Origin of the sequence: Mesorhizobium sp. M0317 (assembly GCF_040321555.1) — a bacterium.
GTDB lineage: Bacteria > Pseudomonadota > Alphaproteobacteria > Rhizobiales > Rhizobiaceae > Mesorhizobium.
Genome location: NZ_JAMYRV010000006.1, coordinates 111,258 through 163,647 on the forward strand (window position 1 = coordinate 111,258; position 52,390 = coordinate 163,647).

The 52,390-nt window shown below is 62.5% G+C and carries 54 protein-coding genes, 3 tRNA genes and 1 pseudogene (1 of these 58 running past the window's edge); 30 read left to right on the forward strand and 28 right to left on the reverse strand.

Going from position 1 to position 52,390, the window contains the following annotated elements:
* The 6 genes and pseudogenes from NKI88_RS07770 to NKI88_RS07795 form a co-directional block, all read left to right on the forward strand.
* On the forward strand, positions 1-219 hold the 3' end of the coding sequence (locus tag NKI88_RS07770) for a diaminopropionate ammonia-lyase (protein WP_352654487.1). The gene continues 972 nt to the left of window position 1, outside the view; only the last 219 of its 1,191 coding nucleotides appear in the window; its start codon lies beyond the left edge, outside the window; its stop codon occupies positions 217-219.
* Positions 220-221: 2 nt separating this feature from the next.
* Positions 222-1,448 carry a Zn-dependent hydrolase gene (locus NKI88_RS07775; RefSeq protein ID WP_352654489.1) on the forward strand — a complete coding sequence of 409 codons (1,227 nt, stop codon included), beginning with the start codon at positions 222-224 and terminating at the stop codon, positions 1,446-1,448.
* Positions 1,449-1,463: 15 nt separating this feature from the next.
* Positions 1,464-2,636: an amidohydrolase gene (locus NKI88_RS07780; protein ID WP_352654491.1), complete on the forward strand. Its 1,173-nt coding sequence runs from the start codon at positions 1,464-1,466 to the stop codon at positions 2,634-2,636.
* Between the two features lie 96 nt (positions 2,637-2,732).
* Positions 2,733-3,536 carry an agmatinase gene (gene speB, locus NKI88_RS07785; RefSeq protein WP_352654493.1) on the forward strand — a complete coding sequence of 268 codons (804 nt, stop codon included), beginning with the start codon at positions 2,733-2,735 and terminating at the stop codon, positions 3,534-3,536.
* A gap of 63 nt (positions 3,537-3,599) precedes the next feature.
* Positions 3,600-4,374, forward strand: a pseudogene (dapB, locus tag NKI88_RS07790) (4-hydroxy-tetrahydrodipicolinate reductase).
* A 237-nt stretch (positions 4,375-4,611) separates the two neighbouring features.
* Positions 4,612-4,845, forward strand: coding sequence for a DUF680 domain-containing protein (locus NKI88_RS07795; protein ID WP_352654495.1), 234 nt, complete (start codon positions 4,612-4,614; stop codon positions 4,843-4,845).
* A gap of 190 nt (positions 4,846-5,035) precedes the next feature.
* Here the strand turns inward: NKI88_RS07795 and NKI88_RS07800 are convergent, their stop codons facing one another.
* The 3 genes from NKI88_RS07800 to purM are packed head-to-tail and all read right to left on the reverse strand — an operon-like array spanning position 5,036 to position 7,351.
* Positions 5,036-5,542 carry a SixA phosphatase family protein gene (locus NKI88_RS07800; protein WP_352654497.1) on the reverse strand — a complete coding sequence of 169 codons (507 nt, stop codon included), beginning with the start codon at positions 5,540-5,542 and terminating at the stop codon, positions 5,036-5,038.
* 25 nt (positions 5,543-5,567) lie between these two features.
* Positions 5,568-6,275, reverse strand: a complete 708-nt coding sequence (gene purN, locus NKI88_RS07805; protein ID WP_352654499.1) for a phosphoribosylglycinamide formyltransferase — start codon at positions 6,273-6,275, stop codon at positions 5,568-5,570.
* Complete coding sequence (gene purM, locus NKI88_RS07810) at positions 6,272-7,351, reverse strand: phosphoribosylformylglycinamidine cyclo-ligase (RefSeq protein WP_352654533.1); 1,080 nt, start codon at positions 7,349-7,351, stop codon at positions 6,272-6,274. The genes purN and purM overlap by 4 nt, the downstream gene beginning before the upstream one ends.
* Positions 7,352-7,538: 187 nt before the next feature.
* Between purM and NKI88_RS07815 the strand changes: the two genes are divergently transcribed.
* The 5 genes from NKI88_RS07815 to NKI88_RS07835 all read left to right on the forward strand — a co-directional run bounded on the left by NKI88_RS07815 (position 7,539) and on the right by NKI88_RS07835 (position 10,926).
* The gene (locus NKI88_RS07815) at positions 7,539-8,096 is read left to right on the forward strand and encodes a CDP-alcohol phosphatidyltransferase family protein (protein WP_352654535.1); all 558 of its coding nucleotides are present in this window, start codon (positions 7,539-7,541) and stop codon (positions 8,094-8,096) included.
* Entirely contained in the window at positions 8,068-9,261 is a 1,194-nt protein-coding gene (locus tag NKI88_RS07820; RefSeq protein ID WP_352654501.1) for an AI-2E family transporter, read from the forward strand. The genes NKI88_RS07815 and NKI88_RS07820 overlap by 29 nt, the downstream gene beginning before the upstream one ends.
* A 2-nt stretch (positions 9,262-9,263) precedes the next feature.
* Positions 9,264-9,968, forward strand: coding sequence for a DnaA regulatory inactivator HdaA (gene hdaA / locus NKI88_RS07825; RefSeq protein ID WP_352654503.1), 705 nt, complete (start codon positions 9,264-9,266; stop codon positions 9,966-9,968).
* Between the two features lie 320 nt (positions 9,969-10,288).
* On the forward strand, positions 10,289-10,546 hold the full coding sequence (locus tag NKI88_RS07830; RefSeq protein WP_023711889.1) for a type II toxin-antitoxin system Phd/YefM family antitoxin: 258 nt from the start codon (positions 10,289-10,291) through the stop codon (positions 10,544-10,546).
* Complete coding sequence (locus NKI88_RS07835; protein WP_023819147.1) at positions 10,543-10,926, forward strand: type II toxin-antitoxin system VapC family toxin; 384 nt, start codon at positions 10,543-10,545, stop codon at positions 10,924-10,926. The genes NKI88_RS07830 and NKI88_RS07835 overlap by 4 nt, the downstream gene beginning before the upstream one ends.
* Before the next feature lie 8 nt (positions 10,927-10,934).
* On the opposite strand, the gene NKI88_RS07840 is transcribed toward NKI88_RS07835, so the two are convergent.
* From NKI88_RS07840 to NKI88_RS07855, 4 genes are all read right to left on the reverse strand, one after another.
* Entirely contained in the window at positions 10,935-11,195 is a 261-nt protein-coding gene (locus tag NKI88_RS07840) for a hypothetical protein (protein WP_023701878.1), read from the reverse strand.
* Positions 11,196-11,597: 402 nt separating this feature from the next.
* Positions 11,598-11,909, reverse strand: coding sequence for a hypothetical protein (locus tag NKI88_RS07845; RefSeq protein ID WP_023689055.1), 312 nt, complete (start codon positions 11,907-11,909; stop codon positions 11,598-11,600).
* Between the two features lie 177 nt (positions 11,910-12,086).
* Positions 12,087-12,163 (reverse strand) — tRNA-Pro (locus NKI88_RS07850).
* 51 nt (positions 12,164-12,214) lie between these two features.
* Entirely contained in the window at positions 12,215-13,399 is a 1,185-nt protein-coding gene (locus NKI88_RS07855) for a flavin-containing monooxygenase (protein WP_352654505.1), read from the reverse strand.
* A 173-nt stretch (positions 13,400-13,572) separates the two neighbouring features.
* On the opposite strand from NKI88_RS07855, the gene NKI88_RS07860 reads away from it, so the two are divergent.
* Both NKI88_RS07860 and NKI88_RS07865 read left to right on the forward strand, forming a co-directional pair.
* Positions 13,573-13,878: an ETC complex I subunit gene (locus NKI88_RS07860; RefSeq protein WP_023670294.1), complete on the forward strand. Its 306-nt coding sequence runs from the start codon at positions 13,573-13,575 to the stop codon at positions 13,876-13,878.
* A 60-nt stretch (positions 13,879-13,938) separates the two neighbouring features.
* A tRNA-Arg gene (locus tag NKI88_RS07865) sits at positions 13,939-14,015 on the forward strand.
* A gap of 20 nt (positions 14,016-14,035) precedes the next feature.
* Here the strand turns inward: NKI88_RS07865 and NKI88_RS07870 are convergent.
* Positions 14,036-14,109: transfer RNA gene (locus NKI88_RS07870), tRNA-Cys, on the reverse strand.
* A 130-nt stretch (positions 14,110-14,239) separates the two neighbouring features.
* Between NKI88_RS07870 and NKI88_RS07875 the strand changes: the two genes are divergently transcribed.
* Both NKI88_RS07875 and NKI88_RS07880 read left to right on the forward strand, forming a co-directional pair.
* Positions 14,240-14,575, forward strand: coding sequence for an antibiotic biosynthesis monooxygenase family protein (locus tag NKI88_RS07875; protein ID WP_352654507.1), 336 nt, complete (start codon positions 14,240-14,242; stop codon positions 14,573-14,575).
* Positions 14,575-15,465, forward strand: coding sequence for an alpha/beta fold hydrolase (locus NKI88_RS07880; protein ID WP_023684769.1), 891 nt, complete (start codon positions 14,575-14,577; stop codon positions 15,463-15,465). The genes NKI88_RS07875 and NKI88_RS07880 overlap by 1 nt, the downstream gene beginning before the upstream one ends.
* Before the next feature lie 46 nt (positions 15,466-15,511).
* Here the strand turns inward: NKI88_RS07880 and NKI88_RS07885 are convergent, their stop codons facing one another.
* The 6 genes from NKI88_RS07885 to NKI88_RS07910 form a co-directional block, all read right to left on the reverse strand.
* On the reverse strand, positions 15,512-16,126 hold the full coding sequence (locus NKI88_RS07885; RefSeq protein ID WP_245261757.1) for a LysE family translocator: 615 nt from the start codon (positions 16,124-16,126) through the stop codon (positions 15,512-15,514).
* A gap of 107 nt (positions 16,127-16,233) precedes the next feature.
* The gene (locus tag NKI88_RS07890) at positions 16,234-17,040 is read right to left on the reverse strand and encodes an ABC transporter permease (protein ID WP_023742344.1); all 807 of its coding nucleotides are present in this window, start codon (positions 17,038-17,040) and stop codon (positions 16,234-16,236) included.
* Entirely contained in the window at positions 17,040-17,873 is an 834-nt protein-coding gene (locus NKI88_RS07895) for an ABC transporter permease (RefSeq protein ID WP_023670301.1), read from the reverse strand. Before NKI88_RS07895 ends, NKI88_RS07890 begins: the two co-directional genes overlap by 1 nt.
* 21 nt (positions 17,874-17,894) lie before the next feature.
* Positions 17,895-19,010: an ABC transporter substrate-binding protein gene (locus NKI88_RS07900; protein ID WP_023689052.1), complete on the reverse strand. Its 1,116-nt coding sequence runs from the start codon at positions 19,008-19,010 to the stop codon at positions 17,895-17,897.
* An 82-nt stretch (positions 19,011-19,092) separates the two neighbouring features.
* Positions 19,093-20,184, reverse strand: a complete 1,092-nt coding sequence (locus NKI88_RS07905) for an ABC transporter ATP-binding protein (RefSeq protein ID WP_023824105.1) — start codon at positions 20,182-20,184, stop codon at positions 19,093-19,095.
* Between the two features lie 102 nt (positions 20,185-20,286).
* Positions 20,287-21,183, reverse strand: coding sequence for a LysR substrate-binding domain-containing protein (locus tag NKI88_RS07910; protein ID WP_023705214.1), 897 nt, complete (start codon positions 21,181-21,183; stop codon positions 20,287-20,289).
* A gap of 83 nt (positions 21,184-21,266) precedes the next feature.
* Here NKI88_RS07910 and NKI88_RS07915 point away from each other — a divergent pair, with 83 nt between their 5' ends.
* Positions 21,267-22,868 (forward strand): zinc-binding metallopeptidase family protein, encoded by a 1,602-nt coding sequence (locus tag NKI88_RS07915; protein WP_352654510.1) that lies wholly within the window; start codon positions 21,267-21,269, stop codon positions 22,866-22,868.
* A gap of 19 nt (positions 22,869-22,887) precedes the next feature.
* Positions 22,888-23,820, forward strand: a complete 933-nt coding sequence (locus NKI88_RS07920; RefSeq protein ID WP_023711883.1) for a dimethylarginine dimethylaminohydrolase family protein — start codon at positions 22,888-22,890, stop codon at positions 23,818-23,820.
* 159 nt (positions 23,821-23,979) lie between these two features.
* On the opposite strand, the gene NKI88_RS07925 is transcribed toward NKI88_RS07920, so the two are convergent.
* From NKI88_RS07925 to NKI88_RS07935, 3 genes are all read right to left on the reverse strand, one after another.
* Positions 23,980-24,273: a hypothetical protein gene (locus tag NKI88_RS07925; protein WP_352654512.1), complete on the reverse strand. Its 294-nt coding sequence runs from the start codon at positions 24,271-24,273 to the stop codon at positions 23,980-23,982.
* A 237-nt stretch (positions 24,274-24,510) separates the two neighbouring features.
* The gene (locus tag NKI88_RS07930) at positions 24,511-24,933 is read right to left on the reverse strand and encodes a hypothetical protein (RefSeq protein WP_023684778.1); all 423 of its coding nucleotides are present in this window, start codon (positions 24,931-24,933) and stop codon (positions 24,511-24,513) included.
* 129 nt (positions 24,934-25,062) lie between these two features.
* A complete protein-coding gene (locus tag NKI88_RS07935) occupies positions 25,063-25,614 on the reverse strand; it encodes a cytochrome c (RefSeq protein ID WP_352654514.1) in 552 nt (183 codons plus the stop codon).
* Between the two features lie 482 nt (positions 25,615-26,096).
* Between NKI88_RS07935 and NKI88_RS07940 the strand changes: the two genes are divergently transcribed.
* From NKI88_RS07940 to NKI88_RS07980, 9 genes are all read left to right on the forward strand, one after another.
* A complete protein-coding gene (locus tag NKI88_RS07940; RefSeq protein WP_502909437.1) occupies positions 26,097-27,659 on the forward strand; it encodes a DUF2778 domain-containing protein in 1,563 nt (520 codons plus the stop codon).
* Positions 27,660-27,845: 186 nt separating this feature from the next.
* Positions 27,846-28,631, forward strand: coding sequence for a ThuA domain-containing protein (locus tag NKI88_RS07945; protein WP_027048848.1), 786 nt, complete (start codon positions 27,846-27,848; stop codon positions 28,629-28,631).
* A 103-nt stretch (positions 28,632-28,734) separates the two neighbouring features.
* Entirely contained in the window at positions 28,735-29,793 is a 1,059-nt protein-coding gene (locus NKI88_RS07950; protein ID WP_023684783.1) for a Gfo/Idh/MocA family protein, read from the forward strand.
* A 21-nt stretch (positions 29,794-29,814) separates the two neighbouring features.
* Positions 29,815-30,216, forward strand: a complete 402-nt coding sequence (locus NKI88_RS07955) for a GFA family protein (protein ID WP_023715108.1) — start codon at positions 29,815-29,817, stop codon at positions 30,214-30,216.
* Between the two features lie 197 nt (positions 30,217-30,413).
* The gene (locus tag NKI88_RS07960; RefSeq protein ID WP_023670314.1) at positions 30,414-31,079 is read left to right on the forward strand and encodes a hypothetical protein; all 666 of its coding nucleotides are present in this window, start codon (positions 30,414-30,416) and stop codon (positions 31,077-31,079) included.
* Positions 31,080-31,086: 7 nt separating this feature from the next.
* Positions 31,087-33,765, forward strand: coding sequence for an OmpA family protein (locus NKI88_RS07965; RefSeq protein WP_352654519.1), 2,679 nt, complete (start codon positions 31,087-31,089; stop codon positions 33,763-33,765).
* A gap of 11 nt (positions 33,766-33,776) precedes the next feature.
* Entirely contained in the window at positions 33,777-34,271 is a 495-nt protein-coding gene (locus NKI88_RS07970) for a Rab family GTPase (protein ID WP_023670316.1), read from the forward strand.
* 3 nt (positions 34,272-34,274) lie between these two features.
* Entirely contained in the window at positions 34,275-35,345 is a 1,071-nt protein-coding gene (locus NKI88_RS07975; RefSeq protein WP_023693905.1) for an adenylate/guanylate cyclase domain-containing protein, read from the forward strand.
* 144 nt (positions 35,346-35,489) lie between these two features.
* Positions 35,490-36,557, forward strand: a complete 1,068-nt coding sequence (locus NKI88_RS07980; RefSeq protein WP_023693904.1) for a cyclic nucleotide-gated potassium channel — start codon at positions 35,490-35,492, stop codon at positions 36,555-36,557.
* Between the two features lie 208 nt (positions 36,558-36,765).
* Here NKI88_RS07980 and NKI88_RS07985 read toward each other — a convergent pair whose 3' ends face one another.
* The 8 genes from NKI88_RS07985 to NKI88_RS08020 form a co-directional block, all read right to left on the reverse strand.
* The gene (locus NKI88_RS07985) at positions 36,766-37,494 is read right to left on the reverse strand and encodes an amino acid ABC transporter ATP-binding protein (protein ID WP_023670319.1); all 729 of its coding nucleotides are present in this window, start codon (positions 37,492-37,494) and stop codon (positions 36,766-36,768) included.
* A 70-nt stretch (positions 37,495-37,564) separates the two neighbouring features.
* Positions 37,565-38,239 carry an amino acid ABC transporter permease gene (locus NKI88_RS07990; protein WP_023821289.1) on the reverse strand — a complete coding sequence of 225 codons (675 nt, stop codon included), beginning with the start codon at positions 38,237-38,239 and terminating at the stop codon, positions 37,565-37,567.
* Positions 38,236-38,913 carry an amino acid ABC transporter permease gene (locus tag NKI88_RS07995; protein WP_023695534.1) on the reverse strand — a complete coding sequence of 226 codons (678 nt, stop codon included), beginning with the start codon at positions 38,911-38,913 and terminating at the stop codon, positions 38,236-38,238. The genes NKI88_RS07990 and NKI88_RS07995 overlap by 4 nt, the downstream gene beginning before the upstream one ends.
* A gap of 136 nt (positions 38,914-39,049) precedes the next feature.
* The gene (locus NKI88_RS08000; protein ID WP_023684789.1) at positions 39,050-39,838 is read right to left on the reverse strand and encodes an ABC transporter substrate-binding protein; all 789 of its coding nucleotides are present in this window, start codon (positions 39,836-39,838) and stop codon (positions 39,050-39,052) included.
* Positions 39,839-39,946: 108 nt separating this feature from the next.
* Complete coding sequence (locus NKI88_RS08005) at positions 39,947-41,110, reverse strand: saccharopine dehydrogenase family protein (RefSeq protein WP_023733917.1); 1,164 nt, start codon at positions 41,108-41,110, stop codon at positions 39,947-39,949.
* Entirely contained in the window at positions 41,107-41,616 is a 510-nt protein-coding gene (locus tag NKI88_RS08010) for an Lrp/AsnC family transcriptional regulator (protein WP_023670324.1), read from the reverse strand. Before NKI88_RS08010 ends, NKI88_RS08005 begins: the two co-directional genes overlap by 4 nt.
* A 318-nt stretch (positions 41,617-41,934) precedes the next feature.
* Positions 41,935-42,978 (reverse strand): acyltransferase family protein, encoded by a 1,044-nt coding sequence (locus NKI88_RS08015; protein WP_352654522.1) that lies wholly within the window; start codon positions 42,976-42,978, stop codon positions 41,935-41,937.
* A 172-nt stretch (positions 42,979-43,150) separates the two neighbouring features.
* Positions 43,151-43,876: a 3-keto-5-aminohexanoate cleavage protein gene (locus tag NKI88_RS08020; protein WP_352654524.1), complete on the reverse strand. Its 726-nt coding sequence runs from the start codon at positions 43,874-43,876 to the stop codon at positions 43,151-43,153.
* Positions 43,877-44,076: 200 nt separating this feature from the next.
* On the opposite strand from NKI88_RS08020, the gene NKI88_RS08025 reads away from it, so the two are divergent.
* Positions 44,077-44,499 carry an OsmC family protein gene (locus tag NKI88_RS08025; RefSeq protein ID WP_023670326.1) on the forward strand — a complete coding sequence of 141 codons (423 nt, stop codon included), beginning with the start codon at positions 44,077-44,079 and terminating at the stop codon, positions 44,497-44,499.
* 44 nt (positions 44,500-44,543) lie between these two features.
* A complete protein-coding gene (locus NKI88_RS08030; protein WP_023695530.1) occupies positions 44,544-45,083 on the forward strand; it encodes a carboxymuconolactone decarboxylase family protein in 540 nt (179 codons plus the stop codon).
* A gap of 46 nt (positions 45,084-45,129) precedes the next feature.
* Here NKI88_RS08030 and NKI88_RS08035 read toward each other — a convergent pair whose 3' ends face one another.
* Positions 45,130-45,588 (reverse strand): hypothetical protein, encoded by a 459-nt coding sequence (locus NKI88_RS08035; RefSeq protein ID WP_050586866.1) that lies wholly within the window; start codon positions 45,586-45,588, stop codon positions 45,130-45,132.
* Between the two features lie 65 nt (positions 45,589-45,653).
* Between NKI88_RS08035 and NKI88_RS08040 the strand changes: the two genes are divergently transcribed.
* On the forward strand, positions 45,654-46,397 hold the full coding sequence (locus tag NKI88_RS08040) for a 2OG-Fe(II) oxygenase (RefSeq protein WP_023805622.1): 744 nt from the start codon (positions 45,654-45,656) through the stop codon (positions 46,395-46,397).
* A 378-nt stretch (positions 46,398-46,775) separates the two neighbouring features.
* Positions 46,776-48,398, forward strand: a complete 1,623-nt coding sequence (locus NKI88_RS08045; protein ID WP_023689031.1) for an ABC-F family ATP-binding cassette domain-containing protein — start codon at positions 46,776-46,778, stop codon at positions 48,396-48,398.
* 45 nt (positions 48,399-48,443) lie between these two features.
* Here the strand turns inward: NKI88_RS08045 and NKI88_RS08050 are convergent, their stop codons facing one another.
* Together NKI88_RS08050 and NKI88_RS08055 are read right to left on the reverse strand one after the other, a co-directional pair.
* Positions 48,444-51,065 carry a bifunctional diguanylate cyclase/phosphodiesterase gene (locus NKI88_RS08050; protein ID WP_352654527.1) on the reverse strand — a complete coding sequence of 874 codons (2,622 nt, stop codon included), beginning with the start codon at positions 51,063-51,065 and terminating at the stop codon, positions 48,444-48,446.
* Positions 51,066-51,327: 262 nt separating this feature from the next.
* Positions 51,328-52,221 (reverse strand): hypothetical protein, encoded by an 894-nt coding sequence (locus NKI88_RS08055; protein ID WP_352459589.1) that lies wholly within the window; start codon positions 52,219-52,221, stop codon positions 51,328-51,330.
* Positions 52,222-52,390 lie beyond the last annotated feature (169 nt).

Sequence of the window (52,390 nt, forward strand, 5' to 3'; positions counted from 1 at the left end):
GCACGGCCGGCTGGCAATGATCCAGTGATCGTCGCCGGCGAAAGCGGCGGCGTCGGTCTTGCCGGGCTGATCCGGACGACGGCCGACCACAAGTCCGCTCTCGGGCTCGACGACAAATCCCGCGTGCTTGTAATCAACACCGAAGGCGCCACAGACCCGCACCGCTATACCGAGCTGGTCGGGCAGAGCCCCGCCGATGTGCTGAAGGCCGAGGCATAGCCATGATCGGGATCGATGCACAGCGTCTGCTTGGCCGCATCCGGGAACTCGGCGCCGTCGGCCGCGACAGTGAGGAGAGGCTGATCCGGCTCGCCGCCTCCGACACAGACAAACAGGGCCGTGACCTCTTTGTCGGCTGGCTCAGGCAGGCCAGGCTGGAAGTCGCCATCGACCGGGTCGGCAATATTTTCGGCATCTGGCAAAGCCCCGACAATGCCGGGCAGGCGCCACTGCTCATCGGTTCGCATATCGACACCGTCATCGATGCCGGCATCTATGATGGCTGCTACGGCGTGCTGGCCGGGCTGGAGGTGATCGAGACGCTGCAGGCTTCGGGCTTTTCGCCGTCACGCCCGGTCGCGGTCGCCGCTTTCACCAATGAGGAAGGCGTGCGCTACACACCTGACATGATGGGCTCGCTCGCCCATGCGGGCGGCGTCGACGCCGATGCGGTGCTGGCCGCTGTCGGCACGGACGGCAGCGTGCTCGGCCGGGAACTCGCCCGCATCGGCTATGCCGGCGACCGCGAACCCGGCTTCCTCAAGCCGCATGCCTATCTCGAACTGCATATCGAACAGGGGCCGGTGCTGGAGCGTGAAGGCGTGCCGATCGGCGCGGTCGAGAATTTGCAAGGCATTTCCTGGCAGCGCATCACCATCGACGGCGCCGCCAACCATGCCGGCACCACGCCGATGTCGATGCGCAGCGATGCCGGCCATGCCGCCGCCCGCGTCATCACTTTCCTGCATGATCGGGCGAGCGCATCGAACACGCCGACAGTCGCCACCGTCGGCACAATGCGCTTCGAACCCAATGCCATCAACGTCATTCCCGCGCGCGCCGTCTTCACCATCGACCTGCGCGATCCCGACGAACAGTGCCTGCAGGCGCATGAGGCGGCCCTTGCTGCCTATCTCGAGGAGCTCGCTGCAGCCGAAAGCCTGTCGATTTCGGCAGAGCAACTGGCCCGTTTCGAACCGGTGCTATTCGACATCGGCATCGTCGAACGGATCGAGGCGGCCGCGAAGAACCGCGGTCTTGGCGTCAGGCGCATGACATCGGGCGCCGGCCATGATGCACAGATGATGGCCCGCATCGCACCGGCGGCGATGATCTTCGTGCCGAGCGCCGGCGGCATCAGCCACAATCCGCGCGAACACACTGAAGATGCCGAGCTTGTCGCCGGCGCCAACATCCTGCTTGATGTCGCCAGTGAGCTTGCAAGATAGGTCCGGGGAGAAGAAATGGCTGAGCTCGATCGTGATGTGCTGAAGCAGGAAATGACCGGCTGGCGGCGCGATTTGCACGCGCACCCCGAGTTCGGCTTCGAGGAAAAGCACACCGCTGCCTTTGTCGCCGCGAAGCTGCGCGAATTCGGGCTGGACGATGTTGCAGAGGGGGTCGGCGGCACCGGCGTCGTTGGCACGTTGAAGCGCGGCAGCGGCAACCGGGCGATTGCGCTCAGGGCCGACATGGATGCGCTGCGCATCACCGAGCAGTCCGCGACAGCCTATCGCTCGCAGAACCCCGGCGTCATGCATGCTTGCGGCCATGACGGCCACACCACCATGCTGCTCGGCGCGGCAAAGCTGCTCGCCGCCGAGGGCGGTTTCGACGGCACCGTGCGTTTCATCTTCCAGCCCGCCGAGGAATGGGGCAGGGGGGCGCTGGCGATGCTGGACGACGGGCTGCTGCAGCGCTTTCCCTTCGACGAGATCTTTGGCCTGCACAACATGCCTGGCCTGCCCGTCGGGCATTTCGAGACCCGTGCCGGCCCGTTCATGTCGGCGGAGGACAATTTCGAGATCGTGCTCAAGGGGATCGGCGGCCATGCGGCGCGGCCACATTCGGGCAATGAAACACTGGTCGCCGCCTGCGCGCTGGTCACCAACCTGCAGACCATCGTCTCGCGCCGGCTGAGTCCCGCCGACATTTCGGTGGTTTCGGTGACCGAGCTGATCGCCGACGGCACCCGCAACGCATTGCCCGGCCTCGCCCGCATCCTTGGTGACGCCCGCAGTTTTCGTCCCGAGGTCAGCGCCGAGATCGAGCGCCAGATGCGGGTCATCGCGGCGGGCACCGCCGCCGCCTACAATGTCACCGCCGACGTGACCTACAGCAGGGAATTCGTGCCGCTGCAGAACGATGCCGACCTGGTGGACGCGGCCTTTGTCGCCGCAAGGCGCGTGCTGGCCGATGGCGCCGCCAGCATCGCGGCGGAGCCGATGACCGCCTCGGAGGATTTCGCCCGCTTCCTCGATCACGTACCGGGCTGTTTCGTGTTTCTCGGCAATGGCGAGACCTCGCCGCCGCTGCACAATTCCAGCTACGACTTCAACGATGACGGGCTGTTGCACGGCACGGATTTCCATATCGCGATCGTCAGGCAAAGGCTGGGCGGCGCGATCGTGAAGTGACGCCTGATCGCCTTCGCAGCTGGCCCAAGCGGCACTGCTATCGCCAGCCAGCTGCCGGGTTTAGGGAGATGGCCTGTTGCCGGAGATCGCACGCCGATGACCAGGGTTTCGCTTCTGGGAATACCGCATGACGAGAACTCGTCCTATCTCAAGGGCGCGGCTGCAGCGCCGGCCCTGATCCGGCGCGAACTCAAAAGCGACGCCCACAGCTCGTGGAGCGAAACCGGCTTCGATGTGGCGGACAATTTCGTCGACCACGGCGACATCGACTTTTCAGGCGCCGGCGATCCGTGGGAGCGAATCGAGGCCGAGGTCGGCCGCGCGCTGGATGCCGGCCACCCGTTGATCAGCCTCGGCGGCGATCATGCCATCGCCTGGCCGGTGCTGCGTGCCGTGCGCCGCCGCCATGCCAGGCTAACGATCGTCCAGATCGACGCCCATCCCGACATCTACGATGCCTATCAGGGCAACAGGCGATCGCACACCTCGTCCTTCGCGCGCATCCTGGAGGAGGGGCTGGCCGACCGGCTGATCCAGATCGGCTTGCGCACCCTCAATGATGAACTTCGTGACCAGCTCAAGCGCTTCGGCGTCGAAATGATCGAGGCGCGGCATTTCAGCGAGGACCTGCAGCTCGATCTCAAGACGCCGGTCTATCTCTCGGTCGATCTGGACGGCCTCGACCCGGCTTGTGCGCCGGGCGTGTCGCACCGCGAACCCGGTGGTCTTACAACCCGGCAAGTGATCAACCTGATCCAGCGGATCGACCAGCCCATCGTCAGCGCCGATGTCGTCGAATACAATGCAAGCCAGGACGTCTCCAATCTCACCGCGCTGGTTGCCGCCAAGCTGGTCAAGGAGATCGCCGGCATGATGCTCAAGACGCATGGCGCCGGCTGAATCAATCTGGCAGGGCGGCATGGTAGATCATTGTTGTGACTCGCATTTCCAGTGAAAGCCGCCATGCCGCATCTGTTGAAGATAGCCATAGCCGGTGCGCTCGGCCGCATGGGCAGGGAGATAGTCGATGCCGTCGAGACCGATCCCAGGCTGGCGCTCGTCGCCCGTTTTCACAGGCCGGGCAGCATCGGTGAGGGGCTGGTCGAGCGCGACGAAGCACTGGCGCTTGCGGATGTCGTCATCGATTTCACCACGCCTTCGGCCTCCGTCGATCTTGCACAAGCTTGCGCGGCCCGCGGCGGCCCGGCGCTGGTCATCGGCTCGACCGGCTTCGAACCTGCCGATCTCGCCGCCATCGCTGCTGCTTCGAAGTCCGTCGCCATCGTTCGCTCAGGCAGCTACTCGCTGGGGCTCAACATGCTGGCTGGGCTGGTCGAACAGGCGGCGCGAGCACTTGGTCCCGCCGCCGACATCGAGATCCTGGAAGCGCATCACCGCATGAAGGTCGACGCACCGTCGGGCACCGCGCTGATGCTGGGCGAGGCGGCCGCTCGCGGACATGGCGTCAGGCTGGACGATGTGGCGAAACGCATCCGCGACGGCGTTACAGGTCCACGCCCTGCCGGCGAGATCGGCTTTTGCCGTGCTGCGCGGCGGCAGCATCGTCGGCGAGCACAGCGTGAGCTTCCTCGGTGAGGGCGAAACGCTTACGCTCTCGCATTCAGCCGGCGACCGCTCGATGTTCGCGCGCGGCGCCATTGCGGCAGTACGCTGGGTCGCCGTCCGGCCGCCCCGCGAATACGACATGCGCGACGTACTGGGCTTCACGACCTTTTGAGATGCAAGGGTAACGCAACGAGGGGCGTTGCGAGGTCGGAGCCGCCTAGAGAATAGAATATAGCAACAACTACGCCATTTCGCGCCTTCCCACGCCGAACCGAACGGTTCGGTTCGCACATTTTTGTGATTGGCAATGGCAGCAACGCACACCCATTTCCGGGTGGTCCGAGCGACGCGAATTCCTCCCAAGGCACGCCACTTGACGGACAGAACTGAAAAATCTGGATTACCTGAAATGACCAAGATCGCACTTACCGCTGCTGCCATCCTCCTTGCCACCGGCACCGCTTTCGCAGGCAGCGACCACTACGGCTCCGACGGCGTCAACCAGCCTGCTGTGGCAGCGCCCGCCGGCAACATCGATCACAGTTATACCGCCTCGATCCGCAAGCCGGCCAGCCTCGGCGATTTCCCGATCAAGGGCGACTCGAACCAGCCGGAATCCGGCCAGGGCATCTGGGGTCGTTGATTTTCTAAGAAATCGACGACCACAAGAGCGGTAGGCCCGGCCCACCGCTCTTGTTTTTATGCAATCGACTCGGGCCGCAAAGATCTTGAATCAATCCGCCAGCAGTTGGTCCTATCTCCATGTTTTACCGTGGTCTTTCAAAACACGGTTTGCGGCTGTCACCTGCGGCTAGCCCGTTAGGCAGCTTGGTCTAGCTTAGATCCTTCGGCTTGATGCAATGCGTCAACCGGGCCGCGCCGAAGCCGAGATCCGCCCAGTCGCCGTCGATGACAAAGCGGGCAAGGGCGCCGGTCGGGAATTTCTCTTCAAGTTTCCTGAGAGCAGCCACACCCGATCGCGGACCGGCGAGCCGGCGGGCAAAGTCCTCCAGGCCGGGATTATGGCCGAGCACCAGGAGACAGCCGGCAGAGGAGATTGCCTGTCGCACTTCGGCCAGAATGTCGCCAGCCGTGGCTTCGAAGAGCGCCTCGGCGAACTCCACCGTTACGCTCGCCGACAGTTCCGCCGAGACCAGCCGCCATGTCTCGCGCGTGCGCAGCGCCGGCGACACCAGCGCCAGGTCAGGCGGCCAACTGCGTCGCGCCAGTTCGCGCCCCATCAGCGGCGCCGTCTTCAGCCCGCGCGGCCCGAGCGGCCGGTCCAAATCAGCAAGCGCCGGGTCGTCCCAGATCGACTTGGCGTGGCGCAGCAGGAGCAATTGTCTCGGTGTCGCCAATGTCGGCCTACGGCGTGATCCGCGCCAGATGTTCGAGATCGCGTTCTTCGCGCAGCGGGTCGGGCGCCATCACCACGGAAGTTCCGTTTTCGGCATCGTCGGCGAAATGTGCCAGCACGGTGCAGCCGCCTTCCATGTGCGCCTTGCCGTCGGCGACCAGCCCGAGCGCCAGCGCATAAAGCCGGTGCTCGGCCTTCAGCACTCTGGCGGCCAGTGTGTCTTCGTTGTCGCCGACCATCACCGGCACCGCTGCCTGCGCGATGATCGGGCCGTCATCCATCTCTGATGTGACGAAATGCACCGTGCAGCCATGAATGCGAATGCCGGCGCGCAGGGCGCGCGCATGCGTATCGAGCCCTTTGAAGGCCGGCAGCAGGGCAGGGTGGATGTTGAGCATGCGCCCTTGCCACTTCTCGACCAGGCCGCGGGAGAGAATGCGCAGATAGCCGGCCAGCGCCACGATCTCGGCGTTGAACGCAATCAGAGCGGCGTCGATCGCCGCATCGTGCGCTTCCTTGCTGGCATGGTCGGCGCGCACGATGACTTTGGTCGGGATGCCGCGCGCGGCCGCGATGCCAAGGCCGGCGGCGTTGGCTCGGTCGGAGATGACGCCGACGATCTCGGCGGGATAGGCCGGGTCGCTCGCCGCCGCGATCAGCGCCGTCATGTTGGAGCCGCGTCCCGAGATCAGAACAACCGTGCGTTTCCTGCTCATAGGCCGATCGAGCCCCGATAGATAACGCCGGCGTCGCGGCGCGGCACGATCCGGCCGATCGGCGTCACCGTCTCGCCGGCCTCCTGCAACACGGCTGCGACCTGTGCGGCCTGGCCGGAGGCGACAACGAGGATCATGCCGATACCGCAGTTGAAGGTGCGCATCATCTCCTCCGGCGCCACGCCGCCAGTCTTCGCCAGCCAGGAAAACACCGGCGGCACATCGATGGCATTGAGATCGAGCTCTGCGGAAAAGTCCTTGGGCAGGACGCGCGGAATGTTTTCGGGAAAGCCGCCGCCGGTGATATGGGCCAGTGCCTTGATGCCATGCGTGTTGCGGATGGCCTTGAGGACCGACTTCACATAGATCCGGGTCGGCTCGAGCAGCGCCTCGGCCAGCGTCGCTTCGTCGTTGAACGGCGCCGGATCGCTCCAGGCAAGCCCGCTGACGCCAACGATGCGGCGCACCAGCGAAAAGCCATTGGAATGCAGGCCCGAGGAAGCCAGGCCAAGCAGCACGTCGCCTTCGACGATATCGTCGGTCGGCAGCAACTGGCCGCGTTCGGCAGCACCGACGGCGAAACCGGCAAGGTCGTAATCCTTGTCGTTATACATGCCGGGCATTTCGGCGGTCTCGCCGCCGATCAGCGCGCAGCCGGCCTGTCGGCAGCCGATTGCTATGCCGCCGACGATTGCCGTCCCCTGGTCGGGGTCGAGCTTGCCGGTGGCGAAATAGTCGAGGAAGAACAGTGGCTCGGCGCCCTGCACGACGATGTCGTTGACGCACATGGCGACGAGGTCGATGCCGATCGTGTCGTGCTTGCCGGCATCGATGGCGATCTTCAGCTTGGTGCCGACGCCGTCATTGGCGGCAACCAGCACCGGATCCGTGAAGCCCGCCGCCTTGAGGTCGAACAGGCCGCCAAAACCGCCGATCTCGCCATCGGCGCCCGGCCGGCGCGTCGCGCGCACCAGCGGCTTGATCTTCTCGACCATGAGGTTGCCGGCATCGATGTCGACACCCGCCTCGGCATAGGTGAGCCCGTTCTTGCGCTTGGCCCGGTCGCCCTTGCTCATCGTCGGCGCATCCCTGTTTCCCTCGGCGGCTCTTCGCATGAATGGTTTCGGGGGGCAAGGATGACGACAGGATACCGGGCTTTTGCCCAAGATAAATACGTGGACAGTCGCCCCTTCACCGCTGGTCCTTGCACCCACAATCCAACTCCATCATCTATCTGCAGAACAAGCATGGCGGGACATGCCTTTGACCATTCCCAACCTCATCACCATCCTGCGCTTCGTGCTGGTGCCGGCGGTGGTGCTGGCGATGCTGAACATGCGCTGGGACTGGGCCTTTGCTGGATTTCTCGTTGCCGGAATTTCCGATGGCGTCGACGGCTTCATCGCCCGCCGTTTCAACCAGCACTCGAAACTGGGCGCCTATCTCGATCCGATGGCCGACAAGGTGCTTCTGGTCTCGGTTTTCGTGGTCATGGGCTTCATCGGGCAATTGCCGCTATGGCTCGTGGTCACCATGGTGTCACGCGATGCGCTGATCATTTGCGCCGTGCTCTTGTCCACCGTCATGGCGCATCCGGTCGAGATGAAGCCGCTCTATGTATCGAAGGCCAACACCGCCGCCCAGATCGTGCTAGCGGCGGTGGTGCTGGGCGAACTTGCCCTTGGCCTCCACCTCGACCCGCTCAGGCCTACGCTCATATTGCTGTCCGGGGTCTTGACCGTGGCTTCGGCCGCGGCCTATCTCGTGGCTTGGCTGAGGCATATGAGCGGCTATGGCGAAGGCTCCACCCCGGGTAGTTGACAAGAATGCCGCGACTGCAGCGCTGGCAGAGGCGGCTGCGTCCCTGGCGTTTCGCCGCCAGATTTTCTTCTGGCTGGGCACGGCAATCTTCCTGGCGCTGTTCCTCTACATTTTTTCCAGCATCCTGTTGCCGTTCGTTGCCGGCATGGTGCTGGCCTATTTCCTCGACCCGGTCGCCGACCGGCTGCAACGCCTCGGCCTCTCCCGGCTGATGGCGACGGTGGTCATCCTGATCGCCTTCATCGTCCTTTTGGTGCTGGCCTTCGTCATCCTGGTTCCGGTTCTGGCCACGCAGATGGCCGATTTCGCCAGCAAGCTGCCGGAATATCTGACCCGGCTGCAGTCGCTGATCACCAGCTTCGATCCGAAATGGCTGGAGCAGAAATTCGGCGTCAATGCCAATGGCCTGCGCGACGGGCTGAATTCGCTGCTCACTTCCGGTTTCGGCCTGCTGAGCACCGTCTTCACCTCGATCTGGAGTTCCGGCGTTGCTCTGGTGTCGGTGGTCAGCCTGTTCGTGGTCACTCCGGTTGTCGCTTTCTACATGCTGCTCGACTGGGATCGCATGGTGGCGGTCGTCGACAGCTGGGTGCCGCGCGATTATGTCGGGACGGTCAGGGCGATCTCCAGGGACATCAACACCGCGACCGCCGGCTTCGTGCGCGGCCAGGGCACGCTGTGCCTGGTGCTCGGCGGCATGTATGCCACCGGCCTGACGCTGACCGGGCTGAATTTCGCCATCCTCATCGGCCTCTTCGCCGGGCTGATCTCGTTCATCCCTTATGTCGGCTCGCTGACCGGACTGGTCCTGGCCGTCGGCGTCGCCTTCGTCCAGTTCTGGCCGGACTGGACCATGATCGTTGCTGTCGCCGTGGTGTTCTTCATCGGCCAGTTCATCGAAGGCAACATCCTGCAGCCCAGATTGGTCGGAAAAAGCGTCGGCCTGCACCCGGTCTGGCTGATGTTTGCGCTGTTCGCTTTCGGCGCCCTGTTCGGCTTCGTCGGCCTTTTGATCGCCGTTCCTGCTTCGGCGGCGGTTGCCGTGCTGGTGCGGTTTGCCATTGCCCGCTATCTCGAATCGCCGCTCTACAAGGGACACTCCACCGAGCCCGTCCCGCCGCGGCCCGCCGCTCGCGGCGGCGGGCACCGGTCGCCGCGCGGCTGAACGTGACGGATCATAAGACCGAACCGCCGCGCCAACTGCCGCTCGACCTTGGCCACAGCACCGGCTACTCGCGCGACGAACTGGTGGTGTCGGCCACCAACCGCGAGGCGGCAGCCCTTGTCGATCGCTGGCCGGACTGGCCGTCGCCGGTGATCGTGCTCGCTGGCCCGGCCGGTTCCGGCAAGACACATCTGGGCTCGATCTGGCAGGCGCGGGCCAACGCTGTGGCGGTCGATGCCCAGCGCATCGGCAATGCCATCACCGGGCTTGGCGGCAGGCCCGCGCTGATCGACGATGTCGACAAGACAGCCATCGACGAGGCGGGCCTGTTCCATCTCATCAATGAAGTGCGCGGCGCCGGGGCCACCTTGCTGTTGACGGCGCGGCGCTTCCCCGCCGCCTGGAGGGTGACGTTGCCCGATCTTGCCTCGCGGCTGAAGGCGGCGGCAACCGTCGAGATCCATGAGCCGGACGATTTGCTTCTGGCCGGTGTCATCGCCAAACTCTTCGCCGACCGCCAGGTCGAGGTCGAGCCGCATGTCGTGCAATATCTGGTGCGCCGCATCGAGCGCTCGCTGGCCACCGCCATGCGCGTGGTCGAACGCCTCGACCGCACGGCGCTCGAGCGCAAGACGCCGATCACCAGGGCGCTCGCCGCCGAAACCGTCAGCGCAATGGATGAAGGGCAGGGCGAGTTCGAGGTTTAGGCAGTGGAAGGAGAAGACTCCGCTCCTGTCCCATTTCGAGAAGAAACCTCTGGCATCCATCTTGCAACACTGCGTTTGCCGGCTGACCCCGGTCCTGATCGCGTTCCTGATCGGGTTGTAGGCTCGCCGGGAGTGATGATTGGGGTTCTCGCCCGGCGAGCTTACCTTCAGATAGAATCGCCGCAAGGCCTACGATTGCGCGCCAGCTGTCATTCAGACTTCACCAAGCCGCAAGATCTCATCGTCCTGCATTGAAATGGACCATTAGATGGTCTACTTTTTGGATATGGACCAGAGCATGGTCCATAAAGGAGCGGTCAATGCAGGTATCCGTTACAGACGCCAAGGGGCAGCTCACCGAACTGGTGCGTCGTGCCGAGGCTGGGGATGAAATTATCCTGACCCGCCATGGTCATGCAGCCGTGCGCCTTGTTCCCGTGAAGGCTGCCCCTGACAGGAAAGGCCGCCGGGCATTGCTGGAGGCAATGCGAGCATCCGGCGCTGCCAAGGCAAAGGCCGGGTCGGATGCCGCGCGGAGCCAGGATTTCCTCTATGGCGCTGATGGCCTGCCCGAATGATCGTGGTCGATACCTCGGCCCTGATGGCGATCGTTCTTGCCGAACCTCAATCCAGTGCCTGCATTGCGGCGCTGGAAGCCGAAGACGATATTTTGATCTCGGCTGGCACAGTGGCCGAGGCGCTGATCGTGGCGGATAGGCGCAATGTCGGTGAGGAAATGGCCGGCCTGATCGACGGGCTCGGCTTCGAGGTCACGGCGGTGACACCAGCCTCTGGCCGACGCATAGCCGAGGCGTATGGGCGATGGGGCAAGGGTATTCATCCGGCCGGGCTCAATTTCGGCGATTGCTTTGCCTATGAAGTGGCAAAGGATCGAGCCTGCCGCTTACTCTATGTTGGCGACGATTTTTCGAAGACCGATATCGAGAGCGCTCTATAGAGCTACGTTTATGCCCACAACGCCGCCAGATACCGGACCAGCAGATAGACCACCGTATGCGCTGCCACGTAGCACGCGGCAACGACGACAAAGAACAGCACGCTGGCGGGCCACGAGCGGGGAGGGCCTTGCCTCTTGCTCGGCCGGTTGTTCCAGATCCACAGGGCCGCACAGATAATGGCCCAGACGACGACGAACGGAACCGTGATGCCGATGTAAGCGAAGTAGGCAGGGCCAATCAGCGAAAGCCATGCCTCGAGACCAAGCATCCAGAATCTCCCCTTGCCCGGAGTCTAATGCATGTCGCTCAAAAGTGGTCCCGGTTTTGAGAGAACGACATGCATCAAAACAAAAATCAAAGCGCGTCGCCTGGATACGTTTCAGCGCGACGCGCTTTTAGACCGGCGATAGAAGTGGAAGCGAGGGGATTATCCCTGCGTCGATTTTTAGCCAAACCCGCCGAAGGGATGCTGTTCGATGACACGGGCGCCTGATGCATGTCGCTCAAGTGGCCCCGGTTTTGAGAGAACCGCATGCATCAAACATGCATCAAACATGCATCAAACAAGACATCAAGCGCGTCGCGTGAGTCCGTTCAAATGAGACGCGCTTTAGGTCAGATTGGTGCTCCGGTCGCCAAACTCGGCCGTAGCAGGTCTAAAGCGATCGGATCAGCCGCAGACCCTGACCTCTTCGACGACCCTGTGGTGATGGCGCCAGTGCCTGACCAGTTCGATATGGCAGCGGTGATGGCGATGGTGGCGCCGCCATTGGCCATCCTGGTTGTCGCTGTAGTCGTCGCCATAGTCATCGCTATAGTCTTTGTGGCGCTGGTGATGGCGAAGAATCTGTATATCGCCATCGTCGGACGAATATTGATCGTCGTCATCGGACTGGATAGTCAGACTGGCGGCTTGCGCCGGTGCGATCAAAGCCGCCGTTCCGGCGAACGCGATCATCGAGGCGATGAGAAGGGTTTTCATTGTTTGCTCCTTGGGTTGAACATACACAACTCTCGGAGCGAACTGGTGTTCCAATGTAGGGTCCGATCGGCGAGCGGCTGCTGCTTGGGCAATGCGTGCCGCCATGCGCTACCGGCGAGGCAGCCATTGGCGACCTTGGGAGTGACCTTGGGCAAGGACTGGCTTTGTGGGAAAAAATGGTCGGAGTGGAGAGATTCGAACTCCCGACCCTCTGGTCCCAAACCAGATGCGCTACCAGGCTGCGCTACACTCCGAGGCCCTGCGGCGTATACGGTTCCGGACCCTGTCGCGCAACCCCTAAAACATCAAACGGGGCTTGGCGGTCTGCGCTCCCGCGCAATCCTGGCTGCGATCGCCTTGGCCTGGATGCGAGCATTGGCGAAGCAGCCGCGGATGCTTGGCCGCATGCCGGTGAACCACAGGCCCGGCAGTTTCGGGTCGCTGTCGGCGCCGTTGAACAGCGGCACGCCCTTTTGGTCGAGCACGCCGAGCTTGCCCAGCATGGCCTCGAGCCCGGTGCGGTAGCCGGTCGCGGCGATGACGATATCGGGCTGGATCGTCGCGCCATCGTCGAAAACGACCGTGTCGCCGGTAAATTCCCGCACGGTTGGCAGCACGATGATCCTGCGGTCCTTGATGGCATCGACGGCGCCGTCATCGGTGGCGATGGCGGTATAATCCGACGCCAGCCGGCTTGCGCCGCCCGAAGGCGTCGGCGGCAGGCCGTAGGCCGTGAGGTCGCCGAAGGCCCATCGCTGCGTCGCCGCCATCACCGCATCGGCGAGCTTGAACGGCAGCCGCGCCAGGATCGGCGAAAACCGGTGGACGGCGATCTGGCCGAGGCGCTTGGGCAGCAGTGCCGGACCGTTGCGCGCCGACAGCCAGATCTGTCCCGTGCCGGCTGCCGCCAGGTGATTGAGCACGTCGAAGCCGGAATTGCCGGCGCCGACGACCAGCACTTTCTTGCCCGCATAGGCCTTGGCGTCGCCGAATGCGGCCGAATGGATGATGCGTCCGGCAAAGGCCTTCATGCCTTTCCAGGCCGGGATGAAGGGCTGCCGGTCGCGCCCGGTGGCGATGACGACATGGCGCGCCAGCCGCGGCCCGGCACTGGTCCGCACAAGCCAGTGGTCGCCCTCGAAGCCTATCTCCTCGACCGCAATGCCGAACTCGACCGGCAGCCGGTGCATGGCGTGGAATTCGTTCAAATGGCCGATGATGGTGTTTCGGTGCGGAAAGGCAGGGGTGCCGGCAGGAAAGGAAACGCCCGGCAGCGCCGAAAGGTCGCGATGCGTGTTGAGATGCAGTCGCTCGTGCCGCCCGTGCCATGGCTCGGCCAGCCGGGCTTCCTTTTCCAACACCATCACAGGCAAGCCGGTCTTGAGCAGCGCATGGGCTGCGGTCAAGCCGGCTGCCCCGGCGCCGATCACGATCGCGCCGTCGAAAATCGCTTGGCTGTCGGCCTCGGCGTGCAAAATCCCTGCGTCCATGCCTCTTTGTGTCACCATCATGACCATGACTTTTGATGCTACGCCAGTGTATCGGGCCGATGCCGCTGCCGAAGCGGCCTGGTTGCAGGCCGCTTCGGCCTTGCCGTCGGCAGTGTTGCACAGTATTGACTGAAATAAGGCGGCGCTACCGCCAACGCAGCTACGAGGTGCCCATGTCCGCGCGAATTTTCAGCCCAGCCAAAACCGCGATGCAGTCCGGCAAGGCCAAGACCGGCCATTGGGTGCTGGAATTCGATCCCGCCCAACGCAAGAAGATCGACCCGCTGATGGGCTACACCACATCGGGCGACATGCTGAGCCAGATCAGGCTGACCTTCGACACCAGGGAAGAGGCGGTGGCCTATGCCGAAAAGCAGGGCCTGGCCTTCCGTGTCGAGGAGCCGAAAGAGACCAAGCGCCGGCAGATTTCCTATGCGGAAAATTTCCGCTATGACCGCAGGATACCCTGGACGCATTAACCGGCGGTCAGCGCCTGGCACATAGACACCAGCCGGCCAAGATATCAAATGCCGGCCAGCGGTCCCGTAGCTCAGCTGGATAGAGCACCGGCCTTCTAAGCCGATGGTCACAGGTTCGAATCCTGTCGGGATCGCCAACAACTTCAAAGAGATAGTGTGGAGGCCTGAGTGGGAATTGAACCCACTACGTCGGTTTTGCAGACCGATGCGTCACCGTCCCGCCCTCAGACCATGGCTCCTTGTGCATTGACCGCGACAGCTAGTCAACTTGGCCGGCCTCTGCTCGCAGGTTCGGACCGCGATCCGGCTGCCACCAGTCGAGATCTTCGGAACACGGCCGGCGCTCAGGTGTTTATGGCAGATGGCACCGAAAACCCCAACGATTGCGCGCATCTGGCGCGGCAGGACCTTGCCCGACAAGGCCGACGCCTATGAGCGCTACAATTACGAGGTCGGTATCAAGCCGCTGATCGAGAAAGCGCTGGGCGTGCAGACTTTTCGCGAGGACACGCCGACGCATTCGGAATTCATCACCATCTCCTATTGGGAGAGCGTCGAGGCGATGGCCGCCTTTACCGGCGGCGATCCGCAAAGCATCCACCATCTCGACCGCGACAAGGAGTTCCTGATCGAATTGCCGAAGGGTGTCCAGGTGCTGCGAATCCGTTCCAGCCACGGACTGGTTGGCGGCAGCTGATGTTTGCGGGCTTTGACGCCAGGACCGTTCAAATGGAGGAGACATCGATCTTCGTCAGGGCCGGTGGCTCAGGGCCGCCGCTGCTGCTCCTGCATGGCTTTCCCGAAACGCATGTTATGTGGCGGGACATCGCCGTGGCATTGGCGCCGCACTTCAGCGTGGTTGCCGCCGATCTGAGAGGCTACGGACAAAGCGGCTGTCCGGCTTCCGGAGCCAATCATGCCGCCTATTCCAAACGAGCGATGGCGCGCGACATGGTGCAGGTTATGGACGTTCTCGGTTTCGACCGTTTCATGGTTGCCGGCCACGACCGTGGCGGTCGCGTCGCCTACCGGCTGGCGCTCGACCATCCCGAAACCGTGTCGAAAGTCGCCGTTCTCGACATCGTCCCCACGGCCTCCGCCTGGGATCGGGCCGATGCCAGGTTGGCGCTGGCCTTCTGGCCGTGGAGCCTGCTCGCCCAGCCGGAACCGCTGCCGGAGCGCCTGTTGTCCGCAGCACCCGACGCAGTTGTCGACAATGCGATCGCCGGCTGGGGCTCGGCTCCAGATGCTTTTCCCGCTGAGGTCAGGGCCGCCTATATCGAGGCGCTGCGTGATCCCGCCCATGCCCACGCCATCTGCGAGGAATATCGCGCCGCCGCCGGCATCGACCGCGAGCACGACGCGCAGGACCAGGCTGATGGCTGTCGCATCAGATGCCCGCTGCTTGCGCTCTGGAGCGGCGAGGGCGGGTTGGAGAACTGGTATGCGGAGGAGGGCGGCCCGTTGGCGATCTGGCGGCAATGGGCTGATAACGTCGGAGGCGGCTCGGTCAAGGGTGGGCATTTCTTCCCGGAAGAGCACCCCGAAGACACGGCTGCAAGGCTGTCGAGATTCTTCGCAAGCTGACTGCGGGCCGATTGCTAAAATCCGGGCCTGTGTGTTCCTGTGTCGACTATCTCAGATGGCCGAGGGATTGCAGGATCAAAGTGCTCGAAAGACCAAGCAGGGCGATACCGTAAAACCGGTCGATCCACACGGCGTTTGGCCCAGCCAGAAGCCTTGCAGCCCGCGCGCCAAGGGCTGCGTAAAACGTCAGCACAAACACATCGGCAAGCGCGGCGATAATGGCCAGGATGCCATACTGGATCGCGATCGGCTCATCCACGCGGACAAAATGCGGCAGGATCGCGGGGAAAAGCAGCCAGGCCGCCGGATTTGTGACCGCCACCAGGAAGCAGCGCCCAATGAGTGCCTTGGCTGAATGGCGTGTTTCGGGAAGGTTAGGGTTGAACGAAGGTCGGGATGCGGTGCGCAGGGTACCGATGGCGACGAAAAGCAGATAGCCCGCGCCGAACATCCTGAGAGCCGAGAGATAGAATTCCGAAGCCAGCAGAAGAGCGCCGAAGCCCAGCGCGACGATGCTGATAAGAACGAAATCAGACAGTACGACGCCGGCCATGCCGAGAAACGCGCGTCGAAAACCGTAGCGGGAGCCGTTGGTGATGGCGAGCACGACGTCCGGTCCCGGAACCGCCATTCCGAGCACCGACACAAAGGCAAATGTCACCAGCGGCAGGTTTCCCATGACGCCGCGTAATGTACCCGGCGCTCACCGTCCGTAACGCCCTTCACACAGCGGCTTGGCTATCGCCGATTGTTGTTGGCCACCTTGGCTCAGTGCCCGCCGCGCATCTTCACCACCACAGTCCTCACCGCCAGCACCAGCACGGTGATGATGATCAGGATCACCGAGAGCGCGGCGATCGCCGGGTCGATGTTGTCGCGCAGGCCCATCCACATCAGCCGCGGCAGCGTGATGGCGTTGACCGAGGTGATGAACAGGGTGACGCCGATCTCTTCCCAGGACAGCACGAAGGACAGCAGCGCGGCGGTGACGATGCCGAACTTGATGTTGGGCATGATGATGCGCGTGGCGCGTTCCCACACGCCGGCGCCAAGGCCGCGCGCGGCAAGGTCGATGCGGCGGTCGAGCTGGCTGAGCGAGACCAGGATCAGCACCGTGGCGAAAGGCACCGTCATCACCGAATGCGCCATGGCGACGCCGAGCCATGTGTCATAGCCGAAGAACGAACTCATGCCCGAGATCGACGTCAGCAGGAAGTAGAGCGTGATCGCCGAGACCACCGGCGGCACCACCATCGGCAACAGCACGAAGCCGACAAGGGCGGCGGTAAATCGCGGCTGGAACATCCAGGCGCCAAGGCTGAAGCACAGCGCCAGCACGGTGGAGATGACGCTGCTGACGATGCCGATGCGGATCGACAGCAGGATGGCGTCGAGCCAGCGCGGATCCTCGATCAGCGCGCGGTAGTGGCGCAGCGACAGTTCGCCCGTCGGCATAGCCAGCATGCGGCTTGGCGTCAGCGACACCGGGATGACCGCCAGCAGCGGCAGCAGCAGGAACAGTGCCACCAGCACGGCGAGGATCAGCGAGACGGGACCGGGGCGATAGGTCGGCATCAGATCAGTTGCTTCGGTCTGACATAGCGGAACAGCAGCGCCATGAGCGCGCCGACGAACAGCACCAGCACGACGCTGATCGCCGCACCCAGTCCCCAGTCGGGACTCTGGAAGATGCGGAGATAGATCAGCTCGGCGATCATCACGCTGCGGCCGCCGCCGAGGATCGCCGGCGTGACGAAGAAGCCGAGCGAGAACACGAACACGATCATCGCCGAACCGATGATGCCGGAGCGCGTCATCGGCACGAACACGGTCCAGAAGGTGCGCATGCGGCTGGAGCCGAGCCCGCGCGCCGCGAGCAGCACGCGCTCGTCGAGGCTGCGCATGGCGGAGGCCAGCGGGAACACCGCGAAGGGAATGAGGAAATGCGTCATGCCGACGATGACGCCGAACTCGTTGCGCACCAGCGCCAGCGGCTCGGAGATGAAGCCGATCGATTGCAGCCAGGTGTTGATCAGGCCGCGGTTGGACAAAAGCGCCACCCAGCCGAAGGCGCGGGTAAGCACCGAGATCCAGAAGGGGACGAGAATGCAGAATTCAGCGATTATGCGCTGTGCCGGGCTGCCGCGCACCCACACCATGGTGATGGCGTATGCCGCCGCCACGGAAACCACGGTGACGATCAGCGCGATGCGCAGCGTGCGGATGAACACAGACTGCACCAGGGCATCGGTGGCGAGCGCGCCATACTGGCCGAGCCCCGGTGTCGGCAAGGTGACGCTCCACTTGACGACGCCGAGGAACGGCCAGGCGTAGGCCAGCACAAGGAACAGGAGCAGCGGCGCCATCAGCACCGCCGCGCCCATCCTGTCGGAGAGGGTGCCTCTCATCGAAGCTCGTGCCCGGCCTGGTCAGGCCGAGATGATCTTGGTGTATTCGTCGAGTGCTGCCCCGTAATTCTTGGCGTACCAGTCCATGTCGAGCGCGATCTGCTTCTTCATGTTTTCGGGATCGACCGGGTTGATGCGCTTCTTGTCGGCGGGGATCAGCGCATCGGCGGCCGGATTGGCCGGACCCTGTCCGAGCTTGTCGAACATCACCAGCTGCTTTTGCGGATCCTGGGCGCTGGCGATGAACTTCATCGCTGCGTCCTTGCCGCCGGGGTTGCCCTTGAGCACGGCCAGCGCGCCGGGCGAAATCAGGCCCTGATCCCAGATGAACTTGATCTTGCCGCCCGAGTCCTGCTCGATCAGCGAGGCGCGGGTCGACCACACGATCGCCATCGAGGCTTCGCCGTTGAGCAGCACGCTCTGGCTCTCGGCGCCGCCGCCCCAGTAAGCCACGACGTTTTCCTTGAAAGCGGCGATCTTGTCATGCGCTCGCTTCAGGTCGAGCGGGTAGAGCGAGGCCGGCGCGATGCCGTCTGCAAGCAGCGCTGCTTCCCAACTCGACACGCCCCATTTGTAGAGCGAGCGCTTGCCCGGAAACTTCTTCACGTCGAAGAAGTCGGCCATGCCGGTCGGCGCGTCCTTGCCGTATTTCTCGGAATCATAGGCGATGACATAGGAGAAGAAATAGGTCGACGCCGCGTATTCCCAGCCGAACCCCTCGCGCATCTTCTTCTTGTCGACGATGGCGTAGTCGATCGGCTCGAGCGCACCCTGCGCGCCGAGCGTGATGGCCGAGAACGGGTCGACGTCGACAAGGTCCCAGGTCGGCGCGCCGCTCTTGAACTGTGCGGCAATCGCGCCTTCGGTCGGGCCCGAACCGTCCATCTTGACGGTGATGCCGGTTTCCTTGGTGAAGGCCTGGCCGTAGGCGGCGTCATAAGCGGTAAGGGCATCGCCACCCCAGTTGACCAGCACCAGCTCCTTGGCCTGCGCAAAGGCACCGGTCGAGCGCAGCAGCATCGGTGTGCCGGCCAGCACGAGGGCTGCAAGCTGGGTGAATTGCCGGCGCGAAATCTCGCCGCGCACAGCCCGGGCGGTCAGCCCGTCCATGGCTTGTTTTTTGCTTTGGTTTGTCATTTTAGTTCCCCTTTTTCGTTTTGGTTCCGGTGGTTATGGCGCGCTCCAGATTCTTTGCTGGAAGACTTCGCCGTTCTCGTCGTCATCCTCCGTCCGGAAGGAGGAAACCCTTTTCCGCCGGCCATGTCAGCCAGACGGAATTGCCTTTGCTGAGTGCAGCCGCCGCGACCTCGTTCGGCACCGAGACGGTCACCTTGGCGCCCTGGCGTGTCGTCAGATCGAGTTTGGTCGCCGCACCCAGATAGGTCGAGCCGATGGCGGTGGCGGCAATGCCGTTCTCGCCGGCGGCGGCTTCGCGCGTGATCGACATATGTTCGGGCCGGATCGCCAATATGGCATCGCCACGGACTTTCTCGGCCTTGCAGAGCATGTTGACCGCGCGGTCCTCGCAGAGGCCCGTCGAGCCATTGTCGGCGGGCTTGACCCCCTTCAACGGCAGCATGTTGATCTCGCCAAGGAACTCGGCGACGAAGCGGTTGTCCGGCCGGTCGTAGACCTCGTCCGGCGCTCCGACCTGCAGCAATTTTCCGTGGTTGAAGATGGCGACGCGCGACGACAGCGCCAGCGCCTCGCTCTGGTCGTGGGTGACGAAGACGAAGGTGGTGCCGGTCTCCTGATGCAGCCGCTTCATCTCGGCCTGCATCTGGCCGCGCAGGCTCTTGTCGAGCGCCGAGAACGGCTCGTCGAGGAGCAGCACGCCGGGTTCGAACACCAAAGCGCGGGCCAACGCCACGCGCTGCTGCTGGCCGCCGGAAAGCTGCGCCGGCAGTTTCGTCTCATGGCCCTTGAGGCCGACGCGCTCGATCATCTCGGCAACGCGGCGCTTGATCTCGGAAGCCGATTTCTTGCGTACCTTGAGCGGGAAAGCGATGTTGGCTTCGACCGACATATGCGGAAACAGCGCATAACCTTGGAACACCATGCCGGCGGCACGCTGCTCGGCCGGCCGTTCGGTGATATCGACGCCGTCGCTGAAAAGCCTGCCGACGGTGGGCTGCACGAAGCCGGCCAGAATCATCAGGAAGGTGGTCTTGCCGGAACCCGAGGGGCCGAGCAGCGTCAAAAACTCGCCGCGGCCGATATTGAGCGTCAGATCGTCCAGCGCCTGGAACGAGCCGAAGCTCTTGCCGATCCCGATTGCCTTGATCTCTGCGGCCCGGCCGGGTTGCTGCATCCTGCCTCTTCCTTGATCGTGGCTTGAGCGTAGGGCAGTGCGCCGGCTCACCGCAACCGAATAGTTTTCGCCTGATCGGCAAATTTGATTCACGGATGGGGGCTAGTACGGGCTGATCCGGTTCTCCGACAGCTTCGACCTCAACCACCCATTGAATGCTTCCAGCACCGGGTGGCTGGCCTTGGCATGTTCCGACACCAGGAAATACGAGCGCGGCGAGGGGATCGCGATGTCGAAGGGGCGCACCAGACGGCCTTCGCTGAGCGCGCGGCGGCTGGTCAGTTCGTCGCCCATTGCGATGCCTTGTCCGGCGATCGCCGCGGAGAAGACGAGGTTCATGTCCGAGAAGAAGATACCGCTTTCGGTGTCGGGGTTTTCCACCTTGGACAGCGCCAGCCAGCGCGCCCAGTCCTCGGTGTCGCCGAGATGCAGGAGATTGGCGCGCAGCACGTCGGCCGGTTTTGAAAAGCCGCCGACCTTGTTGAGCAGTGTCGGGCTGCAAAGTGGCGTGAACGAGATTTCGCACAGCAACTCCACCGAGCGGTTCGGCCAGTTGCCGACGCCGAAGGCAATGAAGGCATCGGCGTCCGGATTGCTGACATCGTCCAGCCGCCGCGGCGTCAGGATCGACAGCGCCACGTCTGGATACATCTGCCGGAACTCGCCGATGTGCGTGCACAGGAACAGAGAGGCGAAGCCCGGCGTGCAGGAAACGGCGAACGAACCGCCGACGCCCGTGCCGGCCTGGCGCGTCACCGCATCGCCGAGCACCGTCAGCGCCTTTCTCACATCGGCGGCATAGCGCTGGCCGCGCGGTGTCAGCGCCACGCCCTTGCCGATGCGCTCCAGCAGGTCGAAGCCGAGGTCGCGTTCGAGCAGCCGCAACTGATGGCTGACGGCGCTGCGGGTCAAATGCAGTTCATCGGCTGCGCGCCAGACACTGCCGTGACGGGCAAAACTGTCGAGGGCGCGCAGCGCCTGTGTGGAAGGTATTCGCAAGAGGCCTCAGGTGAACCGAATTTGCATGAACCGGAAAAACATATCACTTTTTGCAATGCCGCTTCACTGCTTTCTTGGGCCGCATGGAGAAACCGGTGACGACCTCGGCGCAAGCCACCGCGCTTGCCTGTCTCGATAGCATCCAGCCGTCGCTGTCGGCGTGGACGCGCACCATTTTCGATTTCGGCGAAACAGCCTGGCGCGAATACCAGTCGGCGGCCTGGTATGTCGCGCGGCTGAAGCATGAGGGCTTTTCGGTCGAGGAAGGGTCGGCCGGCATGCCGACCGCCTTTTGCGCCCACTGGACGAACGGCCCGGGGCCGACCATCGGCATGTACGGCGAATACGACGCCGTGCCCGGCAACTGCCAGGACGCGGCAACGGTGAAGCGATCGCGGCCGGGCCTCGGCAGCGAGGCCGGCGGCCACACCGATCCGCATTCCGGGCTTGGCATTGCCGGCCTCGGCGGACTTCTCGCCACCAAGGCGGCAATGCAACGCCACGGCATCGAGGGGACGTTGCGCTTCACCGGCGAGCCGGCCGAGAAGGTCAGGGGCTCGAAGCCGATCCATGCGGCCAAGGGCTACTATGACGGCCTTGCCGGCATGATCTCCTTCCACCCCTTCTATATGCTGCCGCTCTGCAACACGGCGCGCTGGGACACGCATTGCGGCGCGGCCTACGCGATGATCTACCGTTTTGTCTGCGACGAACCCGAAAACTGGGTTCGCGCAAGCGATGGCGCGCCGATCCCGCAGGCGCATTCGGCGGTGCGGGCGCCCGGTGCCAATGACGCGCTGATGACGATGTACATGACCTCCAAGGCGCTGCGCGATTCCATGCTGCCTCACCAGGGCGGCTGGTCGATCAGCGAGGCGATCCTCACCGCCGGGCAGGCGACCGCCGACAATCTGCCGGCGGGGCTGGCCGAGATCCAGTACATGATCCGCGTGCCGACCATTGCCATGGCAGAGCAGGTCGCCGCGGTGCTCGACCGTAATGCGGCCGCGGCCGCGGCGATCAGCGGTTGTCGCTATGAGCGCCATTGGGTGTCGAAGTCGAGGCCGGGCCTCGCCAATCACGCCATGGCGGGGATTGCCTATGAGGCGCTGTCCACCGTTGGCGCTCCGAGCTGGGACGAGGCGGCGAAAGCGATCGGTCGCGAGGTCCAGGTCAATGCCGGCGGCACCGCGACCGACAACCCTTTCATCGACGAGATGGAGCGGCTGGTTGCGCCGCAAGAGGCCGAGGCAATCCTGCGCCGCGATTTGCCTCCGTCGCAGATCAACTCGACCTCCGACGACTACACCGACATGTCGTGGCACACGCCGACCGCACGCTTCTATGTCGCTCGCCCGGCGCTGCGCTCGGCGAATGGCCATGCCTATCCATCCTGGGCGATGAACGCGCTGGGCGGTATCTCGGCCACCATTGACCCGATGGTCATTTGCGCCGCCAAGACGGTTGCGCTTGCAGCCCTCCGCCTGCTCGAGGACAAGTCCGCGCGTGATGCAGCCATGGACGAATTCGTCACCTGCACCGGCGGCGGCATTGGTGGCTCCAACTGGATCGCGCCGCTTTGCGACTATGACCCGCCGATCAATTTCCGCTGGCCGGAATATATCACCACCGCGCGCGGACGCGATTGGTGGATTCCGAGCAGCCAATCCAATCAAGCTGCATAGTCAAATCGAGGAGAACCTTATGACCGTCCATGATCGCATCATCGCCGAACCGTTCTCGCTGCAGCGCCGCAATCCCGCCGGCGGCACCAAGCCGCTGACATCATGGGGCTTTGCCAACGAGACCGACGTGCTGACAGACGTGTTGCTCGGCTCGCCAAACTTCCTGCGTCACCTCTCGACCAGCTCGCTCTCGCGCAAGCATTTGCGCGAAGCGCCCTGCAACGTTCAGATCGCCCAGGCGCAGCACAAGGACCTCGTCGCCGCCTATGAGCATTTCGGCGTCAACATCCACTGGCACGAGCCGACGCCGGAACTGCCGATGCAGGTCTATTCCAGAGACTCCAGCGTCATGACGCCCTACGGCGCCTTCATCACCGCCATGGCCAATTGGTGGCGGCGCGGCGAGAACTATGCCGCCATCCGCACCTATGAAAAGCTCGGCATCCCCATCTACGACATGGTCACGGCTGGCACCTTCGAAGGCGGCGACTTCAACGTCATCGAGGAGGGCGTGGTGCTGATCGGCTGCGGCGGCGCCCGCACGCAGGAAGAGGGCGCCCGGCAGGTGCAGGACTGGTTCGAAAAGGAAGGCTGGGAAACGCGCCTCGCCTTCATCGACGAATACTATGTCCATATCGACCTGATGGTGGTGCCGATCGCTGAAAAGCTCACCGCGGTGTGCCTCGCCTGCACCGAGCCCGGCATTGTCGACTGGCTGAAGGGCAAGGGCCACGAGATCATCGACGTGCCCTTCCAGGACACGATGGCGCTCGGCTGCAACTTCATGTCGCTCGGCAAGGACAGGGTGATCGCGCCGACGTCGAGCCAGTCGCTGATCGGCCAACTCAAAGCGCGCGGCTTCGAGGTTGCTGCCGTCGACATGAGCGAGATTTCCAAGACCGGCGGCGGCATTCACTGCATGGCGCAGGCGCTGAAGCGCGAGCCGGCGTAACGGCACGAATTGCCGCCGGGACCTGTGACGGACTGCTGCCAGATTTGACAAAACAGGCCTGGCAGAGGAAATTGATGCCATTAGAGGAGGGATTCTGTGAAGAAAACTTACGAAAAGCCGAGTCTGGCCAAAGCCGGCAAACTCGGATCGCTGGTCGCTTCAAACCCGTCGAAGCCCGCCCCCTGAGCGCAACCAGCCGCTGAAGGCCGAAATTCGGTCGTCCTGGTTATCGGCGACCGGATCGCGCTGTATGATTGAAGGGAGCCCGCCGGCTTTGAACGGCGGGCTTTTGCTTTGCGCCAGAGCGCTGCCGCGTCTGCCGGCTAGTCCAATCTGCCCGAACCTGAATTGAACTTGCTCCGGGCGTTTTCCAGATGCGCGGCGCTCGATCGCCTCGAACACCGCCTGGTGGCCGGCAAAACTCCTGCGGTTTTCGATCTCCGTATTGGCCACGTGGATGCGCTGGTTGATCAGCCATTCGACCTAGCCGATGATTTGAAAACCAAGCCAGCTTCCCCAAAAGATCATGCCCAAACAAAGCCATAGCGCGAAGACCACATGGGCGCCGTTCCCGCCCGCTCGGCGATTAGGGAGTGGCTGGCGTGAGATGGCCGCGCTGACGACGGAACGAGATCGCCTCGTCTGGCCGGCCGGACTCGCGACGGCGTGGTCCGGCCGGAATTCCATCTGCTATGCGGGTATCAATACGGCGATGCGATGCACGCCGACCTCCTTGCTTGTATTCGTCGCTTCATCGGTCTTGCCCTTGGAGCAGGTGTACATATCACCCGTCTTGAGCTTGAATTCCTTGTCCGCTTTCTTGATCGTGAATGCACCTGAGGTAATGGTGCACACCATGTCGTTGTCCATCACGGTTTGAGGAGCATGTGCTCCGGGCTGAAACACAACGTCGATAATTGCGATGCTCTTGTAGGCGGGAATGTCTGCATTGCCGGTGCCGACCTCCACCACCCTGACACCGGGCGCAATCTCCTTGCCCTCTTTCGGGCCGTATTTCTTGATTTTTGCCGATGCCGCCAAGGTGAACAAAGGCGCTACCGCGGCGGTCGTCAGACCGAGGGCAATTGCAGACCTGCGATTCATGGTTTTCATTGCATCCTCCCGATGCTCGTCATGCATGGATATGCACGACCGGCGATATATTAGCACAAACGAATTTACTTGTATGCAAAGTGACTGTGGCGCAGGCCAGTAAGAAATGCTCCGCCGGATAATGTCGCTTCACTGTACCTTTTGCCGGAATTTCGAATGACAGGTCGAGCAATCCTGCAGGATGAGATGCAGGATATGCTCCGCCGGCAGTTTGGTCGGATCGGCTTCCTCTGGAATCGAGCGCTTGCCGAGCAGGCTGCCGCCGCCCATCGCCAGGCCGGTGCCCATGCGCATGTCATCGGTGATGACGGCCGGCGCGCTTTCGGCCTTGGCCGCCAGAGCGTCGGCCAGCGTTCCGATATGATTTGCCAGGGCCTCGAATTCCGCCCGTGACTGATCGATCTCCAGCCTGGCCTGCGAAGGCGGTCCAAGCGAGCCGCTCGGAAATTCGGCAATCAGGGCAGGGCCGATGCGCGCGCGCAGCGTGTCCGCTGCCGCCTTGAAGGCTGCCGCGTCATAGGCTTGCCTGCGGTCGAACATGCCGGCAATGGTTTTCGCAGCCGCCGCCATCTCCTTCAACGACGCCTGGCGGGCCGCGACGATCGGTCCGCTGCCGACGGAGGCGCCCATCGTAAGGGCACAGACCAGCCACAGCAGCGCCGCTTTCACAGTCCATCTCACGGCGCCATGTCCTTGCCCCATTCATCCGTGCTCAGCCAGCCGCAGCAGGGGTTCGACCTGCAGTCGGATTCTTCGGTCGTGATGCCGGTTCTCATCGGTAAATTTCCGTCGCCGGAGGTCTCCGTCTCTGAGCAGATAGACCTTCCAGCCACCGGAAGGTCAACTGATTGAGAAGGCCGATCAGCGGGCAATCAGCACAGGCTTGCAGCAAGCTGACGCAGCGTTTCCTTGACTTGGATCGCAAAAACGGGCAGCAAGGCGGGGGTGAGGGAGAGCATTCTACCGTGGCGCAGACCATGGAGTGCTCTTTTTTTCGTATCAGGCGCCGCATAATCGGTGGCTGATGGAGGGATTGGTTAACCAACTTTGTCCATCTTTTGATTCAATCGGCAACAGACGCGAAAGGTGCAGGGGGCACCAGCGAACTGTGGATGTCACGGATGCGAGGGTCGCAAGCCTGCATGCCGATTGAGAGTGGTTGTATGGCGTTTTTGCGTTTGAAAGACCGGGGCGATACTCCTGAACGGGGTTTGACTTCGAAGAGATCCGGCCAGCGCTGGGTGGTGGTGCCGGTTGTCGGCGCGGCCTTGGCGCTGTGGTCGGTGGCAACCATGGCCGGCCTCTATTCGCTCGGCACCTCGCTCACCGCAGCCTCCAACAGCCTTCCGCACAGTCTGCTTCTGCCGAACGCAGCACTTGCCGATTCGCGCCGCAGCCTCGCCAATTCGTGGGCGCCGCGGCTTTCGGCGCAAAAATCACAGGCCTCGCTGCTCAGCCAATGCGACGCCGGCTGCGGGCATGCCGCCGCGAACTTCGCGCATGACGGCAAGATGGCGCGGCTGAAGCCGGCCACGCACGCTGTGGCCCCGAGCAGTGTCGCCTCAAACATTGCGCCAAACACCAGCGTCGCTCTCGCCACTTCGCGCGGCATGCGCTTCGACGGCGTGGTGGCCAAGGCAGAGCTGTCGCCGCAAAAGCTGGCTGCCGCCTTCGCCAAGGCCTCGAATGCGCCCTTCATGCTTGCCAGCCTTCCGGTCGCTGCCCGTTTCGCCGAAGTCCGGCTGCCCGATCAGCATGGCCCGGCCTCGGAACGCTTTGGGCCGGAAGTGGCTGAGATCGAACGCTCATCGCGCCTGGCGCTGGCGCTGGCCAACAGCTTGCCGGAAGACGCTGACATGCTGGCCCCGCCGCCGGCCGTTGAAGCAATCGCCGGAGGGCAGGATCCTGAGCAGGCCGAGGTTCAGGTCGCTTCGCTGCCGCCGCAGGACGATCTGCCCGACAACATTGCGTTGCCCGGTTGGCGTCCACGCGCCGAAACCGCTCAGCCTGCCGAGGCTCGGCAAGCCAGCAAGCCCAGGGCAGCCAAGCCACAGACCGACAGGACGGCCGAGAGCCCCGCACCCCAGTCGCCGGGCAATTCGTCGCCGCGCTCGCCCCGCAGTACTTCGGAGGTCGCCGCACTGCCTGGCGTGCCAGACAGCCAGAGCATCCAATCAAGCCGGATCAAGCCTGGCAAACGGTCGAAGACACAGGCCGGCGAGATGCTGGCCTATGCCAAGCCGGACGTCCCGGCGGGCGGTGTCGGTCGCGCCTTCAAGGATCTGTTCGCCACGCCCGGAATGGGCGGCGGCGTCGCCGTGTACGATATCTCGGCCAAGACCGTCTATATGCCGGACGGCTCGCGGCTGGAGGCCCATTCGGGGCTGGGTTCGATGGTCGACCAGCCGCGCTTCGTGCACAAGAAGAATGTCGGCCCGACGCCGCCCAACACCTATGATCTGCGACTGCGCGAATCCCGCTTCCATGGCGTCGAGGCGCTCCGTCTCACTCCCGTCAGCGGCGGCAACAAATACGGCCGCGACGGCCTGCTCGCCCACACCTACATGCTGCGCGGCGGCCGTGCGGAATCCAATGGCTGCGTCGTCTTCAAGGACTATGCCCGCTTCCTTGCTGCCTACAAGAAGGGCAAGATCAAACGCCTCGTCGTCGTGCCGCGCCTGACCAAGCCGCTGACGCGGGTCGCTCAGGAAGGCCGGGGAGCGTAAGGCAGTAGGCAGTAGGCAGTAGGCAGTAGGCAGTAGGCAGTAGGCAGTAGGCAGTAGGCCCAGGAGCGTCCATCGCCTGTTCCTTGTCTTTCTGCCCCTATTGCCTATTCCCCACTGCCTATTCCCTTTTCACCCCCAGGCAGACTATGAGTGACCCCTGCGGGTCGGCTTCACCACGAGGACATCATGACAATACGCGCTGTCGTTTGGGGCGAGAACATCCATGAGCGGACCAATGAGGTGGTCGCAGCCCTCTATCCCGAGGGCATGCACACGACCATCGCCAAGGCGCTGAATGCCGACAAGGCGATCTCCGCCTCGACCGCCACGCTCGAACAGCCCGAGCATGGCCTGCCCGAGGCGCGCTTGGCCGAGACCGACGTGCTGGTCTGGTGGGGCCACAAGGACCATGGCGCCGTTGCCGACGAGATCGTCGAGCGCGTCGCCCGCCGGGTCTTTGAAGGCATGGGGCTGATCGTTCTCCATTCCGGCCATTTCTCGAAAATCTTCAAGCGGCTGATGGGCACGCCCTGCACGCTGAAATGGCGCGAGGCGGGTGAGCGCGAGCGGCTCTGGGCGACCAGTCCCAGCCATCCGATCGCCGAAGGCGTCGGCGAATATTTCGAGCTCGAGAATGAAGAAATGTATGGCGAGCAGTTCGCCGTGCCCGAACCGCTGGAGACCGTCTTCATCTCCTGGTTCCAGGGCGGCGAGGTGTTCCGTTCTGGGCTGACCTATCGCCGCGGCGCCGGCAATGTCTTCTACTTCCGCCCGGGCCACGAGACCTATCCGACCTATCACGACGCCAATGTGCACAAGGTGCTGCGCAATGCGGTGAAGTGGGCGCACAATCCGCAGGGCACCAAGTCGGCGATCCTTGAGGCGCCGAACGTGCCGGTCGAGAAGGCGCTGGAGCCGATCGTCGAGCGCGGCGGCAAGCTGCACGCTTCGGGCGAGGCCGGCTTCCGCTAAAGCAAAATCCAGGAAAAAAGGCGTAGCGGTTTTCCGCATGGGTTTCCTAGACCGTATCTGCGCCATATGATTGAATCGAACCAATTCGCTCGGAGTGCAGAGAATGCGGCTTTTGATACTGGGTACCGGCTGGATGGCGCAGGAGCATGCCCGCCGCTTCGGCGGTATCGACGGCGTCGAGATCGTCGGTGCTGTCGACGTCGATGAAAAGCGCGTGGGCGAATTCGCCGACGGGTTCAAGATACCGAAGCGATTCACATCGCTGGAAGACGCGCTGGCGTGGGGCGAGTTCGATGCGGTCGCCAACGTCACGCCGGACCGCATTCACCACCCGACCACCATGGCGTTGATCGCGGCCGGCAAGCCGGTGCTGTGCGAAAAGCCGCTGGCCGAAGACTTCGGCAAGGCAAGCGAGATGGCCAAAGCGGCTGAGGCGGCCGGCATCGTCAACATGGTCAATCTCACCTATCGCAATGTCGCTGCCTTGCAGAAGGCGCGGCAGATGGTGCTGGCCGGCGAGATCGGCACCGTCCGCCACGTCGAGTCCTCCTATCTACAGAGCTGGCTGGTCTCGAAATTCTGGGGCGACTGGCGCACCGACCCGAAATGGCTGTGGCGGCTGTCGCGCGACCACGGCTCCAACGGCGTGCTCGGCGATGTCGGCATCCACATCCTCGATTTCGCCAGCTATGGCGCCGCACTCGACGTCGACCACGTGTTTTGCCGGCTGCGCACCTTCGACAAGGCGCCAGGCAACCGTATCGGCGAATACGACCTCGACGCCAATGACAGCTTCGCCATGACGCTGGATTTCTCCAACGGCGCCTTTGGCGTCGTTCACGCCAGCCGCTGGGCGACCGGCCACATCAACGAATTGCGCCTGCGCATCTATGGCGACAAGGGCGGCATCGAAGTCGTGCACAATCTCGAGGGTTCGGAACTGAAGGCGTGTGTCGGCGAGGATATCGAGAACGCCAAATGGCAGGTGCTCGACGCCGGCACGGTGCCGACCAATTACCAGCGCTTCGTCGATGCGGTTCGCAGCGGCGTGCAGGCCGAGCCTTCATTCCACCATGCCGCCGAACTGCAGAAGGTGCTGGATCTAGCCATGGTTTCGGAACAGAAGCGGACGGAACTGAGGGCCAGCGCCGATACGCAGTGATGTGAAGGGGAGGAAGAAACAATGGTCACGCGCCGCGCGCAATGTCTCTGCGGCCAGCTTTCAGCCGTCTGTTCGGGCGAGCCGGTGCGCATCTCGGTCTGCCATTGCCTCGACTGCAAGCGCCGCACCGGCAGCGCCTTCAGCTACAATGTCCGGTTTGCGCAAGCTGATGTATCGATCGAGGGGCGGGCGAAGCAGTTCACGCGCGCCGGCGACGAGGGCGGCCGCGTCATCTACAATTTCTGTCCGGAGTGCGGCGCCGCCGTCCACTATCGCATCGACACGCAGCCCGGTGTGATCGCCATTCCCGTCGGCGCCTTCGCCGACCCGTCGTTCCCGCCGCCCTTCCAGTCTTTTTACCACGAAAGCCGTCGCTGTGAGTGGGTCGAGATCAACGCCGAGCCGCTGGCGACGTTCGACTGAAGGCCGCTTTTTGGATACCCGGAACCGTCCGCACGCTCCGCGCCTTTGAGAGGGCATCGCCCCCTGATTGCCATTGCCGAGCCGTTAGCCACCGCGCTCGGCTGCCCCATGAATAGGCATAAGTCAAGACGAATCCGGCTTGCGGCCCGATTGCTGACATGCTTACCTGACGGCATGTGTTCAATGGGGGTATATGGATGGCTAAGGAATCTTCGAATTCCGCTTCTTCAGAAAAGAAGGCGGACGTAAATCTGATAGGTAACACAGAAGGAAACGGGCTGAACTTCATGGGAGTTCAGGCCCGCGAAAACGGAACCGCCGGCGACGCCGTCGGTGTCGACAAGATCCGTGACCTGCTCTTCGGCAACCAGATGCAGGACTATGACCGCCGTTTTTCCAAGCTTGAAGAACGGGTGTTGCAGCGCTTCAAGGATGTCGAGTCCGAGGCCAAGCGCAATCTCGAAATGTACGAGTCGAATGCAAAGAAGCAGATCGATTCGCTTGCAGGGCAATTGCGGAGCGAAAAAGATTCACGAGCCGATGCCGACAAGGAGATCGACCGGAATCTTCGCGAGCAAAACCAGGCTCTTGAAAAGCAGGTGCGCACGTTGTCGGATCAGTTGAGCGCGCTCGAGCGCGACGTTTCGGACCGGATAAATCGAAACGATCATTTGCTGCGTGAGGAAATCAAGCAGAAGAATGAAGGCGTTCAGATGCTGATCGAGAAGATGTTTGCCGACCTCAGCAACGTCAAGACCGACCGAAATCTTTTGGCTGGCCTGTTTGTCGAGGTTGCAAAATGTCTCAATCAGGATCCCGTCGGGAGCAAGAGCAACTCGGACCGCAGCTGGAAAGTGAGTTGATGGGACCTTGACGTCCACCGTCGACCCATTCAACCTTCCGCAAAGAACAGCCTCGAACGATACAGAGATTGATCGCGAGGCTCTGGCTCGTCTTTTGATCGAAATTGCCCGGAACGTTGATCCGGACTACCGTGCGCAGTTCGAGGCGGTTCCAACCGCCGATCCGCGCATGGAAACGCTGCGGCAGTTGCTGGTCAGCCGCGAAATCTCGGAGCTTTCACGCGTTACGCATCTGCTCGACGAACCCGAGCAGCTTGCGGCGGCCGTGGGCGACGTTCTTCCCAGTGCTGCCGGACGAGCGCCTTACGCGCAACTCGGCGAGGCGCTTGCGCCAGCTGTCGAACGGGCTGTGCAACGGTCGATCCAGAAGAGCCCGCGCACGCTGACGGACATATTGTACCCGGTGTTTCTGCCGGCAATTCGCAAGTCGATCGGGGAAAAGATCGACCAGACCTTTCAGTCGCTGAATGAAACTCTAAGGCACATATTCACCTGGCACGGGCTCAAGTGGAGACTTGAAGCCTGGAGAACAGGGGCAAGCTTCTCGGCAGTTGTTCTGAAGCATTCCCTTGTCTACCGTGTGGAACATGCCTTTCTCATTCATCGGAATTCCGGCCTTTTGATAGCGCATGTAACTGCCGACAATGCGACGAGCGAAGATCCTCAGCTCATTTCTTCGATGCTCAGTGCGATTCAGGATTTTGTAAAAGACTCATTTAACGAGAAAGAGCAGAGCGGCCTGGACACAATCCGTTTCGGCGAGCTTCGTCTCTGGTCGGAAGTTGGACCGTTTGCGACACTGGTTTCGGTGATCCGGGGAAATCCGCCGGAGGAATTGCATGAAATCGTTCGCGATGTGTTGCTTCGCATCCATGAGCAATCCTCAGAGGCTTTAGAGCAGTTCGACGGCGACGGTTCGCAGCTGGCCTCCGTAGAGGCGCAGTTGCAGACCTGCGTCGAGCTGAAGCAGGAGGAATCAAACGACGGATTTCCGTGGCTGGTGGCGGCCGTTGCCCTGTTGCTCTTGAGTCTGGCAGGCGGTTGGTACTTTCTTTCCTGGCAATCAGCGCAGCGCTGGCAGGCTTACGTGTCGCGCTGGCAGGCTTACGTGTCGCGAGTGGAGGCCCAGCCGGGCATCATCGTTGCCGAACAGCAGGTACGCGATGGCCAGTTCTATATTGCCGGCCTGAGGGACCCGCTTGCCGTCGACCCGCAGTCGCTGTTGTCAGGCACGGGAGTCGATCCGGCCGGGGTTCATTCGCAATGGCAATTTTATCAGAGCCTTGAGCCGGAGTTCGTGCTGAAGCGGCTGACGGCGTCGCTGGCTCCGCCGGATTCAGTGCGATTTTCGATCGTCGATGGTCGCGTCGTCGCCGAGGGTGAGGCTCCCGACACCTGGATCAGCCGGGCGCGCGCGGCGGCCCAGCAGCTTTCGGCAGGCGGGCCGTTCTTCGACATCTCGGGGGTTCGTGACGTAAGCCCCGAAGTGCGCGCGGCGCAGCGCTGGCAGGCTTATGTGTCGCGACTGGAGACCCAGCCGGGCATCATCGTTGCAGACCAAAAGATACGCGACGGCCAATTCTATATCGCCGGCCTGCGAGACCCGCTTGGCGCCGATCCGCAATCGCTGTTGTCGGGAACAGAGGTCGATCCCGCCCGGGTTCATGCGCAGTGGCAATTCTATCAGAGTCTTGAGCCGGAGTTCGTGTTGAAGCGGCTGACGGCGTCGCTGTATCCGCCGGATACAGTACGACTTTCGATTATCGATGATCGCATCGTTGCCGAGGGCGAGGCTCCCGACACCTGGATCGATCGCGCGCGCGCGGCGGCCCGGCAGCTTTCGGCAGGCGGACCCGAATTCGACATCTCCAAGGTTCGTGACGTGAGCCCCGAAGCGCGCGCGGCGGAGCACTGGCAGTATTATGTGTCGCGGCTTGAGGCCCAACCGGGAATCATCGTCGCCCAACAAAGCGCGAGGGGCGGACATTTCTACATTTCCGGCTTGAGAGACCCGCTTGCCGCCGACCCGCAAGCCCTGCTGTCCGGAACGGACGTTGATCCTGCCCGCGTTCATGCACAGTGGCAATTCTATCAGAGCCTTGATCCGAAGTTTGTGGTGAAGCGGCTGACGGCGGCGCTGTCCCCGCCGAAAACCGTTCAGCTCTCGATCATCCAGGGTCGCATCGTGGCCGTGGGTGAGGCTCCTGCCGGCTGGATCAACCGCGCGCGGGCCGCCGCTGAACAACTTTCGGCGGACGGAGTGGTTCTGGATGTCTCGCAACTGCGTGAGCTGAACCTTGCAGAACTTAATCATTTGAGGCAGGCGATCCAGACGACCGATATTTTCTTCTCTTCCGGCAAGGTTGTGCCGGGACCGGAGCAGACGCCGGTTCTCGACAGGTTGGCGGATCAAATAAAGGAATTCGCCCAGAGTGCCCGCAATTCCGGCGTAACGGCGCGGTTCATGTTGACCGGGCATTCGGACACCACGGGCCGTGAGACGGCCAACGCGTCGATCAGCGCCGCCCGCGCCGAGACAGTTCGTGCGCTTCTCAACAAGCGCGGCGTTGCTCCCGAACTGCTGCTGGTTCGGGGCGCGGGCACTTTTGAGCCGGCTGTACCTGAAAACAGTCTAACCGGTAGCTCCACCAATCGCCGGGTTTCGATTACGGTAAACCTGGACTAGCGGAGCCCAACATGTTGCAAAAAAAGATCTGCATGCTGGGCGGCTTCGCCGTCGGAAAGACGAGTCTGGTCCGCAGGTTTGTGCAGAGCATCTTCTCAGAAACCTACTTGACCACCGTCGGAGTGAAAATCGACAAGAAAAGCGTCGCGCTCCCGGACAAAACCGTGGATCTGATTTTGTGGGATTTGGCCGGCGAGGACGATATCGGCTCATTCCGCGTCAGCTATGTTCGAGGTGCAACCGGGCTCGTGCTAGTCGTCGATGGAACCCGCGCTGCTACTCTTGCCGTGGCACTCACGCTGCGCGAACGGGTCGAGGCCGAATTCGGCGCCATGCCGTTCGTATTGCTGTTCAACAAGTCCGATCTGGCCGATCGGTGGGCGATATCGGATGGTGAGATCAACGAGTTGAGGCAACGTGGATGGCAAATCTATCTAACAAGTGCGCTTTCGGGCGAGCAGGTCGATGACGCCTTTCGTCAACTTGCCTTGATGGTCACCAAATAGACCATGCATGAATTGCCAAAAGAAGTCAGAAATTGGTTTTTCAATTTCTTCTTCGACGGGCACGCTGTCGCTTATCTGAAAATCGACCCTGAGCTTTGCATAGCTGCCAAGGGCGGCAATGTTGAACATTACGGGCTGTCATCACTTCGCATCGGCAAGCCTGTTGCCGAGCAGCTTGAATTCATGGAGGGTTTGCTGCCTTGCCCGGAGCTTCCGTTTCGCATGGACATGGTTGAACTGCCCGGCGGGCGTGTCGCCGACCTCCATTTTTTTGCTGACAACGCGTTCGTGTGGCTGCTTTTTCTGGACGCCACTGCCGAACGAGACAACAGGCAGCGGCTTCAACAGAAGGCCTATGAAATGACGCTCCTGCAAGAGAGGGAGCGTCAACTCAACGAAAAATTGCAATCGACGAACGAGGCGTTGAGGAAGAGCCAGGAGGGATTGGCGCGTGAATATCAGCGCGCCGAAAACCTGCTCCTCAACATTCTCCCGGCCTCGATCGCGGAGCGATTGAAAGCGCAAAAGAAAATTGCCGACAACCACGCAGAGGTGAGTGTGCTTTTTGCCGACATCGTCGGTTTTACGGAACGAGCGCGCAGCGTCGGAGCGGTGACGACGCTCGCTATTTTAAACTACTTCTTCAAGGCGGCGGATCGGCTCTCTGAGCGATACGGCTGCGAAAAGATCAAAACAATTGGCGATTGTGTGATGGTGGTCGCCGGCCTGCCCACGGCGCGATCCGATCATGCAAAGGCCCTCACGCGCTATGCGATTGAGCTGCGCAAAGCGGTCAAGCGGGAACGCTTCGCAGGAGAACCGATAAGGCTGAGAATTGGAATTCACTCAGGACCGATCGTCGCCGGCGTCATAGGCAAGAGGCGGTTCGCCTACGACCTGTGGGGTGAGACCGTTAATCTCGCCTCACGTATTCAAACGTCCGCGGAGCCCGATGAAATCCGTATTTCCGATGCAACTTGCCAACTGCTTGGACCGAAATTTGCTTGCGACCCACTCGAGGAAACGGAATTGCGCGGTGCGGGTCGCGTGCGAATGTGGCGGCTCCCGAGCTGATCCGTCGCCTGCGGTGCGACCGTGGAGCGCCGATAGCGGCGCCCGAAAGCCATTGGCGTGACCTGATCTTGCGATCGCAAAGCACCCTTTGCGCTTGCCCGGAAGGCCTCTATTCTGGAGCACAGTGGCCGCTGGTGGGATAGAATGTCGGTACTGCCTTTTCTGAGAATCTACGCACCGCTAAATGCGGTGCTCGCTGCGCCTGGGCTTCTGGCGGTGGCTGCGCTCACGATGCCGAACATGTCCGGACGAAGCAGACTGGCTCTGGCTGCCGTGCTCGCTGTCATTTGGGCCGCCTATCTTCTGCAGATGGCCGAGACCCTGCTCAAGCGCTGGGCGGGAGACCTTCGGGACAGGACGCCGGCAATCGCAATCGATGTGCTCGCGGTTTTGGTTCCACTCGCCGCATTCCTGCTCGACGGCACGCCCGACCGCAGCCTCTACTGTGCTGTCTGGCTGCTGAAGCCGCTGCGCGACTCGACGTTCTTCCCGCTGCTTGGCAGGGTTCTGGCCAACGAAGCGCGCAACCTGGTCGGCGTCACCACGGTCTTCGGCCTGGTTCTGTTCGGTGTCGCACTTGCGGCCTATGTCATCGAGCGCGACGTCCAACCGGAAAAGTTCGGCAGCATCCCCGAGACAATGTGGTGGGCGGTGGTCACGCTGTCCACTACCGGCTATGGCGACGACATTCCGCAAAGCTTCGCCGGCCGCGTTCTTGCCGGGGCTGTCATGATGTGTGGCATCGGCATCTTCGGGCTCTGGGCCGGCATTCTTGCCTCCGGCTTTTATCAAGAAGTCCGTCGCGAGGATTTCGTCCGCAATTGGCAATTGATTGCCGGCGTTCCGTTGTTTCAGAAGCTTGGCCCGGCCACGCTGGTCGAGATCGTGCGCGCGTTAAGACCCCGCACGGTGCCGGCGGGCGCCGTGATCTGCCGCAGCGGCGAGACCGGCGATCGGATGTTCTTCGTCGTGGAGGGCCGCGTCAGCGTCGCGACGCCGAACCCGGTGGAGCTTGGCCCTGGCGCCTTCTTCGGCGAGATGGCGCTGATCAGCGGCGAACCGCGTATGGCGACCGTCACTGCCGCAACTTCTGTCTCACTCCTGTCGCTGCACGCGGCGGATTTCCAGATGCTGTGCAGCAGCAGCCCGGAAATCGCGGAAATCATCCGCAGGACCGCGCTCGAGCGGCGCGGCGCGGCGCCGGTGGCTTGACCGTACAGCCGATGGTGGCCCGGCTGGAACTGGATGGTACGGCTCTATCGACCACGCGCGAAGGTTCTGGACGGCACGTGGAAGGTCCCAGAGGCGTAGCCGGAGACCTAAACGTAGCCGATCCACTCTACCGGCGGCTCGTTGTTTGGCGCTGTGCGTCGACAGTTCCTGCCCCGCGGCCTTTCGGACGACCGGCTTTGGCTAAGCTCTAATGCCTTAGAATCTTGCTTAGAAAAGCCCGGCTGCGGTCGGTCTTCGGGTCGGAGAAAAACGCTTCCGGCGTGCCGCTTTCGACGATGGCGCCGGCGTCCATGAACACCACGCGCTGCGCCACCTTGCGGGCAAAGCCCATTTCGTGCGTTACCACCATCATGGTCATGCCTTCCTCGGCCACCGCGACCATGACGTCGAGCACTTCGGAAATCATCTCGGGATCGAGCGCCGAGGTCGGTTCGTCAAACAGCATGATCTTGGGGCGCATGCCGAGGCAGCGCGCGATGGCCACACGCTGCTGCTGGCCGCCGGACAGCTGTGACGGGTAGGCGTTGACCTTGTCGGCGAGGCCGACCTTGGCCAGCAAGTCGCGCCCGGCCTGCTCGGCCTCGGCGCGGGGGATCTTGCGCACATGGATCGGCGCCAGCGTGACGTTTTCCAGCGCCGTCTTGTGCGGGTAGAGGTTGAACGACTGGAAGACGAAGCCGATCTCGGTGCGCAGCTGCGTCATGTTGGTGGCGGGGTCGCCGAGGCGCTGGCCGTCGACGACGAGGTCGCCATCCTTGATCGCTTCCAGGCCGTTGATGCAGCGGATCAGCGTCGACTTGCCCGAACCACTTGGGCCGCAGACGACGACCACTTCGCGCGGCTCGACGCTGAGCGTGATGTCCTTCAGCACATTGAGCGAGCCGAACCATTTGTTGACGCCGCGAAAGTCGATCATGCCCGTTTTGGTCAGGTTTGTCTTGGTCGGGCTTGGATTGGTCATGGCGGTCAGCCCTTTGGGTTCGATGTCACAGCTGCACCTCGCCATGCCCCGCGCCCATGCGGCGCTCCAGCCGGCGGGCGAGCATGATCAGCGGATAGCAGACGACGAAATAGCCGACGCCGACCAGGAAGAAGACCAGCAGGCCGTTGGGCACACGCTGCACCACAAGCCAGCCGACGCGGGTGAGGTCGGTCAGCCCGATCGCCGAGACGACGGAGGAATCCTTGATCAAGAGTACATATTGCCCGACCAGCGGCGGCAGCACGATGCGCATCGCCTGCGGCAGCACCACCTGGCGCATGCGTTGCCAGCGCGACAGGCCAGACGCCAGAGCTGCCTCAACCTGGCCGGTCGGCACCGAGCGGATGCCGGCGGCGACGATCTCGCAGATGAAGCACGCGGCGAGGTTGGTGAGCGCGATGATGCCGGCCGTGAAGGCATCGAGCTCGATGCCGAATTCCGGCAGGATGAAGAAGATCAGGAAGATCTGCACCAGGAACGGCGTGCCGCGGATCAGGTCGACCCAGGCGCCGATCACGCTCGAGATCAGCCGGTTGCCGCCGGTGCGCAATATGCCGAGGCCGAAGCCAAGCAGCGTGCCCAGCACCAGGCTGATCGCCGACAGCATCACGGTCATGCCAAGGCCGCGCAAGGCGAGGGGGTAGCTGCCGGCCAGGCTTTGCAGCTGTTGCCAGATCATGTGCTGCTCCTTGCCGGCTGCAGACCGAGCCACCGACTGGACAGCCCCGCCAGTCCTTTGAGGCAGTAATAGAGCAGCAGATAGAAAGCGGCGATGGTGAGAAAGCCTTCCGCCGGCATGAAGCGGTCGGACGCCAGCAACTGGCCGGCGCGCGTCAGTTCGGAAACCGAGATCAGCGACAAAAGCGCGGAATCCTTGACCAGCACGATCGCCTGGCCGAGCAGCGGCGGGATCGTCACCTTGAAGGCTTGCGGCAGGATGACCAGGCGCATGCGCTGGACATAGGTCATTCCCGAGGCAACCCCGGCCTCGACCTGGCCGCGCGGGATCGACAGGATGCCGGCGCGGATGATTTCCGCGACATAGGCGCCGCTGTTCAGCGACAAAGCGATGATGCCGACGACGAGCTCGGGCAGGACGAAGCCGAGACGCGGCAGGCCGAAATAGAGGAAGTAGAGCTGCGCCAGCAACGGCGTGGCGCGCACGGCATCGATATAGCCCTTGGCCAGCACGCGAAACAGCTGGCCGCGCTGCAGGTTCATGGCGGCGAGCACGATGCCGACGGCCAGCGCGCCCGCAAAAGACAGCGCCGACAGCCACACGGTCGTGATCAGACCCTGCCCGAACAGCGGCAGATATTCGACGATGGTGCGGAAGCTGAAATTTTCGAGCATGGCGGTGAATTGTGAATGGTGAATGGGCAGTAGTGAGTAGTGAGTGGTGAGCAGTGAAGGGCGTCCGGAATGGCCGTTCACCATTCACCATTCACCATTCACTACTTCCTACTCACTACTCCCTGCTTACCTCTGCTTAGTGATCCTTCTTCCAGGCGTCGGAATTGACCCAGTAGTCGAGGTTCTTCTGCAAGCGGCCGTCGATGCTGACCTGGTTGAGGAACAGGTTCATCCAGATCAACAGGTCCGGCTCGTCGTAGCGGGTGGCGAAGGCAAGCGGCTCCTTCGACAACAGGTCCGGCATGATGGTGAAGGTGCCGGCGGGATAGGCTGTCGACTGACCCTTGACCGCCGAGACGTCGTTGACGCCGCAATCGGCTTGGCCGTTGTTGACCGCGTCGAGCAGCAGCGGGCCGCCGCCCTTGTAGCTCTTGATGTCGGCATCCGGGAAGGCGTTCTTGGCTTCCTTTTCGCCGGTGGCGCCTAACAGCACGGCGATCTTGGTGCCCTTGGCCTTGCAGTCCTCGGTTGTCTTGAACTTGCTGTCGGCCTTGGTGAAGACGGTGCTGCCCGTATACATGTAAGGTGTGGTGAAGGCGACCTTCATGCCGCGCGCCAGCGTCGGCGTCATGTCGGCGACGAGCAGGTCGGCCTTGCCCGAAAGCAGCGCGGGGATCAGCCCGTCCCAATCATAGTCGAGGAAGGTGATCTTGACGCCCATTTCCTTGGCCATCAGTTCGGCGAGTTCGACCGAACTGCCGGTGCGCTCGCCGGCCGCGCCGACCAGCGAGAAGGGAGGTCCTTGCGTCTGTACCGCGACGCGCAGTTCGCCGCGCTTGGTGATCTCGTCGAGCGTTCCGGCACTGGCAGCAGCGGTCAGGCCCGCAAGCGCAAGTCCGGCGATGAAAAGCTTGGCAATCTTCATTTGGCATTCCTCCTGTTATCGTTGTTGTTCCACTTTGTTATTCCACCCTTTCGGGTGTTTTTTGAGCGGCGGCACCGTTTGCCGGCGGCAGCCACCGTTCGAAAATCCTCAGTCCCAGGCCACCGTCTCGGCAACCTTGATGCCACGCCTGGCCAGCTCGTCGAAGAACGGCCCGTCCGGCACATGCAGCAGCGGGTTCAAAAGCCCTGGTGTGGCGATCTCGCGCCGCGCCAGCATCTGCGCCACGATGCTGGCGGGATAGCCGACGCCAAGGCTCATGCCGAACAGGCCTGATGCCAGGTCGCGTTCGATGATCAGGTCCGACGTCACCGTTTTGGCGCGGCCGCCTTCGAGACCGGAAAAGACATTGCGCATCACGCAAAGGTCCTTCTCGTCGGCGCCATATTGCAGTTGCGGGCCGAGCAGACGGCCGAGAAATTCGCGTGGGCTGGCGCCGGTGCCGGGCACCTTGTCTTCGGAGAGGAAGCCGAGTTCCTTCAGTGGCGCCCAGAACGCCGACCATCCCGGCCAGCGCAGCGTATAGCGGCCCGAGCGTTGCAATCCCTTGGCGGCTGCCAGCATCTCGACATAGTGCAGAGCGTCGCCATTGGGGAAAGCTTCCAGCCGGCCGAGGCCCGCGACCTCGATCTCGTGGATGAAGGCATTGTCGTGCTGTCGGCCGGCCGGCACTTCGACGCGCTTGCCATGCTCGATCATCACGCTGTCGCGGTTCTGGCTGACCAGAACCATGTCGAAATTCCAGCTTACCTTGTAGCAAAGCGGCTTCGCCATCGCCTTCGGTTCGGGGATGCCGCCGCAATAGGAATCGATCGAGGAGATCGTAGAGAACTGCTTTGCGGCGCGCGCATAGAGCACGAGGTCGATGCCGGGATCGAGCCCACATTCGGTCATGATCGAAACGCCGGCCTGTTCAGCCTCCGGCGCCAGATCGGCAATCGCCTTGCCGTAATTGGTAGTGACCAGCGGCGTGCGCGTTGCGATCGCGGCCTGCACCGCCTCGCGCATCAATGGCTGCGGCAACAGATCGATGGCGGCGTCGACATCCGCCAGCACGGTGGCAAGCGCCGGACCGATCGCGCCCTCGGGCATGACGAAACGCACGCGGGAAAGGTCGGTCAGCCCGGCAAGCCGGGCAGGGCCGTCAGCCGACGTATCGACGCAGACGACTTCCTCGACACCGGCGCTGGCGACGAGATCGGCGATGGCCGCCCGTCCCTGCAGGCCGAGGCCGCCGAGAACAGCTATTCTCATGCCGGCTCCTTGCGTGACGGTGTTTCTTCCGACCAGCAGCCTTCGGGAAGGCTGACCCATTTGTTGCATGAAGCCATGACGACGAAGGTTTCGCTGCGCACGACTTCCCCGGGAATGCCGGCGCCCGGAATCAGCTCGCTGGTGATGCGGTAGAGGTCGGCGACATCGCCGGCGACGGTCACGTCGACGATGATGTCGAAGCGCCCGGTAACCACCGAGGCCGAGTTGACGAAAGGCAGTTCGGCAATGCGCTGCGCCAGTTCCCGGGCGCGGCCACGTCCCTGAGCGTTGATGCCGACAATGGCCGAGATCAACTCGGGGCGTTCGGTCAGATTGAGCAGCCCGACGATCTTCAAGAGGTTGCGGTCGAGCAGATTGCGCAACCTTGAGCGCACCGTCGGCACCGAGATCGCCATCGTCTCGGCGAGCCGGTTGATGCCGGGCTGGGCATCCTGCGACAACAGCTTTACCAGCCGTCGATCGGTTTGATCGAGATGCTCACGCAAAGGCAAGGCTTTCATAATGGGAAAGAAACGATCGGATTTTCTGTCGGATATGAAAAATACCTTATGGGGAATTTTTAACAGCAGCAAGAGCTATGTCATCCCTCTGTGTCAGTTCCCGTGTGCGTTCAGGCAAGACAGGATGCATGTCGTCCCAAAACCGCTGCACATTTTGGGGCAGTCGAGGATGTGCGCGACAGCACTAGGTGAGGGAGTTCGAAGACGATCTTGCCGCGGCCGTGGTCGCTTGAACGCGACGGTAGGTCGTAGTGAGCAACGCACCCGAATGGCAGGCCGACCGAGCTGCGGCGTAGCCGCAACTCACGCCTTCACCTGATAGGCGGAGAGGCTCATTCGCGACATGGCCAAAAGCGGCCTTTCGATAAAACTATAACTCGCCAGGGACACGGCGATGCAGGCGGTGACAATAGCTATGCTTGCAAGCCATGGTGACACATTGGCGGTTGCAACGACAGGAGCGATCGCGAGCAGCACGATAGGATGGGTCAGATAGAGAGAGTAGGAAGCATCTCCCAGCCTTGCCAGCACGCGAGGAGCAAAAAGTCGGAAGTAGCTCTCCAGGCTGATGCAACCCGCGACAAGGATCAGCGCCGGGATACCTTGAGCAAGGGTTCGCGGCAAGTTGAAGCCAAGTACCATCACCAGTGTGGACACAATAGCGAACCCGACAGCCGAGGCGCCCAGGAAAGCCGGCAAACGCACCAGTCTGCCGACCAGATGGCCGACAGCCATGCCGGCAAGGAACTCAAACAGGATTGGCGTGGTATAGAAAAACAGCACAGTGTCGGCGGCGGGTTTGAAGATAATGCGTGCGGCTACGGCGATTGCAAAGACAACGCCAATCGTGGCCATTTGCGTCAGCGCACCAAAACCCATAGTCGCCGCGAACAGAATGTAAAACAGGATTTCCAGATTGAGCGTCCAACCCACGCCAAGCACTGGCTGGACATAGCCTGTGGCCGTATCGAGATAGGGCACGAAAAGCAGGCTATTGGTAATCTGCTCAAAGGACACTCCACGACCGGCAAACAGCCAAAGTGCGGCGACCATGAGGAAGGTCATGACCCAATAGAACGGAACGACGCGCGTGAACCGCTGCATCAAAAAAGCACGGTGGTCGCGATGTCTGTTCTCCGTCGAGAGAACCATGACAAAACCGCTGATGACGAAAAACAGGTCGACGCCGCTGTTTAGAATGGGAATAGGCAAATCGAGCACGCCTAGTGCGGCCGGAAGATGATAGATAACAACCATTAGGGCTGCTAGCCCCCGCAGGGTCTGTATCGATGTATATTGTTGAATCCGACGCGGCGCAGCGTGATCATTATCCGGAATGACGTTCATTAAAAAATGTCCCCGATGCCGGAGAATATTAACACCGATGAGATCGTTGATGCGACGATTAACTGCCGGTTTAATTAATACATAAAATTTGAATAGCTTTCACCGACTTTCGCGGCCCGGGCCTTGCGATCGCCATCGTCTCGGCGATGCCTTGGCGCGCTGCTTGTATGCGCTATCGCCCGGCCTGGAAGATCGCCACGGCTGCCGCCGTCAGCGCGGCATTGCCGGCCGCAACCGTGCCATCCGGCAGATGCTTCCCATCCTCCAGCCCGACGCGCGTCGACCAGTCGCGATCCGCGGCACGGCGCACGAACGGCCACACCGTCGCGTTCTCGCCATGCAGCAGGATGGCACGGCGAATGCCGGCGCGCTCCAGGACCTGTTCGATGCAGTCGGCGACCGCAAAAGCCTCGTCTAGCGTCTGCTCGGAAATCTCGATCAGCACGCGCAGCACGCGCCCGCCATGGTCGAGGCCGACCAGCCGCTCGGCGTCGGCGACCGACGCCAGACCCGCCTCGATGCCGATGCCGCGCTGCCGCAGGCTCTCCATGACGATAGGCGCGGCCGCCTCGCTGAGATTGACCGAGGCATAGTCCGGCAATTCGCGCCAGCCGGCGATGGCGACCAGCGTGCTTGTATCGTCATTCTCGATCCAGGCGCCGGTGGAGACGCCGATCAGCGTACCGGGGCAGGCACGGCGCAGCCCTGCGATGGTCGGATCCATCGCTGCCGGCGCAAGGCTCTCGCGGCGGTCCGCGCTGCGGGCATGGACATGCAGCTCAGCTGCGCCCGCGGCAATCGAAGCCGCCCCGTCGCGCGCCATAGCGTCGGAGTCGAGCGGCAGTGTGGGGTGAAAATCGGCGGCGCGCGCGCCATTGATGCAGGCCTGGACGATCATGGCTCTCGCGATCCTGTTGCGGATCGCGCGAGCCTACCGCAGGGCAGGGCGGAGAGGGAACGGGCGTGGTGAAGATTGCTGACAGGGTGCCGCTTCTGCGGAGGTTGCGGTATCGGCCCAGGACATACCATATAGCGGGACAGGACACGCCACGGGCGATCCTTACCCCTTTGCCGGACTGCCGGCCAGAAGGATTTGCGATGGCTGAGTTGAAGGTCAGAACCCGCGTCACCGGCGCGACGGCGACGCTGCAGCCCGGCGGCTTGCCTTCCATCACCACTCCGACCGGCGGTGCAGTCGATGTCGTCACCGGCGTCAGCGCGCCGGGCTTCAATCCGCTCGACCTGCTCTACGCCTCGCTCGCCGCCTGCATGGTGCTGAGTGCGCGCATCGCCGCCTCCCGCCTCGGGGTTGCCGCCGCGCTTGGCGAGGTGCGCGCCGAGGTCAGCGGCGAGAAGGCCAAGGACGAGCCGTCGCGCGTCGAAAGGCTCAACATCAGGCTCGACATCTCAGGCGATCTCGACGCTGCGACCAAGCAGCGGATCGTCGAGGACGCCGAAGCGATCTGCACGGTGTCCAACACGCTGCGCGCCGCGCCGCAATTGCATACGACGCTTGGGTGAGGGCTTCGCAGAATGCCTCGCTGCCACCAACCAAGGACCGTCCCATGGCCATGATCCCGCCGATCGACTACGCCTCGGCATCGCAAGACATCCGCGCCGAGCACGACAGGGAGCTTGGCCTGCGCGGACGCATGACCAACATGAAGCGCATCCTGCTGCATTCACCGGCGGCCCACCGCATCTATGCCGAATGGTTCACCCTGCGCGATCTGCTCAAGCCCGCACTCGACGACCGCGCTGTCTGGCTGTTGTCGCTGGCGATCTCCGAGAGATGCCGCGCCGAGATACCGCTTACCTTCTTCCGCCGCGCGCTGATCGACAGCGGTCTTGATCCCGAGGCGATCGAGCCCAGCGCTGAAGAAGCTTTGCTGATCGAATTCGGCAAGGCAGTCGCTGCCGATACCAACGCCGTTCCCGACGATGTCTGGGCGGCACTCAAGGCTAGCTACGACGACACACTGCTGGTCAACCTCGTCGCCTTCGCCGGCATCATGGTGGCGACCTGCCTGTTCACAAACGCGGTGAGGGTCGATCTGGACCCTGAGTTGGAGGCGTATCGCCGCAAGGGTGCCGATCCGGTCTGATGCGATCGATACGCAGTCGATCTGCAGTGGATATCGCCCGGAAGGATCAGCCGTAGTAGCCGGCTCCAAACAGCAAAAGTGTTTCCACCTGGGAGTCCGCTTCTTTTCCTATGGCTGTCCAGATGCTGATGCCGAGAGCATTCGAAATCGCGCTATCGATCTCGACCTTCACATTGGGGTCGGTTTGTCTCAAGAACCTCAGCGCAACCTCCATGGAAATCGGAAACAGCGACGCGCCACCCAGTTCCAAGATCGCAGGCGAGGTGAATTCTAGCGCTTCGAGTGCGCCATCGGCCTTGTAATAGGCGAATACTCCAAGGTCCGGCCAATAGTCGGCCGGAACGCTGGTTGGGCTCCGCCGAAAGACCTTGAGCTCTCCTGAAAAGAAGGATCTGACAGTCGCCTTAGACGATCCGAGAGGAAGCCCTTTGACGCCATTTAGCGGTTCGATCGAAAGATGCATGTACACAGTTAATCGCTGCCGGCAGCAGATGACAATGTTCATCGCAGGAATCGGGTGGCCCAGGCGCCTCGTTCGCCCCACTTTGACCGCAAGCAAAGGAGGCATCCATGACCATCCATTCGATAAGCACCAAACGCGCAGCCCATTCGGCCGAAGCGCGCGTCGCAGCGCAGGACTGGAGTGCTCTGGTCGGCGAACTGAACAGCCACGGCAGCACCGTCATGCCGGCGCTGCTTTCACCCGAGGAGTGCACCGAGATCGCCGGTCTCTATCCGCATGAGGACCATTTCCGCAGCCATGTGGTGATGGCCCGCCATGGCTTCGGCAAGGGCGAGTACCGCTATTTCCGCTATCCGCTGCCGGATCTGGTCGGTGGCCTGCGCACCGCGCTCTATCCCAGGCTCGCCGGCGTCGCCAACGACTGGAACGAACGCATGGGCGCGGCACGGCGCTATCCCGATGACCACGCCGCCTTCCTCCAGCTTTGCCACGAAAGCGGCCAAACGCGGCCGACGCCGCTTCTCCTGCAATATGGCCCCGGCGACTTCAACTGCCTCCATCAGGACCTGTATGGCGATCTCGCTTTTCCCCTGCAGGTGGCGATCCTGTTGTCGCAGCCCGGCGAGGATTTCACCGGCGGCGAATTCGTCCTGACCGAACAGCGCCCGCGCATGCAAAGCCGTGCCGAAGTGGTGCCGCTGACCCGGGGCGATGCGGTGATCTTTGCTGTCCACAACCGCCCGGTGCAAGGCACGAAAGGCCATTACCGCGTCAACCTCAGGCACGGCGTCAGCCGCCTGCGCTCCGGCAGGCGGCATACAGTGGGGATCATTTTCCACGACGCGAAGTGACAATTCGTCGGACACAGCCAAAGCACCTCACTACCGCTGCTTATTGACATGGCGAGTTCGGCGGAACAGTCTCCGCTTGTGTAAGAGAGGGGCATTTATGAAACGATCCTATGAGAAGCCGACACTCGTCAGACGGGGCAAGCTCGCCTCGCTCGCCGCCCAGCAGGTGCCGTCAATAGAAGCGGAAGTGCCCGCACCGAACTGAGTACAGAAGCTGGTTCAAAAACAGCCCGTTGCGCAAAATCGCGCGGCGGGCTGTTTTGCATTCTGGAGGTGCGGACCGCAGCGGCTTTTGCGCGCGGCGTCAAATGGGCGCTTCCTCTGGCGCGGCCGATCGCGTAAGGGCCGGGGAAAATCCTCCAAGGTTCTTCCAGTCGCATGATCCGTCTTGAAAGCATCAGCAAACAGAACGGCCGCCAGCTTGTCTTCATCGAGGCCTCGGCCTCGCTACAGAAGGGCGAGAAGATCGGCCTTGTCGGTCCGAACGGCGCCGGCAAGACGACTTTGTTTCGCATGATTACCGGCCAGGAGCAGCCCGACGAGGGCCAGGTGCAGGTCGATCGCGGCGTCACCATCGGCTATTTCAGCCAGGATGTCGGCGACATGGCCGGCCACAGTGCTGTGGCCGAAGTGATGAACGGCGCCGGGCCGGTCAGCGACGTGGCGGCCGAAATGGCCGAACTCGAGGCGGCCATGGCCGATCCCGAGCAGGCCGACCGGATGGATGAGATCATCGAGAAATATGGCGAGGCGCAGCACCGTTTCGAGGAACTCGACGGCTATGCGCTCGATGGCCGCGCCCGCGAAGTGCTGGACGGCCTGGGCTTCAGCCAGGAAATGATGGACGGCGATGTCGGCAAACTGTCCGGCGGCTGGAAGATGCGCGTGGCGCTGGCCCGCATCCTGTTGATGCGGCCCGATGTCATGCTGCTCGACGAACCGTCCAACCATCTCGATCTCGAAAGCCTGATCTGGCTGGAGCAGTTCCTGAAAGGTTATGAGGGCGCGCTGCTGATGACCTCGCACGACCGCGAGTTCATGAACCGCATCGTCAACAAGGTGGTCGAGATCGACGCCGGTTCGCTCACCGCCTATTCCGGCAATTACGAATTCTACCAGCAGCAGCGGGCGATCGCCGACAAGCAGCAGCAGGCGCAGTTCGAGCGCCAGCAGGCCATGCTGGCCAAGGAGATCGCTTTCATCGAGCGCTTCAAGGCGCGGGCGTCACACGCCGCCCAGGTGCAGAGCCGGGTGAAGAAGCTCGACAAGATCGATCGTGTCGAGCCGCCCAAGCGCCGTCAGATCGTGAATTTCGATTTTCAGCCGGCGCCGCGCTGCGGCGAGGATGTCGTGACGCTGAAGAACGTCCACAAGGGCTATGGCAGCCGCTCGATCTATGAGGGGCTGGACTTCCAGGTCCGCCGCCGCGAGCGCTGGTGCATCATGGGCGTCAACGGCGCCGGCAAGTCGACACTGCTGAAGCTGGTGGCCGGCGCGTCTGACCCGGATGCCGGCACAGTTGCTCGGGGGCCGAGTGTGAAAATGGGCTATTTCGCCCAGCACGCCATGGAGGTGTTGGAGGGCGAACGCACCGTGTTCCAGACGCTGGAGGACGCGTTTCCGCAAGCCGGCCAGGCGCCGCTCAGGGCACTCGCCGGCTGCTTCGGCTTTTCCGGCGACGAGATCGAGAAGAAATGCCGGGTTCTGTCAGGCGGCGAAAAGGCGCGCCTGGTGATGGCGCTGATGCTGTTCGACCCGCCCAACCTGCTGGTGCTGGACGAGCCGACCAACCATTTGGACATCGCCACAAAGGAGATGCTGATCACGGCGCTGTCGCAATACGAAGGCACCATGCTGTTCGTCTCGCACGACCGCCATTTCCTGGCCGCACTCTCCAACCGCGTGCTGGAACTGACGCCAGAAGGCATCCACACCTATGGCGGCGGCTATACCGAATATGTGGAGAGGACCGGGCACGAGGCGCCGGGGCTGCGGACCTGACGCAGGTCCTGCGTCCGCATTTGCGTCCAGCAAAGCCAGGATTTGTCAGCTCGCCGCCAGCCATTTGCGCGACTGCGCGAAGGCCTTGAAGGCTTTGGCATCCATCGGGTAGCCGAACAGGAAGCCTTGCAGGATGTCGCAGCCAAGCTCTTTCAGGATGCGCGCGTGCTCCATCGTCTCGACGCCCTCGGCGATCACTTCGATCCCGAGCGACTTGCCGATGTCGATGATGGACGACACAAGCTGCCGCTGTGCGGTTGAGCTGGTGATGGGGGTGACCAGCTGGCGGTCGATCTTGAGGCGACGGGGCCGCAACTTCAACAGCGAGACGATCGAGGCATGCCCGGTGCCGAAATCGTCGATCTCGACGTCGATGCCGAGCCCCTTGATGTGTTCGATGTTCCAGCTGACCAGCTCGTCGTTTTCGTCGAGGAAAATCGACTCCACCAGTTCGAACGACACGGTCCCTTCCTTGATCGGAAGCTTGCGCAAACCCTTGATCAGGTCCCTGTCTTCCAGGCGCCGTGCGGAAACGTTAACCGAGACGCGCGGGATGTTGAGGTGGCTGCGCGACCAACGCTCAAAATTATCGAGCGCCTGCTCCAGGACGGTGCGGTCGATAAGCGCCACGACATTAAGTTCTTCAGCCACCTTGATGTAGGCGTCGGGGGCCAGCATGCCGCGTTGCGGATGATCCCAACGCGACAGCGCCTCGACGCCGACGATCTCCAGCGTCTTGGCGTCGAACTGCGGCTGATAGTAGACGATGAATTCGTTCCGCTCGAGCCCGCCCAGAATCTCGTCGGCGGTTTGCTTGGTCCGCACGATCTCGCTCTGCAGCTCTTCGTTGAAAAACTCGTAGCGGTTGCGGCCGCGGCCTTTCGCCCGGTACAGCGCCAGATCGGCATTGACAAGCAACTGCTTGGCATCGACGCCGCTATTGGCCGCAATGCCGATGCTGACGCCGAACCGGCACTGGTGACCCAGATAGTCGACCGGCTGGCGCATCGCATCGATAATGTGGTCGGCCAGCGCGGCGAGGTCCTTGTCGTCGCGTCCATGGCTCAGCACGACAAACTCGTCGCCGCCGATGCGCGCAACGAAATCGGCACTGCCGACGCTGGCCTTGATGACTTTCGAAGCATGCACCAGCAATGCATCGCCCGCTGCATGGCCGAGCGTGTCGTTGATCTGCTTGAACCGGTCAAGGTCGAGATGCAGCAACGCCGCACGGCCGTCGGCTTCGCGGTTTTCGGCAAGCATCTCGTCCAGATACCGACGGTTGGGCAGACCAGTCAGCGAATCATGCATCGCGACATGCTCGATGCGGGCTTTGGCCAGGTTCAGTTCGGCATTTTTCGATTCTGAAAGGCGACGTTCACGCACGAGATTCTCGTTGAGCAGCACGTCGCCTGTCACATCCCATTCGGCGCCGATCATTTTTGGCGTGCCGTCGATGTCCCGGAAGAAACTGGCGCGGGTGCGCACATGGCGAATGGTGCCGTCCGGCCGCAGGAGCCGATATTGCGAAGAGTAGGGTCCTTGTGTTGCAACAGCCGAATCGAAATCTGCTTTAGCCCGTTCGAAGTCTTGGGGATGGATCGCCAGCGCCCAGTCGTCATAGCTACGGGTCTTGCCGCCGCCGGGTTTGCCATAGATTTCGTTGATGCGGTCGTCCCATACGAGTTGGTTGCTGACGGTATCGTGCTCCCACACGCCTATAGCAGAGGCTTCCAACGCCAACTCCAGCCGCCGGGACAGGCGCCTCAACTCGGCGTCACTTTTCTGCCGCTCACCGAAAAGACGTCCTGCCACGAGGATCGGCAGCACCACCAGCGCGCCGGCAAGCGCCATGAGCAGACGCAACAGCCACTCATTTTTCGGAGCGGTCGGCCAACCGCCCTTCGGTATGGCTGAAATTTGCCAGGAGCCTGAAGGCAATTGCACCTCTGCCATCACCGGATTGCCGGACACGACATTATCGCCGCCAAAGAACAGTTCCCCGCCGCCGCCGAGCGCATCCTTGCCGATAAGCGCCACATCGATATCCAGATCAGGGTCGGTCAGTCCGCTGGCAGCGTAGAGCCGATCGACATCGATCACGGCCGAGACGATACCCCAGAAACGGTCGCCGCCACCCGCCGTCGGCACGAAAACCGGGATACGGCCGATGAAGCCACGTCCGCCTTGCGCCAGTTTGACCGGCCCGGCGAGCACCAGCGCGCGCTGGTCACGGGCGCGAAGCGCGGCCATGCGTTGCGTATCGCTCTTGCGGTAGTCCAGCCCGATGGCTTTTTCATTGCCTTCCAGCGGATATATCAGCGCGATGACGAGGTCGGGGGCGCCGGCAATATCGCGCAACTGCGATTTTTGCTCGAACAAATTACGGGCGAGTGCCGCAAATCTTTGCTGGCCCATATAGGGCTCGGTAACGATTGTCGAAACGAGACCCTGAACCAGCTGGAGATTGCCGCTTATGTTGCCTTCGAGCTTGGCACGTATGATGTTGACCTTGGCCAGGACGTCGGCGCGCGCCAGCTGATCGGAGACCTCTCTGTTCCTCTGGTCGGCAACCAGGGCGCAGACGAGAAGCACGACAAAGGCAATCGCCGCCGGCAAGTTGGCGGAAGAAAAAACGGCCCGTTTCAACCGGCCGGAATTGAGCATTGCACCTGCCAACTCGATCCGAAGACCTTTCCAGGACAGTAGTCCTTCGGTCGACCATAGTAGCTAAAGCTTAAATTTGAGCTTCGAGACGAATCCGAGAACAAACGGTAAGCTTTTGGTTGCCAGGGTCCAGCCGAAATCTGAATGAGTGTCCGAAAGTAGGACGCCAGGTTGCAGAGTTCTGCAACCCAGCGGCGAAGTCATATTCGTCTCAGATTGCAACAAGCCGCCTGATCTTGCCGCGCGGGCCCTTGCGGGAGGCTTACTTCCCAGCCATTTGATCGGCCAGCGCCTGCGCCTGGGCGAGCAGCGCCGGGAAAGCCGTGTCAGCCGGCAGGCGCTGCGCCATGCAGGCCCGGTAGTCGCTGTCGCCCTTGTCCCAGGCGGCGTTGGAGGAATCGAACGCTTTTTCGTCCTTCAGATCCGACGCCTGGTAGGCCTCCTGGAATTTCTGCGCGGCGGCGTCCGCAGCAGCCCACACGGCGTCGCAAGCGGTGATCTTCGGAACTGCAGGGGCTGCCGGCGCTGCGATAATTCTCACGCTGTTGCCTTTGACGAGCGTAACGATGACTTCCTGCTCATAGATCGGCCCGACGTCCTGCGTCCAGCCGCCGAGCCGTGCGAAGGCGATGTCGGCGCCCTCGGGCTTCTTCAATGGAAAGTCGAGCGTTCCCTCGAAGGCGGCGTCGCTGTTGATCGCCTGGGTATAGAAGGCATCCAGCTTAAGCGCCTCATCGATGCCAGCGGGCAGTTTGAAACTCTCGTCGGTCTCGGCGGTTCTGGACTGGAGCCAGCGCTCCAGCAGCCCTCGCGTCGTTGCCACCAGGCTAGGCCCGTCGTCGTCCTTGGTGTATCGCAGCCCATCGAGCATGCCATAGCCGATATCGGAATCGCTGAGGCTTTCGATATTGATTGTGCCGGTTGGCGGAAAGTCCTTGACCGCCAGCGGCCCGATAATGCCGGCAAGACGCTGCTGGAGGTCGGCCAAGGCCTTCTCGTTCTCAGCGTCGATGGTCTCGATTGCCGCGTTCGCGCTGTTCAGCGCCGCGATATCAGCAATCGCCTTGTCACGCGCGGCCACATAGTCGTCCTCCGGCGAGGCCGCGAAAGCCACGCTGCTCACCAGTGCAAACAGAAACGTCCAGACCCACCGCATGATATAAACCCTGCTCTACGTTCGATTCCAAGGATACATGACAACATTGGGCTGAAAAAAGACGGCGTTGGAGCTGCCCCCTTGAGGGGGAGATGGCCGGCAGGCCAGAGGGGGGTCGCCGCGCGTGAAGCGCTGACTCCTTTTGCAGCGCGAGACGACGTTAGCGCTT

Excerpts from the sequence above, each read along its gene's own strand:
- NKI88_RS07775 (WP_352654489.1), top strand. The coding sequence starts at position 222 with ATGATCGGGATCGATGCACAGCGTCTGCTTGGCCGCATCCGGGAACTC.
- NKI88_RS07780 (WP_352654491.1), top strand. The coding sequence starts at position 1,464 with ATGGCTGAGCTCGATCGTGATGTGCTGAAGCAGGAAATGACCGGCTGG.
- speB (WP_352654493.1), top strand. The coding sequence starts at position 2,733 with ATGACCAGGGTTTCGCTTCTGGGAATACCGCATGACGAGAACTCGTCC.
- NKI88_RS07795 (WP_352654495.1), top strand. The coding sequence starts at position 4,612 with ATGACCAAGATCGCACTTACCGCTGCTGCCATCCTCCTTGCCACCGGC.
- purN (WP_352654499.1), bottom strand. The coding sequence starts at position 6,275 with ATGAGCAGGAAACGCACGGTTGTTCTGATCTCGGGACGCGGCTCCAAC.
- purM (WP_352654533.1), bottom strand. The coding sequence starts at position 7,351 with ATGAGCAAGGGCGACCGGGCCAAGCGCAAGAACGGGCTCACCTATGCC.
- NKI88_RS07820 (WP_352654501.1), top strand. The coding sequence starts at position 8,068 with ATGGCGAAGGCTCCACCCCGGGTAGTTGACAAGAATGCCGCGACTGCA.
- NKI88_RS07830 (WP_023711889.1), top strand. The coding sequence starts at position 10,289 with ATGCAGGTATCCGTTACAGACGCCAAGGGGCAGCTCACCGAACTGGTG.
- NKI88_RS07835 (WP_023819147.1), top strand. The coding sequence starts at position 10,543 with ATGATCGTGGTCGATACCTCGGCCCTGATGGCGATCGTTCTTGCCGAA.
- NKI88_RS07840 (WP_023701878.1), bottom strand. The coding sequence starts at position 11,195 with ATGCTTGGTCTCGAGGCATGGCTTTCGCTGATTGGCCCTGCCTACTTC.
- NKI88_RS07845 (WP_023689055.1), bottom strand. The coding sequence starts at position 11,909 with ATGAAAACCCTTCTCATCGCCTCGATGATCGCGTTCGCCGGAACGGCG.
- NKI88_RS07855 (WP_352654505.1), bottom strand. The coding sequence starts at position 13,399 with ATGGACGCAGGGATTTTGCACGCCGAGGCCGACAGCCAAGCGATTTTC.
- NKI88_RS07860 (WP_023670294.1), top strand. The coding sequence starts at position 13,573 with ATGTCCGCGCGAATTTTCAGCCCAGCCAAAACCGCGATGCAGTCCGGC.
- NKI88_RS07875 (WP_352654507.1), top strand. The coding sequence starts at position 14,240 with ATGGCACCGAAAACCCCAACGATTGCGCGCATCTGGCGCGGCAGGACC.
- NKI88_RS07880 (WP_023684769.1), top strand. The coding sequence starts at position 14,575 with ATGTTTGCGGGCTTTGACGCCAGGACCGTTCAAATGGAGGAGACATCG.
- NKI88_RS07890 (WP_023742344.1), bottom strand. The coding sequence starts at position 17,040 with ATGCCGACCTATCGCCCCGGTCCCGTCTCGCTGATCCTCGCCGTGCTG.
- NKI88_RS07895 (WP_023670301.1), bottom strand. The coding sequence starts at position 17,873 with ATGAGAGGCACCCTCTCCGACAGGATGGGCGCGGCGGTGCTGATGGCG.
- NKI88_RS07900 (WP_023689052.1), bottom strand. The coding sequence starts at position 19,010 with ATGACAAACCAAAGCAAAAAACAAGCCATGGACGGGCTGACCGCCCGG.
- NKI88_RS07905 (WP_023824105.1), bottom strand. The coding sequence starts at position 20,184 with ATGCAGCAACCCGGCCGGGCCGCAGAGATCAAGGCAATCGGGATCGGC.
- NKI88_RS07915 (WP_352654510.1), top strand. The coding sequence starts at position 21,267 with ATGGAGAAACCGGTGACGACCTCGGCGCAAGCCACCGCGCTTGCCTGT.
- NKI88_RS07920 (WP_023711883.1), top strand. The coding sequence starts at position 22,888 with ATGACCGTCCATGATCGCATCATCGCCGAACCGTTCTCGCTGCAGCGC.
- NKI88_RS07930 (WP_023684778.1), bottom strand. The coding sequence starts at position 24,933 with ATGAAAACCATGAATCGCAGGTCTGCAATTGCCCTCGGTCTGACGACC.
- NKI88_RS07940 (WP_502909437.1), top strand. The coding sequence starts at position 26,097 with ATGGCGTTTTTGCGTTTGAAAGACCGGGGCGATACTCCTGAACGGGGT.
- NKI88_RS07945 (WP_027048848.1), top strand. The coding sequence starts at position 27,846 with ATGACAATACGCGCTGTCGTTTGGGGCGAGAACATCCATGAGCGGACC.
- NKI88_RS07950 (WP_023684783.1), top strand. The coding sequence starts at position 28,735 with ATGCGGCTTTTGATACTGGGTACCGGCTGGATGGCGCAGGAGCATGCC.
- NKI88_RS07955 (WP_023715108.1), top strand. The coding sequence starts at position 29,815 with ATGGTCACGCGCCGCGCGCAATGTCTCTGCGGCCAGCTTTCAGCCGTC.
- NKI88_RS07960 (WP_023670314.1), top strand. The coding sequence starts at position 30,414 with ATGGCTAAGGAATCTTCGAATTCCGCTTCTTCAGAAAAGAAGGCGGAC.
- NKI88_RS07970 (WP_023670316.1), top strand. The coding sequence starts at position 33,777 with ATGTTGCAAAAAAAGATCTGCATGCTGGGCGGCTTCGCCGTCGGAAAG.
- NKI88_RS07975 (WP_023693905.1), top strand. The coding sequence starts at position 34,275 with ATGCATGAATTGCCAAAAGAAGTCAGAAATTGGTTTTTCAATTTCTTC.
- NKI88_RS07980 (WP_023693904.1), top strand. The coding sequence starts at position 35,490 with ATGTCGGTACTGCCTTTTCTGAGAATCTACGCACCGCTAAATGCGGTG.
- NKI88_RS07985 (WP_023670319.1), bottom strand. The coding sequence starts at position 37,494 with ATGATCGACTTTCGCGGCGTCAACAAATGGTTCGGCTCGCTCAATGTG.
- NKI88_RS07990 (WP_023821289.1), bottom strand. The coding sequence starts at position 38,239 with ATGATCTGGCAACAGCTGCAAAGCCTGGCCGGCAGCTACCCCCTCGCC.
- NKI88_RS07995 (WP_023695534.1), bottom strand. The coding sequence starts at position 38,913 with ATGCTCGAAAATTTCAGCTTCCGCACCATCGTCGAATATCTGCCGCTG.
- NKI88_RS08000 (WP_023684789.1), bottom strand. The coding sequence starts at position 39,838 with ATGAAGATTGCCAAGCTTTTCATCGCCGGACTTGCGCTTGCGGGCCTG.
- NKI88_RS08005 (WP_023733917.1), bottom strand. The coding sequence starts at position 41,110 with ATGAGAATAGCTGTTCTCGGCGGCCTCGGCCTGCAGGGACGGGCGGCC.
- NKI88_RS08015 (WP_352654522.1), bottom strand. The coding sequence starts at position 42,978 with ATGAACGTCATTCCGGATAATGATCACGCTGCGCCGCGTCGGATTCAA.
- NKI88_RS08020 (WP_352654524.1), bottom strand. The coding sequence starts at position 43,876 with ATGATCGTCCAGGCCTGCATCAATGGCGCGCGCGCCGCCGATTTTCAC.
- NKI88_RS08025 (WP_023670326.1), top strand. The coding sequence starts at position 44,077 with ATGGCTGAGTTGAAGGTCAGAACCCGCGTCACCGGCGCGACGGCGACG.
- NKI88_RS08030 (WP_023695530.1), top strand. The coding sequence starts at position 44,544 with ATGGCCATGATCCCGCCGATCGACTACGCCTCGGCATCGCAAGACATC.
- NKI88_RS08035 (WP_050586866.1), bottom strand. The coding sequence starts at position 45,588 with ATGAACATTGTCATCTGCTGCCGGCAGCGATTAACTGTGTACATGCAT.
- NKI88_RS08040 (WP_023805622.1), top strand. The coding sequence starts at position 45,654 with ATGACCATCCATTCGATAAGCACCAAACGCGCAGCCCATTCGGCCGAA.
- NKI88_RS08045 (WP_023689031.1), top strand. The coding sequence starts at position 46,776 with ATGATCCGTCTTGAAAGCATCAGCAAACAGAACGGCCGCCAGCTTGTC.
- NKI88_RS08050 (WP_352654527.1), bottom strand. The coding sequence starts at position 51,065 with ATGCTCAATTCCGGCCGGTTGAAACGGGCCGTTTTTTCTTCCGCCAAC.
- NKI88_RS08055 (WP_352459589.1), bottom strand. The coding sequence starts at position 52,221 with ATGCGGTGGGTCTGGACGTTTCTGTTTGCACTGGTGAGCAGCGTGGCT.